At 71.0% G+C, this 57,100-nt stretch carries 50 protein-coding genes and 1 tRNA gene (1 of these 51 cut by a window edge); 26 read left to right on the top strand and 25 right to left on the bottom strand.

Features of this window, described 5'->3' with window-relative positions; genetic code table 11:
- Window positions 1-212: the 3' portion of an NAD(P)-dependent oxidoreductase gene (locus ACWC2T_RS33195; RefSeq protein WP_450674042.1), read on the top strand. It extends 700 nt beyond the left edge of the window; only the last 212 of its 912 coding nucleotides appear in the window; the start codon falls outside the window, past its left edge; it ends in the stop codon at window positions 210-212.
- A 66-nt stretch (window positions 213-278) separates the two neighbouring features.
- Window positions 279-554 (top strand): DUF1876 domain-containing protein, encoded by a 276-nt coding sequence (locus tag ACWC2T_RS33190; RefSeq protein WP_450674041.1) that lies wholly within the window; start codon window positions 279-281, stop codon window positions 552-554.
- A gap of 22 nt (window positions 555-576) precedes the next feature.
- Here ACWC2T_RS33190 and ACWC2T_RS33185 read toward each other — a convergent pair whose 3' ends face one another.
- The 3 genes from ACWC2T_RS33185 to ACWC2T_RS33175 form a co-directional block, all read right to left on the bottom strand.
- Window positions 577-1,737 (bottom strand): serine hydrolase domain-containing protein, encoded by a 1,161-nt coding sequence (locus tag ACWC2T_RS33185; protein WP_450674040.1) that lies wholly within the window; start codon window positions 1,735-1,737, stop codon window positions 577-579.
- 83 nt (window positions 1,738-1,820) lie between these two features.
- Window positions 1,821-2,267 (bottom strand): organic hydroperoxide resistance protein, encoded by a 447-nt coding sequence (locus ACWC2T_RS33180; protein ID WP_450674039.1) that lies wholly within the window; start codon window positions 2,265-2,267, stop codon window positions 1,821-1,823.
- A gap of 195 nt (window positions 2,268-2,462) precedes the next feature.
- On the bottom strand, window positions 2,463-2,927 hold the full coding sequence (locus ACWC2T_RS33175) for a MarR family winged helix-turn-helix transcriptional regulator (protein WP_450674038.1): 465 nt from the start codon (window positions 2,925-2,927) through the stop codon (window positions 2,463-2,465).
- 247 nt (window positions 2,928-3,174) lie between these two features.
- Here ACWC2T_RS33175 and ACWC2T_RS33170 point away from each other — a divergent pair, with 247 nt between their 5' ends.
- Window positions 3,175-3,513 carry an SsgA family sporulation/cell division regulator gene (locus ACWC2T_RS33170; protein WP_055704286.1) on the top strand — a complete coding sequence of 113 codons (339 nt, stop codon included), beginning with the start codon at window positions 3,175-3,177 and terminating at the stop codon, window positions 3,511-3,513.
- On the opposite strand, the gene ACWC2T_RS33165 is transcribed toward ACWC2T_RS33170, so the two are convergent.
- A complete protein-coding gene (locus tag ACWC2T_RS33165) occupies window positions 3,514-5,184 on the bottom strand; it encodes a penicillin-binding transpeptidase domain-containing protein (RefSeq protein WP_450674037.1) in 1,671 nt (556 codons plus the stop codon).
- Window positions 5,185-5,375: 191 nt separating this feature from the next.
- The gene (locus tag ACWC2T_RS33160; RefSeq protein WP_450674036.1) at window positions 5,376-7,124 is read right to left on the bottom strand and encodes a dolichyl-phosphate-mannose--protein mannosyltransferase; all 1,749 of its coding nucleotides are present in this window, start codon (window positions 7,122-7,124) and stop codon (window positions 5,376-5,378) included.
- Window positions 7,125-7,235: 111 nt separating this feature from the next.
- On the opposite strand from ACWC2T_RS33160, the gene rsmI reads away from it, so the two are divergent.
- From rsmI to ACWC2T_RS33130, 6 genes are all read left to right on the top strand, one after another.
- Window positions 7,236-8,084 carry a 16S rRNA (cytidine(1402)-2'-O)-methyltransferase gene (rsmI, locus tag ACWC2T_RS33155; RefSeq protein WP_450674035.1) on the top strand — a complete coding sequence of 283 codons (849 nt, stop codon included), beginning with the start codon at window positions 7,236-7,238 and terminating at the stop codon, window positions 8,082-8,084.
- A 283-nt stretch (window positions 8,085-8,367) separates the two neighbouring features.
- Entirely contained in the window at window positions 8,368-8,769 is a 402-nt protein-coding gene (locus tag ACWC2T_RS33150; protein WP_351206042.1) for a hypothetical protein, read from the top strand.
- A gap of 47 nt (window positions 8,770-8,816) precedes the next feature.
- The gene (locus ACWC2T_RS33145; RefSeq protein ID WP_450674034.1) at window positions 8,817-9,713 is read left to right on the top strand and encodes a TatD family hydrolase; all 897 of its coding nucleotides are present in this window, start codon (window positions 8,817-8,819) and stop codon (window positions 9,711-9,713) included.
- A gap of 155 nt (window positions 9,714-9,868) precedes the next feature.
- Entirely contained in the window at window positions 9,869-11,416 is a 1,548-nt protein-coding gene (locus ACWC2T_RS33140) for a ubiquitin-like domain-containing protein (protein ID WP_450674033.1), read from the top strand.
- 137 nt (window positions 11,417-11,553) lie between these two features.
- Window positions 11,554-12,423: a 16S rRNA (adenine(1518)-N(6)/adenine(1519)-N(6))-dimethyltransferase RsmA gene (gene rsmA / locus ACWC2T_RS33135; protein WP_450674032.1), complete on the top strand. Its 870-nt coding sequence runs from the start codon at window positions 11,554-11,556 to the stop codon at window positions 12,421-12,423.
- The gene (locus ACWC2T_RS33130) at window positions 12,420-13,313 is read left to right on the top strand and encodes a 4-(cytidine 5'-diphospho)-2-C-methyl-D-erythritol kinase (protein ID WP_450674031.1); all 894 of its coding nucleotides are present in this window, start codon (window positions 12,420-12,422) and stop codon (window positions 13,311-13,313) included. The genes rsmA and ACWC2T_RS33130 overlap by 4 nt, the downstream gene beginning before the upstream one ends.
- Before the next feature lie 6 nt (window positions 13,314-13,319).
- Here the strand turns inward: ACWC2T_RS33130 and ACWC2T_RS33125 are convergent, their stop codons facing one another.
- Complete coding sequence (locus ACWC2T_RS33125; RefSeq protein ID WP_450674030.1) at window positions 13,320-13,913, bottom strand: Uma2 family endonuclease; 594 nt, start codon at window positions 13,911-13,913, stop codon at window positions 13,320-13,322.
- A gap of 157 nt (window positions 13,914-14,070) precedes the next feature.
- Between ACWC2T_RS33125 and ACWC2T_RS33120 the strand changes: the two genes are divergently transcribed.
- The 4 genes from ACWC2T_RS33120 (at window position 14,071) to ACWC2T_RS33105 (ending at window position 20,768) form a co-directional block, all read left to right on the top strand.
- Complete coding sequence (locus ACWC2T_RS33120) at window positions 14,071-15,879, top strand: ABC-F family ATP-binding cassette domain-containing protein (RefSeq protein WP_450674029.1); 1,809 nt, start codon at window positions 14,071-14,073, stop codon at window positions 15,877-15,879.
- A gap of 356 nt (window positions 15,880-16,235) precedes the next feature.
- Entirely contained in the window at window positions 16,236-17,972 is a 1,737-nt protein-coding gene (locus tag ACWC2T_RS33115; protein ID WP_450674028.1) for an outer membrane protein assembly factor BamB family protein, read from the top strand.
- Between the two features lie 82 nt (window positions 17,973-18,054).
- A complete protein-coding gene (locus ACWC2T_RS33110; protein WP_450674027.1) occupies window positions 18,055-19,845 on the top strand; it encodes an outer membrane protein assembly factor BamB family protein in 1,791 nt (596 codons plus the stop codon).
- Between the two features lie 239 nt (window positions 19,846-20,084).
- The gene (locus ACWC2T_RS33105) at window positions 20,085-20,768 is read left to right on the top strand and encodes a helix-turn-helix transcriptional regulator (RefSeq protein ID WP_450674026.1); all 684 of its coding nucleotides are present in this window, start codon (window positions 20,085-20,087) and stop codon (window positions 20,766-20,768) included.
- Between the two features lie 183 nt (window positions 20,769-20,951).
- On the opposite strand, the gene ACWC2T_RS33100 is transcribed toward ACWC2T_RS33105, so the two are convergent.
- The gene (locus tag ACWC2T_RS33100) at window positions 20,952-21,296 is read right to left on the bottom strand and encodes a hypothetical protein (protein WP_450674025.1); all 345 of its coding nucleotides are present in this window, start codon (window positions 21,294-21,296) and stop codon (window positions 20,952-20,954) included.
- 21 nt (window positions 21,297-21,317) lie between these two features.
- Entirely contained in the window at window positions 21,318-23,009 is a 1,692-nt protein-coding gene (locus tag ACWC2T_RS33095) for a sodium:solute symporter family protein (protein WP_450674024.1), read from the bottom strand.
- 179 nt (window positions 23,010-23,188) lie between these two features.
- Between ACWC2T_RS33095 and galT the strand changes: the two genes are divergently transcribed.
- The 3 genes from galT to galK are packed head-to-tail and all read left to right on the top strand — an operon-like array spanning window position 23,189 to window position 26,363.
- Window positions 23,189-24,250, top strand: coding sequence for a galactose-1-phosphate uridylyltransferase (galT, locus tag ACWC2T_RS33090; RefSeq protein WP_450674023.1), 1,062 nt, complete (start codon window positions 23,189-23,191; stop codon window positions 24,248-24,250).
- Window positions 24,247-25,209 (top strand): UDP-glucose 4-epimerase GalE, encoded by a 963-nt coding sequence (galE, locus tag ACWC2T_RS33085; protein ID WP_450674022.1) that lies wholly within the window; start codon window positions 24,247-24,249, stop codon window positions 25,207-25,209. The genes galT and galE overlap by 4 nt, the downstream gene beginning before the upstream one ends.
- Window positions 25,209-26,363 carry a galactokinase gene (galK, locus tag ACWC2T_RS33080; RefSeq protein ID WP_450674021.1) on the top strand — a complete coding sequence of 385 codons (1,155 nt, stop codon included), beginning with the start codon at window positions 25,209-25,211 and terminating at the stop codon, window positions 26,361-26,363. Before galE ends, galK begins: the two co-directional genes overlap by 1 nt.
- A 98-nt stretch (window positions 26,364-26,461) precedes the next feature.
- On the opposite strand, the gene ACWC2T_RS33075 is transcribed toward galK, so the two are convergent.
- Entirely contained in the window at window positions 26,462-26,773 is a 312-nt protein-coding gene (locus tag ACWC2T_RS33075; RefSeq protein WP_450674020.1) for a hypothetical protein, read from the bottom strand.
- A gap of 387 nt (window positions 26,774-27,160) precedes the next feature.
- On the opposite strand from ACWC2T_RS33075, the gene ACWC2T_RS33070 reads away from it, so the two are divergent.
- A complete protein-coding gene (locus ACWC2T_RS33070; RefSeq protein ID WP_450674019.1) occupies window positions 27,161-27,928 on the top strand; it encodes a LuxR C-terminal-related transcriptional regulator in 768 nt (255 codons plus the stop codon).
- Here ACWC2T_RS33070 and tamR read toward each other — a convergent pair.
- Window positions 27,887-28,384, bottom strand: coding sequence for a MarR family transcriptional regulator TamR (gene tamR / locus ACWC2T_RS33065; RefSeq protein ID WP_055704861.1), 498 nt, complete (start codon window positions 28,382-28,384; stop codon window positions 27,887-27,889). The two genes, ACWC2T_RS33070 and tamR, sit on opposite strands and share 42 nt — an antisense overlap.
- 89 nt (window positions 28,385-28,473) lie before the next feature.
- On the opposite strand from tamR, the gene ACWC2T_RS33060 reads away from it, so the two are divergent.
- Window positions 28,474-29,286 carry a trans-aconitate 2-methyltransferase gene (locus tag ACWC2T_RS33060; RefSeq protein ID WP_450674018.1) on the top strand — a complete coding sequence of 271 codons (813 nt, stop codon included), beginning with the start codon at window positions 28,474-28,476 and terminating at the stop codon, window positions 29,284-29,286.
- Between the two features lie 2 nt (window positions 29,287-29,288).
- Window positions 29,289-29,648 carry a VOC family protein gene (locus ACWC2T_RS33055; RefSeq protein ID WP_450674017.1) on the top strand — a complete coding sequence of 120 codons (360 nt, stop codon included), beginning with the start codon at window positions 29,289-29,291 and terminating at the stop codon, window positions 29,646-29,648.
- On the opposite strand, the gene ACWC2T_RS33050 is transcribed toward ACWC2T_RS33055, so the two are convergent.
- Genes ACWC2T_RS33050 through ACWC2T_RS33040 form a run of 3 tightly spaced genes read right to left on the bottom strand, consistent with a single transcriptional unit; the run spans window position 29,597 to window position 31,796 of the window.
- A complete protein-coding gene (locus ACWC2T_RS33050) occupies window positions 29,597-30,085 on the bottom strand; it encodes a hypothetical protein (protein WP_450674016.1) in 489 nt (162 codons plus the stop codon). The genes ACWC2T_RS33055 and ACWC2T_RS33050 overlap by 52 nt on opposite strands.
- Before the next feature lie 29 nt (window positions 30,086-30,114).
- A complete protein-coding gene (locus tag ACWC2T_RS33045; protein ID WP_067049993.1) occupies window positions 30,115-30,792 on the bottom strand; it encodes a TetR/AcrR family transcriptional regulator in 678 nt (225 codons plus the stop codon).
- Window positions 30,789-31,796, bottom strand: a complete 1,008-nt coding sequence (locus ACWC2T_RS33040; protein ID WP_450674015.1) for an acyl-CoA desaturase — start codon at window positions 31,794-31,796, stop codon at window positions 30,789-30,791. The genes ACWC2T_RS33045 and ACWC2T_RS33040 overlap by 4 nt, the downstream gene beginning before the upstream one ends.
- Before the next feature lie 301 nt (window positions 31,797-32,097).
- Between ACWC2T_RS33040 and ppc the strand changes: the two genes are divergently transcribed.
- Entirely contained in the window at window positions 32,098-34,830 is a 2,733-nt protein-coding gene (ppc, locus tag ACWC2T_RS33035; RefSeq protein WP_450674014.1) for a phosphoenolpyruvate carboxylase, read from the top strand.
- Between the two features lie 91 nt (window positions 34,831-34,921).
- On the opposite strand, the gene ACWC2T_RS33030 is transcribed toward ppc, so the two are convergent.
- From ACWC2T_RS33030 to ACWC2T_RS33000, 7 genes are all read right to left on the bottom strand, one after another.
- Window positions 34,922-35,437 (bottom strand): hypothetical protein, encoded by a 516-nt coding sequence (locus ACWC2T_RS33030; RefSeq protein WP_450674013.1) that lies wholly within the window; start codon window positions 35,435-35,437, stop codon window positions 34,922-34,924.
- A 52-nt stretch (window positions 35,438-35,489) separates the two neighbouring features.
- Window positions 35,490-36,095 carry an aminoacyl-tRNA hydrolase gene (gene pth, locus ACWC2T_RS33025; RefSeq protein ID WP_450674012.1) on the bottom strand — a complete coding sequence of 202 codons (606 nt, stop codon included), beginning with the start codon at window positions 36,093-36,095 and terminating at the stop codon, window positions 35,490-35,492.
- A 75-nt stretch (window positions 36,096-36,170) separates the two neighbouring features.
- On the bottom strand, window positions 36,171-36,767 hold the full coding sequence (locus ACWC2T_RS33020) for a 50S ribosomal protein L25/general stress protein Ctc (protein WP_450674011.1): 597 nt from the start codon (window positions 36,765-36,767) through the stop codon (window positions 36,171-36,173).
- Window positions 36,768-36,967: 200 nt separating this feature from the next.
- A complete protein-coding gene (locus ACWC2T_RS33015) occupies window positions 36,968-37,948 on the bottom strand; it encodes a ribose-phosphate diphosphokinase (RefSeq protein ID WP_450674010.1) in 981 nt (326 codons plus the stop codon).
- Window positions 37,949-38,103: 155 nt separating this feature from the next.
- Window positions 38,104-39,552, bottom strand: coding sequence for a bifunctional UDP-N-acetylglucosamine diphosphorylase/glucosamine-1-phosphate N-acetyltransferase GlmU (gene glmU, locus ACWC2T_RS33010; protein WP_450674009.1), 1,449 nt, complete (start codon window positions 39,550-39,552; stop codon window positions 38,104-38,106).
- Window positions 39,553-39,665: 113 nt separating this feature from the next.
- Window positions 39,666-39,742, bottom strand: a tRNA-Gln gene (locus ACWC2T_RS33005).
- 14 nt (window positions 39,743-39,756) lie between these two features.
- Entirely contained in the window at window positions 39,757-40,614 is an 858-nt protein-coding gene (locus ACWC2T_RS33000; RefSeq protein WP_450674008.1) for a hypothetical protein, read from the bottom strand.
- A gap of 167 nt (window positions 40,615-40,781) precedes the next feature.
- Between ACWC2T_RS33000 and ACWC2T_RS32995 the strand changes: the two genes are divergently transcribed.
- On the top strand, window positions 40,782-42,083 hold the full coding sequence (locus ACWC2T_RS32995; protein WP_450674007.1) for a sensor histidine kinase: 1,302 nt from the start codon (window positions 40,782-40,784) through the stop codon (window positions 42,081-42,083).
- A gap of 35 nt (window positions 42,084-42,118) precedes the next feature.
- Here the strand turns inward: ACWC2T_RS32995 and ACWC2T_RS32990 are convergent, their stop codons facing one another.
- Window positions 42,119-42,649, bottom strand: coding sequence for an SUKH-3 domain-containing protein (locus tag ACWC2T_RS32990; protein WP_450674006.1), 531 nt, complete (start codon window positions 42,647-42,649; stop codon window positions 42,119-42,121).
- 52 nt (window positions 42,650-42,701) lie between these two features.
- Entirely contained in the window at window positions 42,702-43,217 is a 516-nt protein-coding gene (locus ACWC2T_RS32985) for a YwqJ-related putative deaminase (protein ID WP_450674005.1), read from the bottom strand.
- A 297-nt stretch (window positions 43,218-43,514) separates the two neighbouring features.
- Between ACWC2T_RS32985 and ACWC2T_RS32980 the strand changes: the two genes are divergently transcribed.
- From ACWC2T_RS32980 to ACWC2T_RS32970, 3 genes are all read left to right on the top strand, one after another.
- Entirely contained in the window at window positions 43,515-44,510 is a 996-nt protein-coding gene (locus ACWC2T_RS32980) for an SMI1/KNR4 family protein (protein WP_450674004.1), read from the top strand.
- 10 nt (window positions 44,511-44,520) lie between these two features.
- Window positions 44,521-47,589, top strand: coding sequence for an SUKH-4 family immunity protein (locus tag ACWC2T_RS32975; protein ID WP_450674003.1), 3,069 nt, complete (start codon window positions 44,521-44,523; stop codon window positions 47,587-47,589).
- 730 nt (window positions 47,590-48,319) lie between these two features.
- Window positions 48,320-49,192: a DivIVA domain-containing protein gene (locus tag ACWC2T_RS32970; protein WP_450674063.1), complete on the top strand. Its 873-nt coding sequence runs from the start codon at window positions 48,320-48,322 to the stop codon at window positions 49,190-49,192.
- Window positions 49,193-49,220: 28 nt separating this feature from the next.
- Here ACWC2T_RS32970 and ACWC2T_RS32965 read toward each other — a convergent pair whose 3' ends face one another.
- The 3 genes from ACWC2T_RS32965 to ACWC2T_RS32955 form a co-directional block, all read right to left on the bottom strand.
- On the bottom strand, window positions 49,221-50,864 hold the full coding sequence (locus ACWC2T_RS32965; protein ID WP_450674002.1) for a sodium/solute symporter: 1,644 nt from the start codon (window positions 50,862-50,864) through the stop codon (window positions 49,221-49,223).
- Complete coding sequence (locus tag ACWC2T_RS32960; protein WP_450674001.1) at window positions 50,861-51,319, bottom strand: DUF485 domain-containing protein; 459 nt, start codon at window positions 51,317-51,319, stop codon at window positions 50,861-50,863. Before ACWC2T_RS32960 ends, ACWC2T_RS32965 begins: the two co-directional genes overlap by 4 nt.
- Before the next feature lie 257 nt (window positions 51,320-51,576).
- A complete protein-coding gene (locus ACWC2T_RS32955; RefSeq protein WP_450674000.1) occupies window positions 51,577-53,082 on the bottom strand; it encodes an MFS transporter in 1,506 nt (501 codons plus the stop codon).
- Between the two features lie 409 nt (window positions 53,083-53,491).
- Here ACWC2T_RS32955 and ACWC2T_RS32950 point away from each other — a divergent pair, with 409 nt between their 5' ends.
- Together ACWC2T_RS32950 and ACWC2T_RS32945 are read left to right on the top strand one after the other, a co-directional pair.
- On the top strand, window positions 53,492-54,280 hold the full coding sequence (locus ACWC2T_RS32950; RefSeq protein ID WP_450673999.1) for an ABC transporter ATP-binding protein: 789 nt from the start codon (window positions 53,492-53,494) through the stop codon (window positions 54,278-54,280).
- Window positions 54,277-56,859: an ABC transporter permease gene (locus ACWC2T_RS32945; RefSeq protein ID WP_450673998.1), complete on the top strand. Its 2,583-nt coding sequence runs from the start codon at window positions 54,277-54,279 to the stop codon at window positions 56,857-56,859. Before ACWC2T_RS32950 ends, ACWC2T_RS32945 begins: the two co-directional genes overlap by 4 nt.
- The last annotated feature ends 241 nt before the right edge of the window (window positions 56,860-57,100 follow it).

Here is a 57,100-nt window from a genome sequence, read left to right as displayed (position 1 = left end):
CGTCGTTCGCGGTGGCCACCGCGGAGAAGGACGCCCGGCTCATCGTCCAGGCCGGTGAGCGGGGCGGCGTACGGCTGGACGTCGCCGCCGCGGCCGCGGAACGGTTCGCCCGCGCCGCGGCCCAGGGGCACGCGGACGAGGACATGGCCGCCGCGTACTTCGCCAGCTTCGGCGAGTCCGGGCAGGAAGGCGGGACCGTCCCGCCGAGGTGACGTTCCCCGCACACGGGAGCACCCTGGAAACAGCTGGAATTCCAGCGGCTCCCGGAGGTGATCCTCATGATGCACACCGCTGTCGGATGGCATGTGGAGCTGGAGTTCAAGGAGGATGATCAGCACACGAAGGCGGCGGCCCTGGTGCGCTTGCCCGACGGAACCGAGGTACGGGCGCACGGCCACGCGACCAGGCACCGCGTCGACGCCAACCAGCCCAGGGTCGGCGAGGAAATAGCCGGCGCCCGTGCCCTCAACGAACTGGCCATGGAACTGCTGAGCAAGGCACACGACGAGATCGACGCGGCGTCCGGACGGACCTCGCACTCGATCAACGTGTGACAGCGTGCAGGGACGGGAGCGCCTACGCGAGCGCCGTGCGCACCGCCCGCACCAGCGCCTGCGCCCTCGGGTCCGCCGTCACGCTCTTGCGGAAGCCGTTGGTGACATAGCCGAAGGCGATGCCGGTCTCCGGGTCGGCGAACGCGAGGGCGCCGCCCCGGCCCGGGTGGCCGAAGGAACCGGGGGAGAGCAGCGGGGACGCGGCGCCGTGCAGCATGTGGCCGAGGCCGAACCGGGTGCCGACCACCAGGACCCGGTCCGGCCCGGCGGACTGCTCGGCTCGGGCCAGTTCCATCGTCTCCGGGGTGAGCAGCCGGATGCCGCCGTCCACCGCGCCGATGAGCGAGGCGTAGAAGCGGGCCAGCCCCTCGGCGGTGGCGATGCCGTTGGAGGCGGGCAGGGCGGCCGCGCGGTAGGCGGGATCGTTCTCGTCGGGCAGCGGGGTGATCGCCGCGAACGCGCGCCGGGTCAGCGAGTCCGGGTCGGCGTAGGCCTCGGCCACCGCGCGCTTGGGGCGGGTCTTCAGACCGCCCACCGCCTCGGGTGCCTCGACCGGGCCGACGCGGCCCACGCGCGCGTGCTCCGACTCCGGCAGGCCGAGCCAGAGGTCCGCGCCGACGGGACGCGCGATCTCGTCCGCGATCCACTCGCCGACCGGGCGGCCGGTGATCCGCCGGATCAGTTCGCCGGTGAGCCAGCTGTAGGTCTGGGCGTGGTAGCCGTGGTCCGTGCCCGGCTCCCACGCCGGCGTCTGCGCGGCGACGGCCGCGGCGCCCAGATCGGGGTCGGCGGCCTCGGCGGGGGTCAGCGGGCGGTCCAGCACGGGCACGCCCGCGCGGTGCGCGAGCAGGTGCCGGACGAGGGTGTGCTCCTTGCCGGCCGCCTTGTACTCGGGCCAGTAGGCGCCGACCGGGGCGTCCAGGTCCAGCTCGCCGCGCTGGTGCAGGAGCAGCAGTGCGGCGGCGACGACACCCTTGGTCGCGGAGCGGACGATCTGCGCGGTGCCGGGCTCCCAGGGCGCCGTACCGTCCACGTCCCTGGTGCCGGCCCACAGGTCGACGATCCTGTGCCCGTCGCGGTACACGGCGACGGCCGCGCCGCGCTCCCCGAGCAGCGCGAAGTTCGCTGCGAACGCCTCCCTGACCGGCTCGAAGCCCTCGGCCACTGTGCCGTTCACGTCCACGCCCGCCGTCCTTTCGATCACTGTCCCATCGCCTGCGACAGTGGGTGCAACGCGGGCTGCGCGCCTGTGATTCCTCGGTGGGATCAGCCCAGCAGGATCGTTACATCGATGTTGCCGCGCGTGGCGTTGGAGTACGGGCAGACCTCGTGCGCCGCGTCCACCAGCCGGGCCGCCACCTCCGCGTCCAGCACCGGCAGGGAGACGCTGAGGGCGACCGCGAGGCCGTAGCCCCGGTGCCCGTTCGGGCCGATGCCGACCTTGGCGGCCACCGTGGAGCCGGTCAGGTCGTAGCCCGCGCGGTTGCCGACGAGGATCAGCGCGTTGTGGAAGCAGGAGCTGTAGCCGGCCGCGAACAGCTGTTCCGGGTTGGTGCCGTTGCCGTCGCCGCCCAGCTCCGGGGGCATCGCGACCCTCAGCTCGATCTGGCCGTCGTGGCTGGTGACATAGCCGTCGCGACCGCCGTGGGCGGTGGCCTCGGCGACGTACATGATCTTCGTCGGACGGGTGTCGACGGCGGTGTCCTCGGTCATGGCCGGCCTCCCCCGGAACAAGTGGCGCACAAGTACATCGTGCACAAGGTACTGGCTGGTAGGTCAGCAGGCGGCGGCAGGGGGTGGCAACCGTGGGTAACGCGGGATCAGCGGGCGGTCGGGGCCGGATCAGCGGAGCAGCGGGGCCGGATCAGCGGAGCAGCGGGGCCGGATCAGCGGAACGTCAGGGCCGGATCAGTGCCGGTCGGCCGCTACGTCGGCGCGCTCGGTGAGTTTCCGCAGCGCCTCGCGCAAGCACGCGACCTCCTGCCCGCCGAGGCCCGTCGAGGTGAGAAGCGCGCCGGGTATGCGTGTCGCGCGCTCCCTGAGTGCCTCTCCGCGCCCGGTGCACGCGACGAGCACCGAGCGCTCGTCGCCGGCCGCGCGCTCCCTGTGCACCAGCCCCGCCCCCTCCAGCCTCTTCAGCAATGGCGAGACGGTCCCGTAGTCCAGCCGCAGAGCGCGCGCCAGCTCCTTCACGCTGGTCTCGCCGCGCTCCCACAGCACCAGGAGCACGAGGTACTGGGGGTAGGTGAGCCCGAGGTCGTCCAGAAGCGGACGGTATGCGGCGGTCACGGCCCGCTGGGCGGCGTACAGCGCGAAGCACAGCTGGTCGTCCAGCAGCAGCGACCCCTCGGCGGCGCGATCCTCGTTCGTCACGCGCCCATTGTCACGGACGCACTTTGCCGAGCATCGCGCCCACCCGCCACAAGTGCGGTCGACGAGGGCGGGGTGGCCGCTTGTTCCGGCCGCGACGGGGAAGTTGAGCATTGCACGGCGCAGATGAACGCCGCCAGTCTTACTGCCCAACGGGGCACGAACGGGAAAATGTGGGACATTAGGGAGAAAACAGACGTACAGAAGAGCAGCTTCCGGGGTAGGTCACCCAGCGTGAAAGGGCGGTCCGATGTCTGTAGTCGAACAGTACGCGCGCGCCCACATCGTCACGGACGAGGAGGATCCGGGGGCCGTACCGGTGGTGTTGCGGTACGACCCCGACTCCGATCCACGGTCGGTACGGGTGGGCCTGCCGGGACCGCACGAGTGGACCTTCTCGCGCACGCTCCTCGAACGGGGCCTGCGGGCGCCGGCCGAGAGCGGCGCGGTGCGGGTCTGGCCGTGCGGGCGCGTCCAGGCCGTTGTCGAGTTCCATTCGGACAACGGTGTCGAGGTGGTCCAGTTCGAGTCGAAGACGCTGGTGAGATTCCTGCGCCGGACGTACACGGCGGAGCCGGTGCGGGCCTGATCAGCCGCCCATCTTCAGCAGGGTCGCCACGATCGGCCCGGCCGTGTCGCCGCCGTGGCCGCCCGCCTGGACCACACCCGCGGCGGCGAGATCGCCCTTGAAAGCGGTGAACCAGCCGTTCGGCTTCTTCTGTCCGTCGACCTCGGCCGAGCCCGTCTTGGCGCCGTAGTCGCCGCTCATGCCCGCCATCGCCTTGGCCGCCGTGCCGTAGTCCGCCGTGAACCGCATGACGTCCTTCAGCTGGGACTGCGTCTTCGCGGACATCGTGCGCGCCGCCTTCGCCAGCGTGCGGTGGTCCACGTCGGGGGACACCAGGTACGGCTGGTGGAAGGCGCCCGACTCCACCGTGGCCGCCACCGACGCCATGTTCAGCGGGTTCATGCGTACCGCGCCCTGCCCGATCAGCGAGGCGCCCATCTGCGCGCCGCTCTGCACCGGGACGGCGCCGTCGAAGGACGGGACGCCGACGGACCAGTTGTCCATGGCGAGGCCGTAGACCTGCTGGGCCTCCGTCGTCAGGTCGCTGTCGGACAGCTTCGGCGCGAAGTCGATGAAGGCGTTGTTGCAGGAGGCCCCGAAGCTCTGCCTGAACGTGCCCTTCTTGATCTCCGAGTCGCCGTCGTTGTGGAACGTCCAGCCGGCCAGCTTGTACGTCTTGGGGCAGGGGTGCGAGGCGTCCGGGGTGATGAGGTTCTTCTCGAACAGCATGGTCGACGTCACGATCTTCATGGTCGAGCCGGGCGCGAGGGAGCCCTGGAAGCCGACGTTGAAGCCGTGCTCGCTGTTGGCGACCGCGAGGATCTCGCCGGTCGAGGGCCGCACGACGACCACGGACGCCTTCGCCCGCTTGCCGACCTGTTGCTCGGCCGCCGCCTGGAAGGTCGGGCTCAGCGTCGTCTTCACCGTGCCCGGCGTGCCCTTGCTCAGCTCCACCAGCGTCTTGTCGGACAGCCCGGCCTTCTGCGCGTCCTTGCCGCGCACCACGCGCAGCTCCACGCCCGCCTTGCCGCCCGCCGTCTTGCCGTACTTCTCCCGCAGCCCGTCCAGCACCGTGCCCAGCGACGGGTACCTGGCGGTCGTCAGCTCGCCGCCGTCCCGGTCCAGCGCCTTGATCGGCGGGGTGCCGGACTCGCCGGTGACGAGTGTGTCGCCGTCCTTCAGATCCGGGTGGACGACCGAGGAGTGCCAGTCGACCAGCGGCTGGCCGTCGCTCGCCCGCCGCATCACGGTGAGCGAACTGCCGTACGCCAGCGGCTTGGCGAGCTTCTGGTACGACACCGTCGCCTTGACGGAGAACGGCACCTTGGCGCCCGTGGGCGTGCCGGCGGTGAGCGTGACGTCCTTCAGATGGGCGTCCTTGGTGTAGCCGGCCAGCAGCGAGCCGGCGGCGGAGGCGTTGTCGGTGGCGGCGGCCGCCTCACCGATCCTGCCCTGCTGCCACGCGGTGAGGAAGCGGGTGGAGGCCGTGCGGATCTCCGCGGCGGTGAGCGGGCCGGTTCTGACGGCCTTGTGGTCGGCCGCGGCGGGCGTGCGCTCGTCTGCGGCGGCACCCCCGCCGGTCAGCGCGTAGACGGCGAACCCGGCGCCGCCCACGGCCAGCGCGATCATCCCGCCGACCACGACGGGCGCGGTCGTCCTCCGTCGCTCGGCGACGTGCCTTCTCTTGCCCACAGCCTCAGTTCCTCCGTGCGATCCCCAGGATCCCCGTAGCCCTCACACTCCCCAACGACGGCACTCACCCTAAGGTCCCCGTCCCGGCGGGTGATCCCGGCGGCAAATCCGTAGCACGCTTGCGACATTCCGCGCGGGACGCACGCCCCCGGCACGCGCGCGTGGCGGCCGGCGCCCGCGTCGGCCGCGACTCACACCCAGGTGTCCAGCCACATCCGCGACCGCCAGGAGTCGATCGGGATCGCCGTGCCCGTGTACAGCGGCCAGAAGTAGATGAAGTTCCAGGCGATCAGCAGCACCAGGACGCCCGCCGCCGTCGCGCCGATCACGCGGCGGGTGTCGGAGGAGCCCGGCGGTCCGATGATCGCGCCGATCATCATCGCCACCGCCAGGCACAGGAACGGCAGGAAGACGACCGCGTAGAAGAGGAAGATCGTGCGCTCCTGGTACAGGAACCAGGGGAGGTAGCCCGCCGCGATGCCGCAGGCGATGGCACCGGCGCGCCAGTCGCGGCGCAGCGCCCACCGCCACAGCACGTACAGGATCGCGAAGCAGGCCGCCCACCACAGCAGAGGCGTGCCGATCGCCAGCACCTCACGGGCGCACTTCTGGCCCGCGTTCGCCGGGCAGCCGTCGGCGCCGGGGTTCGGGGACTCGTAGAAGTACGACACCGGGCGGCCCAGCACGATCCAGCTCCACGGGTTGGACTGGTAGGTGTGCGGGGAGGTCAGGCCGACGTGGAACTTGTACACCTCGTGCTCGTAGTGCCACAGGCTGCGCAGCCAGTCCGGCAGGAAGGTCCAGCTGCCGCCCCTGCCGTCGGTGGCCGCCCAGTTGCGGAAGTAGCCGCCGGAGCCGTTGGCCGGAGAAAGGATCCAGCCGAGCCAGGAGAGCAGGTAGACGGCGATCGCCACCGGGACCGTCGCCAGGAAGGCGATGCCCGTGTCGTACTTCAGGGCCGCCGCGTACGGGCGCCGGGCGCCGGCCGTCTTCCGGGCGCCGACGTCCCACAGCACCGCCAGCACACAGAACGCGGCCAGGATGTACAGGCCGTTCCACTTGGTGCCGATGGCCAGGCCCAGCATCAGCCCGGCCGCCCAGCGCCAGGGGCGCAGCCCGAAGCGGAAGGTGTCGGCGACCTCCTCGTCCGGGCGGACCCGGCCGTCGGCGTCCACCGGCAGGGCGGCGGCCAGCCTCTCCCGTGACCGGTCCCGGTCGATGACCAGACAGCCGAACGCGGCCACCACGAAGAACATCAGCACGCCGTCGAGCAGTGAGGTCCGGCTCATCACGAAGTGCAGGCCGTCCACCGCCATCAGCGCGCCCGCGAGGCAGCCGAGGAAGGTCGAGCGGAACAGGCGGCGCCCGATCCGGCACAGCAGCAGGACGGAGAGCGTGCCCAGCAGCGCGGTCATGAACCGCCAGCCGAACGGGTCGAACCCGAACATCAGCTCGCCGAGCCCGATGACGTACTTGCCGACCGGCGGATGCACGACGTACGCCGCGTCCGTCGGGATCGCGAGATGGCCGTGCGTCTGCAGCACCAGGTCGTTGGCGTTCTTGTCCCAGTTGACCTCGAACCCGCGGTGGACGAGCGCCCAGGCGTCCTTGGCGTAGTACGTCTCGTCGAATATCACCGCACGCGGACTGCCCAGGTTCCAGAACCGCATCAGGCCCGCCATCAGCGTCACCAGCAGCGGACCGGCCCAGCCCGACCAGCGGGTGATCCGCTCGGCCAGGACCGGCGGCACGCCGAGCACCTGCCACAGCCGGGGGCCCGGCTCGGCGTACGGCGGCACCAGCCGGTCGCGTACGTCGCCCGAGGGCGCGTCCTTGGCCGGTACGTACCCGAATCGGCGCAGCCGCTGCTGCCACGACGGCCGCTGGTCGTGCGGCGTCCGGCCCTGCCGGAGGTCCATGGAGGACGCGGTACTGGTCACCCGCGCCATGGTAGGGAACCGTTCTGTGCGAGTCCCGTGCATGTGGGGTACCGGTCGGCATGAGGTCGTTCCCCGGCCGGGCTGTCAGTGGTTCCTGCGAGGATGGAGGACGTGACTGGAACCCTTGTCCTCGCAGGTACCCCCATCGGCGACATCGCGGACGCACCGCCCCGGCTGGCCGAGGAACTCGCCGGTGCCGACGTGGTCGCCGCCGAGGACACCCGGCGGCTGCGCCGGCTCACCCAGGCCCTCGGCGTCGCGCCCAAGGGCCGCGTCGTGTCGTACTTCGAGGGCAACGAGTCCGCGCGTACCCCGGAACTGGTCGAGGAACTGCTCGGCGGCGCGCGCGTGCTGCTGGTGACCGACGCCGGGATGCCGTCCGTCTCCGACCCGGGCTACCGGCTGGTCGCGGCCGCCGTCGAGAAGGACATCCGGGTCACCGCCGTACCGGGGCCGTCCGCCGTGCTCACCGCGCTCGCGCTGTCCGGGCTGCCCGTCGACCGCTTCTGCTTCGAGGGCTTCCTGCCGCGCAAGGCGGGCGAACGCCTGTCCCGGCTGAAGGAGGTCGCGGCCGAGCGGCGCACGCTGGTCTACTTCGAGGCCCCGCACCGGCTCGACGACACCCTCGCCGCCATGAGCGAGGTCTTCGGCGCGGACCGGCGGGCCGCCGTGTGCCGGGAGCTGACCAAGACGTACGAGGAGGTACGGCGCGGCTCGCTGGCCGAGCTGGCGCGGTGGGCCGCGGAGGGGGTCCGCGGGGAGATCACCGTGGTGGTCGAGGGGGCGCCGGAGAGCGCTCCCGAGGAACTGGACGCCGCGGAGCTGGTACGCCGGGTACGCGCGCGCGAAGAGGCGGGGGAGCGGCGCAAGGAGGCGATCGCGGCGGTGGCCGTGGAGGCGGGGGTGCAGAAGAGGATTGTTTTCGACGCCGTGGTGGCGGCGAAGCGTTCGGGTGAGTGACGGGGACGGGGGTCCGTGACGGGGGTGCGGCACGGCACCTGAGCTGGGTTCATACCCCCTCTGAGCAGGGCTCTTCTCTTGTGAGCGGGAGGTCCATGGGACGGCAAAAGGCTGTCGCCGTTGGCAAAGCGAAACGCCGCCGACCGGGGCCTTTTCGGCAAGGAAGACCCAAATCGCCTCCAACACTCGACAGCCCTGGTGCGTTCGCGCTGGTGAAGGCGTCCACTGGTTGAAGAGGCGCCCCGTAGAGGGGCGCTTTGTCCAGCGGACAAGAGGAGCTGGCATGAGCGAGATCGCAGGGCAGACCGGCCTCCGTGGCACGCCCACAGCCGTCGTTCACGAGTCGTATTCGTTCGCCTGCATGCGCTGCGGGCACGGCTGGGAGCAGTCGTACGAGATAGAGCACCACACGGACGCCGACGGGCACGAGTTCGTGCTGTACGTGGCCGACGGCCGGGTCGTGCCGTCGCCGCTGAGCCGGCCCAGCTGCCAGAACTGCGACGGTCACGTCGTGCGGATCATGCGCGCGGGGCAGGTCTCGTCGGTGCGCGGCGTCGCCGAGCGGCACCACGCCGTGCCGCAGGCGGGCCCGGTGGAGGCGCCCCAGGTGCCCACGGAGCCCACGGAGCCGCACCACTGGCACCTGTCCGACCTCCTCCACCCGTTCCAGCGCAAGGCCGGCTGAGCGGATCGCCGGCCGGTGACGGCATGCCCCTTTCGTAGGATCGGGGCATGCCTTCGAACGCCGGCCAGACCTCCAAGGGCGACAAGAACGCCGCACCGCCGCTTCCGCCCCCGCTGCGGGTCGCGGTCGCCGACTCGCACACCCACCTCGACATGCAGTCCGGCACGGTCGAGGAGGGTCTCGCGAAGGCCGCGTCGGTGGGAGTGACGACCGTCGTCCAGGTCGGCTGCGACATCAAGGGCTCGCAGTGGGCCGCCGACATCGCCGCCGCCCACGACGGCGTCCACGCCACCGTCGCCCTCCACCCCAACGAGGCCCCGCGCATCGTCCACGGTGACCCCGACGGCTGGTCCCGGCAGGGCGCCCGCGAGCCGGGCGGCGACGCGGCGCTCGACGAGGCCCTCGCCGAGATCGACCGGCTCGCCGGGCTGCCCCAGGTGAAGGGCGTCGGCGAGACGGGGCTCGACCACTTCCGCACCGGCCCGGAGGGCAAGGCGGCCCAGGAGCGGTCCTTCCGCGCCCACATCGAGATCGCCAAGCGGCACGGCAAGGCGCTCGTCATCCACGACCGCGAGGCGCACGCCGACGTCCTGCGCGTGCTCAAGGAGGAGGGCGCCCCCGAGCGCACCGTCTTCCACTGCTACTCCGGCGACGCGGCGATGGCGGAGATCTGCGCCCGCGAGGGCTACTTCATGTCCTTCGCCGGCAACGTCACCTTCAAGAACGCCCAGAACCTGCGGGACGCCCTCGCCGTCGCCCCGCTGGAGCTGGTCCTCGTGGAGACCGACGCGCCCTTCCTGACCCCCGCGCCGTACCGCGGGCGCCCCAACGCGCCGTATCTGATCCCCGTCACGGTGCGTGCGATGGCCGCCGTGCGCGGCATCGACGAGGACACGCTGGCCACGGCCCTCGCCGTCAACACCGCCCGCGCCTTCGGCTACTGAGCCGCCCGCCGCCCTGCTGAGCCGCCTGTTCGAGCAGTGGGCGCACACTCGACGGGCAACAGTGCGTAGTCGCGTCGCTTTGGAGAGTGACGGACGCTCCGCTAGGTTCTGGGGGCCCGATCCGGACCCCTCTGGCACCTCTGGAGCGTGTCGGCGTGAGCAAGTCGCAGTACGAGACGTTCGAGACCTACGAGCCGTACGAGCCTTACGGGCCGTACGAGGGCTACGGCCCGTACGACCCCTACGACCCCTACGACCCCTATGGTCCCGACTACGGCCCCTACGGCCCCTACGGTCCCGGCAGCTCGGTGCACACCGCGGAGACCCTGTCGTACGGCCCGTACGCGGACACCTACCGGCCCGCCTACGAGGCGCAGGCCTACTTCGTCACCGAGCCGGTGCTGCCGCGGCAGGGCGGGGGCGGCGCGCCGCAGGGGGCGGGCGCGGGACACGACGGGAGCCCGCGGGAGCCCGGGAGTGCGCAGGCCGCCGGGGGCGCGACGGGTGACGGCGGCACCTCGACCGGAGCGGGAACGGACGGGGGCGAGACGGCCACCGGTGTGAGCGGGCGGGCCGCGCGCCGGCGCAGGGTGCGCTGCGCCGAGCGCCCGGAGTCCGCCGTACGCCGTCTGCTGCCGCAGGCGCTGGTCGTGGCCTTCCTCGCCGGCGGCACCACCGCGTTCGTCGCCAAGGACAAGGCGGTCGAGCTGACCGTCGACGGCAGACCGCGCACCCTGCACACCTTCGCCGACGACGTGCGCGAGCTGCTCGCCGACGAGGGCGTGCGCGTGGGGGCGCACGACAAGGTCTCGCCCGCCTCGGGCGCGCCGCTCGCCAGCGGGGACACGGTCGCCGTGCGCCACGGGCGTCCCGTCCGGCTCACCCTGGACGGCCAGCGGCACGAGGTGTGGACGACGGCGCACACGGTGGAAGGCGCGCTGGACGAGCTGGGGGTGCGCGCGGCGGGCGCGTACCTGTCCACCTCGCCCTCCCAGCCCATCGGACGCGCCGGACTCGCGCTCGACGTACGCACCGAGCGCGCCGTCACGATCATGGCCGACGGCCGGACCCGGACCATCCGCACCAACGCGGCCACCGTCCGCGAGGCCGTCGAGGAGGCCGGGATCGGCCTGCACGGCCAGGACACCACCTCCGTGCCGCTCGACAGCTTCCCCCGGGACGGGCAGACGGTGACCGTGCTCCGGGTCAGCGGCAGCCGGGAGGTCCGCGAGGAGCAGATCCCGTTCGAGACCGAGCGCACCGCGGACCCCACCCTCTTCGTGGGCGCCGAGGTCGTCGTACAGCCCGGGCAGCCCGGACTGCGGCGCGACACCTTCCTGCTGCGCATCGTCAACGGGGTCCGTCAGAAGCCGCACCGGGAGGCGTCCGAGGTGGTGCGCAAACCGCGCAAACAGATCGTGAAGGTGGGCACCAAGCCGCGGCCGCACTCCGCGTCCGGCGCCGACCACCTGAACTGGCACGGCCTCGCCGCCTGCGAGTCCGGCGGCCGCCCGCACGCGGTCGACCCCTCCGGGACGTTCGGCGGGCTCTACCAGTTCGACATCGGCACCTGGCACGCCCTCGGCGGCTCCGGCCGCCCCGAGGACGCCCCGGCGGAGGAACAGACCTCCCGCGCGAAGAAGCTGTACACGCGCCGGGGGGCCACACCGTGGCCGCACTGCGGGGCGCGACTGCACGGTTAGCCGAGCGGTAACGCGATTGCACGGCCGGCCGAGCGGTAACGCGCCGCCGTGCCGCCGGCCGGCCCCCGGTGCGGGTGCGTCCCACCCGCACCGGGCACCTGGCCACCCGGTCAAGAACAGCCCCGTACCCTTGTCCCGTGAGCAGCCCCACCCCCGACGCCCTCCTCGGTCCCGCCGACATCCGTGAACTCGCGGCAGCGCTCGGTGTCCGGCCGACCAAGCAGCGCGGCCAGAACTTCGTGATCGACGCCAACACGGTCCGCCGTATCGTCCGCACCGCCGAGGTCCGCCCCGAGGACGTGGTCGTCGAGGTCGGCCCGGGGCTGGGCTCTCTCACGCTCGCACTGCTGGAGGTCGCCGACCGGGTCACCGCCGTCGAGATCGACGACGTGCTCGCCGCGGCCCTGCCCACGACCATCGGGGCGCGCATGCCGGCGCGCGCCGACCGGTTCGCGCTCGTCCACTGCGACGCGATGCACGTCACCGAACTGCCCGGCCCCCCGCCGACGGCGCTGGTGGCGAACCTCCCCTACAACGTCGCCGTCCCCGTGCTGCTGCACATGCTCGACACCTTCCCGAGCATCGAGCGCACCCTCGTGATGGTGCAGTCCGAGGTCGCCGACCGGCTCGCCGCCACGCCCGGCAACAAGGTGTACGGCGTGCCGTCGGTGAAGGCCAACTGGTACGCCGAGGTGAAGCGGGCCGGCGCCATCGGCCGCAACGTCTTCTGGCCCGCGCCGAACGTCGACAGCGGGCTGGTGTCGCTGGTGCGGCGGGCGGAGCCGATCAAGACCACCGCCTCCAAGGCCGAGGTCTTCGCCGTCGTCGACGCGGCCTTCGCACAGCGCCGCAAGACCCTGCGGGCGGCGCTGGCCGGCTGGGCCGGGTCCGCCGCCGCGGCCGAGGCCGCCCTGGTCGCGGCCGGTGTCTCGCCCCAGGCGCGCGGCGAGTCACTGACGGTGGAGGAGTTCGCGCGGATCGCCGAGCACAAGGAGACGAGCAAGTGAGCGTGACCGTACGGGTCCCGGCCAAGGTCAACGTCCAGCTCGCGGTCGGTGCCGCGCGCGCGGACGGCTTCCACGACCTCGCCAACGTCTTCCTCGCGGTCGGCCTGTACGACGAGGTGACGGTGGCCCCCGCGGAGGAACTCCGGATCACCTGCGCGGGCCCGGACGCCGCCGAGGTTCCCCTGGACCGCACGAACCTCGCCGCACGCGCCGCGATCGCGCTGGCCGCGCGCCGGGGCATCGAACCGAACGTCCACATCCACATCGCCAAGGACATCCCGGTCGCCGGCGGCATGGCGGGCGGCAGCGCGGACGGCGCGGGCGCGCTGCTCGCCTGCAACACGCTGTGGGGCGCGGGTGCTTCGCGGGCCGAACTGCTCGCCATCTGCGCGGAGTTGGGCAGCGATGTCCCGTTCAGCCTGGTCGGCGGCGCCGCACTCGGCGTCGGCCGGGGCGAGCGGCTGACCGCCCTGGAGGTCGGCGGCACCTTCCACTGGGTGTTCGCGATGGCCGGGCGGGGGCTGTCGACCCCGGCCGTCTTCCGCGAGTTCGACCGGCTGGCGCAGGGGCGGGAGATCCCCGAGCCGGTGGCCTCGGCGGAGCTGCTGGAGGCGCTGGCGAAGGGCGACGTGGACGCGCTGGCCGCTGCCGTCTCCAACGACCTTCAGCCCGCGGCCCTGTCCCTGTTCCCGGAGCTGGCGGACACCCTGGAGGCGGGGCGCGGGGCAGGCGCGCTCGCCGCGTTGGTCTCGGGGTCCGGGCCTACGACGGCCTTCCTCGCGCGGGACGCCGAGTCGGCGCAGAAGGTGGCGGCGGCCCTGCGGGCGTCCGGCACGTGCGGATCGGTGCGGACGGCGGCGGGGCCGGTGGCGGGGGCGACGGTGCTCTGAGGGGGCTCAGAGGGTGTCGATGGCGGTCAGGTCGATGTCGATGGGGTAGGGCTTGTCGACCTTGATCCGGTCGCGGTGCATGCCAATGTGGATGTACGCCCGGGTGAGCGGGTCGAGCTCGTAGACGTGGATGACGGGCCTGCCGCTCGTGCCGTTCTCCTCGACGCGCCAGAAGTTCGGGATCTCGGCGGCGGCGTACTTCTGGGGCTTGGTCGTGCGGTCGCGGGACTCCGAGTCGGGGGAGACGACCTCGATGGCCAGGAGTACGTCCTTGGCCTCGTACTTCGTCTGGCCGGGGCCCGTGATTGCGTCGGCGCGGATGACGCTCACATCGGGTTCTGGGCCATTGCGGTTGTCGAGGACGACGGTCATTTCCCGACTGACCCTGAACTCGGCGGACAGCGTCGCGCGCAGGCCGTTGACAAGCAGGTCGATCACGTTGGCGTGGAAACGGCGCTGCGGACTCACGAAAACCAGGCTCCCGTCGATCAGCTCGGTGTGCGGCGGGAGATCCGGCAGTGTGAACAGGTCGTCCACGGTGTAGCCGTCCTGGGGCGGCACCGGCCACTGGACGCGGTGCTCTACGGACTCGGCGGTCATGGTTCCTCCCATGGACGGGATCCTGCTGCCTGCCCTCCACGGTAGCGGCCGGTTCCCGATCACGTCATCACAAAGAGTGACAAGCCCCTCGCGCCCCGCCCTCACCCCCGCAGGGCCTACGCTAGAAGGCTGACCGACCCCCGCACGCAGGAGTGAAATGGCCGTCAACCTGGTCAATGTCGAGAACGTCAGCAAGGTGTACGGCACCCGTGCCCTGCTGGACGGCGTCTCGCTCGGCGTGTCGGAAGGGGACCGGATCGGGGTCGTCGGGCGCAACGGCGACGGCAAGACCACCCTCATCCGGATGCTCGCCAAGCTGGAGGAGGCCGACACCGGCCGCGTCACGCACTCCGGCGGGCTGCGGCTCGGCGTGCTCACGCAGCACGACTCCCTCGACCCCGCCGCCACCGTCCGCCACGAGGTCATCGGCGACATGGCCGACCACGAGTGGGCCGGCAACGCCAAGGTCAGGGACGTGCTGACCGGGCTGTTCGGCGGGCTCGACCTGCCGGGCTTCCCCAAGGGGCTGGACACCGTCATCGGGCCGCTGTCCGGTGGCGAGCGGCGCCGTATCGCGCTCGCCAAGCTGCTCATCGAGGAACAGGACCTGATCGTCCTGGACGAGCCCACCAACCACCTCGACGTCGAGGGCATCGCCTGGCTCGCGCAGCACCTGCGCAGCCGGCGCTCGGCGCTGGTGTGCGTGACCCACGACCGCTGGTTCCTGGACCAGGTGTGCACGCGCATGTGGGACGTGCAGCGCGGTGACGTGTACGAGTACGAGGGCGGTTACTCCGACTACGTCTTCGCGCGGGCCGAGCGCGAGCGCATCGCGGCCACCGAGGAGGCCAAGCGGCAGAACCTGATCAGGAAGGAGCTGGCCTGGCTGCGGCGCGGCGCCCCCGCGCGTACGTCCAAGCCGCGTTTCCGGGTCGAGGCCGCCAACGAGCTGATCGCGGACGTGCCGCCGCCCCGGGACAGCAGCGAGCTGATGAAGTTCGCCTCCTCGCGGCTGGGCAAGACGGTCTTCGACCTGGAGAACGTCACCGTGCAGGCCGGGCCGAAGGTGCTGCTCAAGCACGTCACCTGGCAGCTCGGGCCGGGTGACCGGATCGGTCTCGTCGGCGTGAACGGCGCGGGCAAGACCTCGCTGCTGCGCGCGATGGCGGACGCGGCCCGCAGCGAGGGCGAGAAGCAGCCCGCCGGTGGCCGTGTCGCCGTCGGCAGGACGGTCAAGCTCGCCTACCTCTCCCAGGAGGTCGCCGAACTCGACCCCACCTGGCGGGTGCTGGAGGCCGTACAGCGGGTCCGCGAGCGCGTCGACCTCGGCAAGGGGCGCGAGATGACCGCCGGGCAGCTGTGCGAGACGTTCGGCTTCAGCAAGGAGAAGCAGTGGACGCCGGTCGGCGACCTGTCCGGTGGTGAGCGCCGCCGCCTGCAGCTGCTGCGGCTCCTCATGGACGAGCCCAACGTCCTCTTCCTGGACGAGCCCACCAACGACCTCGACATCGAGACCCTCACCCAGCTCGAGGACGTCCTCGACGGCTGGCCCGGCTCGATGATCGTCATCTCCCACGACCGGTTCTTCGTCGAGCGCACCACGGACCGCGTCTTCGCCCTCCTCGGCGACGGCACCCTGCGGATGCTGCCGCGGGGCATCGACGAGTACCTGGAACGGCGGCAGCGCATGGAGGAGGCGGTCGCCGCGCAGGCAGCCGCCGCGGCGCCCAAGCCGGTCACCACGGAGAAGAGCGCCGCCGACCAGCGCGCCGCCAAGAAGGAACTCCAGAAGATCGAGCGCCAGTTGGACAGGATCTCGGAGAAGGAGTCCGGGCTGCACGCCCAGATCGCCGAGAACGCCACCGACTTCGCCAAAGTGGCCGACCTGGACGCCCAGTTGCGCGATCTCGCGGGGGAGCGCGAGGAACTGGAGCTGCGCTGGCTGGAGTTGGCAGAAGACGCGTGAGCGGCGCCCACTCCCGCGGCCACTCCCGCTCCCGCGCCCGCGCTTGCCCCTGCTCCGGCTCCGGCGTGAACCAGCCACCTCGGACGCCCTCTTCACACCCCCACTTCGCAACCGCCCCGGCGCCCGCCCCCGGCGCGCGGGGCTGTTGCGTGCGCTGCGTGAAGGGGGCGTGAAGGCGCGTAACGGCGGCATCACGGGCCGGTCGTCCCTTGGGAACAGCGGCGGATGCGAGCCCGGGTGCTGTCGGTACCGGGTGATAGAAAGGGCCGTCTGAGAACTGTCTGAGTAACGACCCAGGGTCCGTCAAGAACCTCAGGGCGTGGCGAAAAATCAGTGAACGAGGGGGAAGAGCGCTGATGACCCAGCCGCCCAACCAGCCGCCGCAGGGCGGATTCGGAGCGCCGCAGGGCCCTCCACCGCAGGGTGGCGGATTCGGCCCCCCGCAGGCGCCACCGGTCATACCCCCCACGCCCCCGCCGCCCGCCACCCCGCCGCAGCCGGCCTACGGCTACCCCCAGCAGCCGGGTCCGTACGGCGCCCCCACCCCGCCCGGCACCCCGGGCCCCTACGGCTATCCTCCCCAGCCCGGCCCGTACGGCGCGCCGCCCCGGCCCGGGTTCGGTCAGCAGCCTCCGTACCAGGGCGCGCCCGGCACCGCGCCGGGCGGCAGGCCCAGGGCGAGGACCGCGCTGATCATCGGTGCGGCGGTGGCCGCGCTGCTGGCCATCGGCGGCACGGTGTACGCGGTCACGAGCGGCGGTGGAGGCAAGAAGAAGCCCGTCGCCCAGCAGAGCGACGACTCCCAGCACTCCGCGACCGGCACACCCTCGCCGAGCGGTTCGAGCACGTACGGCGGTGGTGGCGACCCGGAGAACCTCAACGCGGGCCGCAAGGCGGGTGAGTCGAAGGTGCTCTGGTACAGGTCGGCACCCAACGCCCCGGGCGCCGGCGCCGACGCGCCCGGTATGTGGGTCACCGGCAAGACGGTGGTGAAGGCGGCGTACAAGCAGGTCTTCGCGTACGACGCCGCCTCCGGCGGGTCCGCGTGGGCCACGATCTCCTTCCCGCAGAAGATCTGCGCGGTCACCACGCGGAAGTCGGACGACGACAAGGTCGTCGTGGCGTACACCAACAGCGCGGGCGACGGCGCCAAGTGCAACCAGCTGCAGCAGATCGACCTGGCCACCGGCGCGAAGGGCTGGAGCGCCACGGTCGACGACAACTCGCTGTTCGACAGCACGCTCAACATCGAGCTGACCGTGAGCGGCAGGACGCTGATGGTGGGGCGTCAGGAGTCGGGCACGGCGTACGACATCGACAGCGGCAAGAAGCTGTACGACAAGGAGAAGTACGGCCCGTCCTGCTTCCCGGCGGCGTACGCGGGCGGCACCGGCCGGCTGATCCAGGTGGCCTCCTGCGGCGTCGGCGGCAGCAACGAGCACGACGAGATCCAGGAACTGGATCCGGCCACCGGCAAGGTGCGCTGGACACAGGCGGTCAAGAAGGGCTGGCAGGTCACCCGGACGTTCTCCGTCGACCCGCTGGTGGTCTATGTGACCAACCAGGACAAGAACTCCTGGAACATCCTGACGTTCACCCAGGACGGCAAGCTCCGGTCCCAGGTCAGGACCGACGTGAAGTTCAGCCCCCACTGCGACTCGGCGGTCCTCGAACGCGGCCTGCAGGGCTGCCCGGGCGTCGTCGCGGACGGCGACACGCTGTACCTGCCGACGGACACCACCGCCACCGCCAACGAGATCGTCGCGATCAGCCTGGCCGACGGCAAGGCGAAGTGGCGGACCACGTCCCCGGCCGACGAGCCGATGTCTCCGGTGAAGCTGGAGGGCGGCAGGCTCGTCGCCTATGTGCAGCCGTCGTACGACACGGGCGGCCAGGTGGTGGCGATCCCGGTCACCGGCTCCGCCCACAGGCCCGCGAAGCTGCTGCAGAACCCCCAGAGCACGGCCCAGATCGAGGACACCTTCTACGACCCCGTCGTGGACTGGTCCGGCGGGCGGTTCTTCATCTCCTCGGGCCGGCTGTCCGGCAGCGACAAGGCCAGGGAGAAACTGATCATGGCCTTCGGTAACTGAGCCGTTCGTACCGGTCCTTTCCCCGTCCCACCGAATCCCCTTCTCCGTCCGGCCTCCACGGCCCCACCGAGGTACCCGTCTCATGACCCAGCCGCCCCCTCCACCGCCGAACCAGCCCCCGCAGCAGGGCGGTTTCGGCCCCCCGAGCCCGCAGCAGCAGCCCCAGCAGCCGCCGCAGCCCCCGCAGCCGCAGCCCGGTTACGGCTATCCGCAGGCGCCCCAGGCCCCGCAGCCCGGCTACGGCTACCCGCAGGCCGCCTCGGCCCCGCAGCCGCCCCAGCCCGGTTACGGGTACCCCGGCGCGCAGCAGAACCCGTACGGACAGCAGCCCGCCGCTCCCTACGGCGGCCAGCCGCAGAACCCCTACGCGCAGCCCGCGCAGCCCGGCTACGGCTATCCGGGCCAGCCGCCGACGGTTCCGATGCAGCCGCAGCCGGGGCAGCCCGGCGGCGGACGGAACAACACCGTGCTGTTCATCGTCGTCGCCGCGGTCGTCGCCATCGCGCTGATCGTCGCCGGTGGCATCTGGTACGGCAACTCCTCCGGGGACAACGGCAAGAAGCACGACACGGCGTCCTCCAGCGGCGGCAGCGGCGGTAAGAACGGCAGCGGCGGGAGCGCGGGCGGCGGCACGGAGAAGGTACCGGCCGACCCCTCGGCCAAGCTGCTGTACCAGGTGCCCATGCCCACCGCGAACGACATCGTCAGGACCGTCGGCTCCTGGCTGACCGGCAAGGCGTACGTCAAGACCGGCGTCGCCGAGGTCGTCGGCTACGACCGGGCCAAGGGCACCAAGCTGTGGACGCTCCCGCTGCCCGGCCCGGTCTGTGCGGCCAGCAAGCACGCCACCGCGGACGACAAGACCGCGATCACCTACCAGCCGTCGTGGGACACGAACAAGACCATCGCGGGCTGCTCCCAGATCGCGGCGGTCGACCTCGACTCGGGCAAGAAGCTCTGGACCAAGACGGTCAAGTCCGGTGACTACCCGGTCGACTACCAGAACGTGACGGTCGCCCAGCGCACCGTCGCGGTCGGCGACACCGAAGGCGGTGCCGCCTTCGACCTCGACTCCGGCAAGGCGCTGTGGCTGCCCAAGCCCGGCGACAGCTGCTACGACGCGGGCTACGGCGGTGGCACCAAGCTCGTCGCGGTGCGCACCTGTGGAGAGTCGGGCAACCAGCGGGTGCTCATCCAGACCCTCGACCCGAAGACCGGCAAGGTGATCTCCGAGTACCGGATGGACCCGGGCATCGACTACGCCTCGGTCGTCTCCACCGACCCGCTGGTGGTGGCCGCCGAAGCCGGCCAGGACAGCCAGGCCCAGGACTACTTCTCGATCGACAACAAGACCGGCAAGCTGCTCGCGCACATCTCCGCGCCGAGCAACACCTACGGCGGCAGGTGCGACAGCACCCGCACCGAGGACTGCAAGGAGGTCGTCGTCGGTGACGGCAAGCTGTACCTGCCGACCGACGAGCACGACGGCACCGGCCAGTACAGCAGGACCAACGAGATCGTCTCCTTCGACCTGAGCACCGGCAAGCCGACCGGTCAGCGCGCCGAGGCCGGGGACGGCTACACGCTCTCCCCGCTGCGCATGGACGGCTCGAACCTGCTCGCCTACAAGCGGCCGCCGTACGACAAGGGCGGACAGGTCGTCAGCATCGACGGCGGGTCGTTCAAGCAGACCAAGCTGCTGGAGAACCCGGCCACGAAGAGCGCGCACGACGCGGAGGACAGCATGCTGCCCGACTCCGCCGAGATCCTCTTCGGAGACGGACGCCTCTACATGTCGGACGTCTTCGCCGAGAAGAAGGGCTCGACGTCGTTCAGCAAGGACCTGGTGGCGGTGTTCGGCACGAACGGCTGACCGAACGGCCGACCGTCGCGCGAGAGCGCCCGCGGCTCTCGCCCGAATGAGTGACTTGCCGAGAAGTGCCCCGGATTTCATCGATCCGGGGCACTTCTCATCAGTAGGGGCAGCGCGACGTCGAACAAGCGTGTAGCTTCCGGGGGCATGAAGGACGAGGTGCCGGGGGGCCCTCTGTCCGTGCGGACCGGTGGGCGTCCATAGTGGGGCATCCATGGGGGGGACTGGGGGGTTGCTCTATGGGAGTGCGGCTCATGGTCGTCGACGACCATCGCCTGCTCGCGGAGGCGCTCGCGTCGGCGCTCAAGCTGCGCGGGCACCGGGTGCTCGCCGCGGCGGCGCCGGCCGCGGGCGCGGCGGACCTGGTGATCGCGCGGGCACCGGAGGTGTGTCTGCTGGGTACGGCGGCGCCGGCCGAACCGGGCGTGTTCGACCCGGTGGTGAAGATCAAGCGGGAGCGGCCGCAGGTCGCCGTGCTGGTGCTCGGCCCGGTGCCGTCGCCGCGGGGGATCGCGGCGGCGTTCGCGGCCGGGGCGTCGGGGTACGTGCGGCACGACGAGCGGATCGAGGGCGTCGAGCGGGCGATCATGAAGGCGCGGGCAGGGGAGGCGGCTGTTGCTCCGCAGTTGCTGCAGGGCGCGTTCGGGGAGCTGCTCAATCCTGCCGCGCAGCCCGACGACGAGGCCCAGCGGTTGCTGTCGATGCTGACGCCGAGGGAGGTGGAGGTGCTGGTGCGGGTGGCCGACGGGGAGGACACGCGGGTGATCGCGGCGGGGATGGGGATCGCGCCGAGCACGGCCCGTACCCATGTCCAGCGGGTGCTGATGAAGCTGGGCGTGGGGTCGCGGTTGGAGGCGGCTGCGCTGGCCGCGCGGACGGGGTTGCTGGACCGGGCGGGACCACTGAACGCCGGCCCCGAATAGGCACGCTGCACTGCTGCCGGCCGGGAGTTGGGTCGCTTGCCCGCGCTTGCGGGGTGCCGCCTGCGCCCACCCGTGCCGCCCCAGCGGCACGACTGCCCGCAGGCTACGGCGGCGGGCCGCCCCGCAAGGGGCGCGGGGAACTGCGTGACCAGCCCCCGCGCACCCGCGGACGGGGACGGCGCTCTACTCCCCCTGCCCCTTCTCCGGCAGACCCTCCGGAGGAAGCGGCGGGGGAGTCGGGCGGAGTTTCAGCCAGGCCAGGAAGAAGATGCCCAGCAGGAGCATGCCGATCCCGGTCCACAGGTTGATGTTGACGCCCTGGGCCTTGTCGATCGCGGCCTGGGAGTCGGTGATGCCGGTGATCGTGACGATGACGCCGTACAGCACGAACAGGCCGCCGATGATGCGGCGCAGGTCGAAGATACGGGCCGCGGTCGCGGACTTGCCCTCCAGCTCGGTGACTTCACGCGCCACCTCGTCCTCGGTGTAGTGGTGGTGGCGGTCAGGGTGCTCGGGGTGTTCAGACATGGTTTCCTCGATCCTCCCGCGTCAGAACGAGAACGGGACGTAGCAGGCGGCGGCGAGCACGACCGCGCCCCAGCCCAGCAGGGCCGGCCGGCGGTACCAGGCCTCGTCGCCGGGTGCGGGCGGTTCGGACATGCCGGGGGAGCGGGTGCCGTAGACCAGGCCCTGCAGCTCCTCCGCCGGCTTCGGCCTGGTGAACAGGGACACCGCGACCATCACGACCGCACCGGCCACGAAGCCCGCGATCGCGGACACGAAGTTGGCGCCCTGGTCGGAGGGGATGGCGATGATCCCCTTCTTGTAGAGGACGAAGTAGTTGACCATCGCGGTCACGGTGCCCGCGAGCAGGCCCCAGAAGCCGGACTTGGCGGACGCGCGCTTCCAGAACATGCCGACGATGAACACGACGAACATCGGCACGTTGAAGAAGGAGAACAGCGTCTGCAGGTAGCTCATGATGTTCGAGAACGAGGACGCCAGGAACGCCGTGCCGATGGAGGCGAGGACACCGATCACGGTGATCAGGCGGCCGAACCGGACGTAGTACGCGTCCTCGCGGCCGCGCACCACGTACTTCGCCCAGATGTCGTTGGTGAACACGGTGTTGAAGGACGACACGTTGGCCGCCATGCCGGCCATGAACGCGGCGAGCAGACCGGTGACGGCGATGCCGAGCACGCCGTTGGGCAGCAGTTCCTGCATCAGGTACGGGATGGCGTCGTTGTACTGCAGACCGGAGCCGGAGGTGCCGATCTTCGGCACGAGCGCGGCGGCGACCAGGCCCGGGATCATCACCAGGAAGACGATGAAGATCTTGGGGTAGGCGGCGATGAGCGGAGTGCGCTGACCGGCCGAGAGGTTCTTCGCGGACAGGGCGCGCTGCACCTCGGCGAAGTTGGTCGTCCAGTAGCCGAAGGACAGCACGAAGCCGAGGCCGAGGACGATGGTCAGCCAGTTCGCGCCGAGCGGGTTGACGTGACCGATGCCGGTGCCGCCCCAGGCGGTGGTGAAGTTCGCTCCGTGTGTCGCGGTGAGCTTGTGGGTCAGCCCGCTCCAGCCGCCTGCCTTCTTCAGGCCGAGGACGGTGATCGGGATGAGGGCCGCCAGGATCACGAAGAACTGCAGGACCTCGTTGTAGATCGCGGAGGACAGACCGCCCAGGGTGATGTACGCGAGCACGAAGGCACCGGCGACCACGATGGCGACCCACTGCGGCCAGCCGAGCAGGGCCTCGACGACGATCGCGAGGGCGTACAGGTTGACGCCCGCGATCAGGATGGCGGCGAACGCGAACAGGATCGAACTGAGCAGATGGGCGGCCCGGTCGAAGCGCAGCAGCAGGAACTCGGGGACCGAGCGGACCTTGCTGCCGTAGTAGAACGGCATCATCACCAGGCCGAGGAAGACCATGGCGGGGATGGCGCCGATCCAGTACCAGTGCACGGTGTAGGCGCCGTACTGGGCGCTGTTGGCGGCCATGCCCAGGATCTCGGTGGCCGCGAGGTTGGCCGAGATGAAGGCGAGACCGGTGATCCAGGCGGGCAGCGAGCGTCCGGAGAGGAAGAAGTCGAGGCTGGTCTTCACCGAGCGGCGGGCCGCGAAGCCGATGCCGAGCACGACGACGAAGTAGATCGCCAGGATCGTGTAGTCCAGCCAGTTGGTGGGGAGCCGTAGCTGCGCCGCCAGATACAGGTGACTGTCTGTGGGGGTTTGCATGGGTACTCGCTTCGTTGCGCGAACTGATCAGAGCGGAACCTACGCCTCCGCGTTCAGAAAATGAACACTTCTGTTGGGGTTCTTTGTTTGATTGTGATGAGCCTGAGAGTTGTCGAGTTGTGGTCTGTTATGTTTGATTGTGTTGAGTGATTGGGTGCGGGACGTAGAGGAGTCCGGCGTTGAAGAAGACCTCGACACGACTGGCCGACGGTCGTGAGCTCATCTACTACGACCTGCGTGACGACATCGTGCGGGACGCCGTGGACCGCCGCCCGCTGGAGCGGACGCACACGACCTCCGAGGTCCGCCGTGATGTGCTGCTCGGCGACGCGGTCGCCGTCGCCTCCCACCGGCAAGGCCGTACGTACCACCCGCCGGCCGACGAGTGCCCCCTGTGCCCCACGCAGGGCGACCGGCTGAGCGAGATCCCGGAGGCGTCGTACGACGTCGTCGTCTTCGAGAACCGGTTCCCCTCCCTCGCCGGCGACTCCGGCCGCTGCGAGGTCGTCTGCTTCACCTCCGACCACGACGCCTCCTTCGCCGACCTGACGACCGAGCAGGCGCGCCTGGTGCTGGAGGCGTGGACGGACCGCACCTCGGAGCTGTCGCATCTGCCCTCCGTCGAGCAGGTCTTCTGTTTCGAGAACCGCGGTGCCGAGATCGGCGTGACCCTGGGCCACCCGCACGGACAGATCTACGCATACCCCTTCACCACGCCGCGCACCGCGCTGATGCTCCGCTCGCTCGCCGCGCACAAGGAGGCGACCGGCGGCGAGAATCTCTTCGACTCCGTCCTGCAGCGGGAACGCGGCGAGGACCGGGTCGTCCTTGAGGGTGAACACTGGGTGGCGTTCGTGCCGCACGCGGCGCACTGGCCGTACGAGGTCCACCTGTACCCCAAGCGCCGCGTCCCCGACCTGCTCGCCCTCGACGAGGCGGCGCGCACAGAATTCCCCCAGGTCTATCTGGAACTCTTGAGGCGCTTCGACCGGATCTTCGGCGAAGGTGAGCCGCCCACGCCCTACATCGCGGCCTGGCACCAGGCCCCGTTCGGCGCGCTGGAGGAGTTCGACGGTGTCTCGCGGGACGACTTCGCGCTCCACCTCGAGCTTTTCACCATCCGCCGCACTTCCGGCAAGCTGAAGTTTCTCGCGGGTTCCGAGTCCGGCATGAGCGTGTTCATCAACGACGTGCCGCCGGAGCGCGCGGCCGAGCGACTGCGAGAGGTAGCGAGTTCATGAAGTACCTGGTGACGGGTGGCGCGGGTTACGTCGGCAGTGTCGTGGCCCAGCATCTGCTGGAGGCCGGCCACGAGGTCACCGTGCTCGACAACCTCTCCACCGGCTTCCGCGAGGGCGTGCCCGCCGGGGCGGCCTTCGTCGAGGGCGACATCCGCGACGCCGCCAAGTGGCTCGACCCCTCCTACGACGGCGTGCTGCACTTCGCCGCGTCCTCGCAGGTCGGCGAGTCGGTGGTGAAGCCGGAGAAGTACTGGGACAACAACGTCGCCGGCTCCATGGCACTGCTCACCGCGATGCGCGACGCGGGCGTGCGCACGCTCGTCTTCTCCTCCACGGCGGCCACGTACGGCGAGCCGGAGCAGGTCCCGATCGTGGAGAGCGCGCCGACGCGCCCGACCAACCCCTACGGCGCCTCCAAGCTGGCCGTCGACCACATGATCACCAGCGAGGCGAACGCCCACGGCCTGGCGGCGGTCTCCCTGCGCTACTTCAACGTGGCCGGCGCCTACGGTGTGTACGGCGAGCGCCACGACCCCGAGTCGCACCTCATCCCGCTGGTCCTCCAGGTCGCCCAGGGCCGCCGCGAGGCGATCTCCGTCTACGGCGACGACTACCCGACCCCGGACGGCACCTGCGTGCGCGACTACATCCACGTCGCCGACCTCGCCGAGGCCCACCTCCTCGCCCTGACGGCCGCCACCCCGGGCGAGCACCTGATCTGCAACCTCGGCAACGGCGAGGGCTTCTCCGTCCGCCAGGTCATCGAGACGGTCCGGCAGGTCACCGGCCACCCGATCCCCGAGATCACGGCCCCGCGCCGCGGCGGCGACCCGGCCGTCCTGGTCGCCTCGGCGGACACGGCCCGCGAGAAGCTGGGCTGGAACCCGACCCGCGCGGACCTCGCGGGCATCGTCGCGGACGCCTGGGAGTTCGCGCAGCACATCGCAAGGGAGCACTAGTGGGGGCACAGCAGGTCGCGGAGCGCTTCGCCGAGCTGTACGGCGCGAAGCCCGAGGGAGTGTGGGCGGCACCCGGCCGCGTCAACCTCATCGGCGAGCACACCGACTACAACGACGGCTTCGTGATGCCGTTCGCGCTGCCGCACCGGGCGATCGCGGCGGTCTCCCGCCGCACCGACGGCCTGCTGCGGCTGCACTCGGCGGACGTCGAGGGCGGCGTCGTGGAGCTGTCCCTGGACGCGTTGGCGCCCGGCAGTGACGAGGACTGGACGGCGTACCCGGCGGGCGTGGTCTGGGCCCTGCGCGACGCGGGCCACGGCGTGACCGGTGCGGACGTCCACCTGTCCTCCACGGTCCCGACCGGCGCCGGCCTGTCCTCCTCGGCGTCCCTGGAGGTCGTGATCGCGCTCGCGCTGAACGACCTCCACGACCTGGGCCTGCCGCGCTGGAAGCTGGCCCGGCTGTGCCAGCGCGCCGAGAACGTCTACGTCGGCGCGCCCACCGGGATCATGGACCAGACGGCGTCGGCCTGCTGCGAGCAGGGCCATGCGCTCTTCCTGGACACCCGCGACCTGTCCCAGCGGCAGATCCCCTTCGACCTCGCGGCCGAGGGCCTGCGCCTGCTGGTCGTGGACACCCAGGTCAAGCACGCCCACAGCGGCGGCGAGTACGGCAAGCGCCGGGCCGGCTGCGAGAAGGGCGCGGCACTGCTCGGCGTGGACGCGCTGCGGGACATCCCCTATGACGGGCTCGACGCGGCCCTGGCCCGCCTCGGCGACGAGGAGGAGGTCGTCCGCCTGGTCCGCCACGTGGTGACGGAGGACCGGCGGGTCGAGCGGGTCGTGGAACTGCTGCGCGCCGGCGAGACCCGCGCGATCGGCCCCGTCCTCACCGAGGGACACGCCTCCCTGCGCGACGACTTCCGCATCTCCTGCCCGGAGCTGGACCTGGTCGTCGACACGGCCCTGGCGAACGGCGCGCTCGGTGCCCGGATGACCGGCGGCGGCTTCGGCGGCTGCGCGATCGTCCTGGCCGAGACGGCGGACGTCGACACCCTCACCAAGGCCATCGAGGAGGCCTTCACGACAGCGGCCTTCACGTCCCCGAGAGTCTTCGAGGCGGTGCCTTCGGCGGGGGCACGGCGGGTGGTCTGACGTCCGGACGGAACGTCCGTAGCCCTGTCAATCGCCGACATCACGCATGAGGCGGGTCAGCCGCTGTCAGGCCATCGGCCACGGAGCCCGCGAAGCGGTCAAGCCCTCCGCGCCGAACCCGCGCCTGTCCGCCCCCGGGCGGCCCGGATCTCCGCGACGGCGGTGGCCACCGCGGCGTCGAAGCCGGGGTCCTGCCGGGCGACGATCCGGCCGCGGAACTCCTCGACCAGCCGGACGACACCGCTGAGATCGGCGGGATCGGCGTGGTTGATCTCGCGGGCCGGCTCGGCCTCGAAGTCGTCGGCGTCGCCGGGGAAGCCGTAGCCCATGGTGAGGGCGGCACGGAGTTCGCCGATCGTGCGCATGGGCGGGAGATGGTGCGGGCGGGAGTCAGCCGGGTCTGCGGTCATGGCGGCCAGGGCTCCTTTCACGGTGTCGGTGTCACGGTACCGGGAGCCGGTGGGCCAGGGGTGTGCCGTAGCCGCTGGGCAGAGCAGATCGCGTCGGGGTTTGTCGACTTCCGTCTCAATACGAAACTCGAGGCGCAGGACAAACGTGCTGGACGGCCAGTTCTGCAAATCTCCTTCCGCTGCGTGCTCCCATCCGTACTCTGTGGAACAGCACCGGTGGGGGCCGGTGCTGTTCAGGGGGCGAGACAGGCGGGTACGGCGCCCGCGGTGGGGGTAGCAGTTTCCGCGACGGCGGCGGCCGCGCGGCGCGTGTCCTTTCTCCGTGGGTGCCGTAGCCGCACGGCGTCTCGTTCTCCACAGGACCAGGCCCGGTCCGGGAGGGGTTTCGTGGTTCGTATCCGAGTCCTGGTCGTCGATGACCACCGCATCTTCGCCGAGTCGCTCGCCGCCGCCCTGGCCGCCGAGCCCGACGTCGACGTCTCCGCCGCCGGCAGCGGCCCCGCCGCGCTGCGCTGCCTGGAGCGGGCGGCCGGGGAGGGCCGCCGTTTTGACGTGCTGCTGGTCGACGCCGACCTGGGCGGCCAGGTGCCCGGCACCCGTCCGGCCGTGCCCGTGCAGGACGGCAACGAGGAGGGGCTGGTCGACGGGATCTCGCTCGTCACCGGCGTGCGCGCCGCCCAGCCCGCCGTGCGGATCGTCGTGCTCGCCGAGAAGGACGATCCCCGGCGGGCGGCGCTCGCGCTCCAGGCCGGCGCCTCGGGATGGGTCGCCAAGGACTGCTCGCTGTCCCGGCTGCTGACGGTGATCCGGGGTGTGCTGCGCGACGAGACCCACCTGCCGCCCGCCCTGCTCACCGGCGTGCTCAGGGAGCTGACGGCCGCCCGCCGGCACCGCAGTGAGAGCGAGCGGCTGGTGGAGTCCCTCACGCCGCGCGAGCGGGAGGTGCTGCGCTGCATGGTCGCGGGCCTCGGCCGCAAGGCCGTCGCCGAGCGGCTGTTCCTCTCCCCGCACACCGTGCGCACCCACATGCAGAACGTCCTCGGCAAGCTGGGCGTCCACTCCACCCTGGCCGCCGTCGCGCTCGCCCGCCGGGCGGGGGTCGGACCGGCCGACCTAGCCGGGGATGTTGTCGAACGGGGCGGTCAACTGGCGTAGCAGACCGGCCAGTTCCGCCCGCTGGGCGCGGGACAGCTCGGCGAGGATCGCCCGCTCCTGCTCCAGCAGGCCGGCCAGCGCCTCATCCGCGCGGTCCCGGCCGGTGTCGGTCAGCCGGACCAGCACACCGCGCCGGTCGCTCGGGTCGGGCAGCCGCTCCACCAGGCCCTTCTTGGCCAGCCGGTCGATCCGGTTGGTCATCGTGCCCGAGGTGACCAGGGTCTGGGTCAGCAGCTGACCGGGGGAGAGCTGGTACGGCGTGCCCGCGCGTCTCAGCGCGGTCAGCACATCGAACTCCCACGGCTCCAGCTGATGCTCGGCGAAGGCGAGCCGGCGCGCACGGTCCAGATGCCGGGCGAGTCGGCTCACCCGGCTGAGCACTTCCAGCGGCTCCACGTCGAGGTCCGGACGCTCCCGGCGCCACGCTGCGACCAGCCGATCGACCTCGTCCTCCATGGAGATCAGTGTAGTGGTTGTGTCGACATGAAGTCTCTTGATGTCGAGTCTCTTGACATCGAGATAAATGGCGGAGGACAGTGGTGGACATGACGACACCCATCTGGGACCCCGGGCAGTACCTGCGGCACGCCGGTCACCGCGCCCGCCCCTTCGCCGACCTCCTCGCCCGCGTCCCCGCCCCGCCCACACCGGCGCCCCGCATCGCCGACCTCGGCTGCGGCCCCGGCAACGTCACCGTGCTGCTCACCGAACGCTGGCCCGCCGCCCACGTCACCGGCTACGACAACTCGCCCGAGATGCTCGACGCGGCCCACACCCAGCACGAGGGCCCCACCGCCGGCGGCGGACGGCTGGACTTCGCCCACGCCGACGTGCGCACCTGGGCGCCCGAGGAGCCGTACGACCTCATCGTCTCCAACGCGACCCTCCAGTGGGTGCCGGGGCACGCCGACCGCTTCGCCGACTGGATCGCCGGCCTCAAACCCGGCGGCACCTTCGCTTTCCAGGTGCCCGACAACATCGACGCCCCGCTGCACGCCCTCATGCGCGAGCTCGCCGCCACCCCCCGCTGGAAGTCCCGCCTCGCCGACGTCCTGCGCCGCACCGACTCCGTGCACGCACCCGGCGCCTATCTGGACCGCCTCGCCCGCCTCGGTTGCGCGACCGACGTGTGGCAGACGACGTACTTCCACGTCCTTGAGGGTGGGGACCCCGTTCTGGACTGGGTGAAGGGCACCGGCCTCAGGCCCGCCCTGACCGCGCTCGCCGAGGACCCGGAGGCACGCTACGCCTTCGTGGCCGAGTACCGGGCGCTGCTGCGCCAGGCCTACCCCAGCGCGCCGTACGGCACCGTTCTGCCCTTCCGCCGCCTGTTCGCCGTCGCCGTGAAGGAGGCTTGAACATGCTCGTCGCCGTCGATCACGTCCAGCTCGCGGCCCCGCCCGGCTCGGAGGACGCGCTGCGCGCGTACTACGTCGACATCCTCGGGATGACGGAGATCCCGAAGCCCCCCGTGCTGGCGGCGCGCGGCGGCTGCTGGTTCCAGGCGGGTGCCGTGCAACTCCATCTCGGGATCGAGGAAGACTTCCGTCCGGCGAAGAAGGCCCACCCGGGGCTCAGGGTGACGCAGATCGAGGCGTACGCGGCCCGGCTGGCCGCGAAGGGCGCACCGGTCACCTGGGACGACAACCTCCCCGGCCACCTCCGCTTCTACTCGCAGGACCCGGCGGGCAACCGGCTGGAGTTCCTCCAGTCGCGGTAACTGATCACCGTCCACCTGGCGAGCACGACCGAGATCGCGAGGAACGCCAGCGGGGAGAGCACGCGGGGCAGCTTGTGGGAGATGCCCTGGTCCACCGGGACCCAGGACCCCCACGGCTCCCTGGATATCTCCACGGGCAGATCGATGCGGGGGTACGAGGAGAAGCCGGTCGCCCTGATCTTCCGGCCCCCGTCGACGTAGCCCACGCAGTACAGGTCGGCGGACGAGGTGTACCCGCCGCGCGAGGTCGTGGCGGGCGAGTTCGTGTCGCAGAACGCGACCCGCATCGTCTGCGAACGCCCGAGCAGACCCAGGTGACCCACGGCCGAAAGACCCAGGTAGACGCCGGCACCGAGGAGGCCGGCGGCGAGCACGCCGCACAGGACCGTTCCCCACGCCTTCTGCCGCCTTGTGCGGACCCTCAGTCGTCTGGCCACCGGGCGATCGTACGACCCCGCCCCCGGCGCTACGCCTTGCGGTGCCCAATCAGCCGCGGCTTCTGCTCCAGGCCGTCCAGGCCGTGCCACGCCAGGTTCACCAGATGGGCCGCGACCTCCGCCTTCTTCGGGCGGCGCACGTCCAGCCACCACTGGCCGGTCAGCGCGACCATGCCGACCAGCGCCTGGGCGTACAGCGGGGCCAGCTTCGGGTCGAAGCCGCGGGACTTGAACTCGCGGCCCAGGATGTCCTCCACCTGCGTGGCGATGTCGGAGATCAGCGAGGCGAAGGAACCCGTGGACTGAGGGATCGGGGAGTCGCGGACCAGGATGCGGAAGCCGTCCGTGTACTCCTCGATGTAGTCCAGCAGGGCGAACGCGGCCTGCTCGCACAGCTCCCGCGGATGACCGGCCGTCAGCGAACTGGTCACCATGTCGAGCAGGCGGCGCATCTCCCGGTCCACCACCACCGCGTACAGGCCCTCCTTGCCGCCGAAGTGCTCGTACACCACCGGCTTGGACACCCCGGCCTTCGCCGCGATCTCCTCCACCGAGGTGCCCTCGAAACCTTTCGCCGCGAAGAGGGTGCGACCGATCTCCAGCAGCTGCTGGCGGCGCTCGGCACCGGTCATACGGGTCCGCCGGGTCCGCCGCGGTTTGTCGTTGCTGGAGGTGCTGCTGGAGTCGGTCGCCACGGCGTCAATCATGCCGCCTTCGCGGTCTCCCTCCGGCGCCGGGAGCCGCCTTCCTCGGTGTTCCGGCGCGAATCGATACGCGAGCGTGACGGCCAGCGCACGTCGTACGCCCAGCCGAGCAGCTCGAACATGCGGATGAACCGCGCCGAGGAGTCGATCTGCCCGCGCATCACACCGTGCCGCGCCGAGGTCGGGTCGGCATGGTGCAGGTTGTGCCACGACTCACCGCACGACAGCACCGCCAGCCACCACACGTTGCCCGAACGGTCCCGCGACTTGAACGGCCGCTTGCCCACCGCGTGACAGATCGAGTTGATCGACCAGGTCACATGGTGCAGCAGCGCCACTCGTACGAGTGAACCCCAGAAGAACGCGGTGACCGCGCCCCACCAGGACATCGTCACCAGACCGCCGATCAGCGGCGGCAGGACCAGGGAGAGGGCCGTCCAGTACACGAACTGGCGGGAGATCGCCCGGATCGCCGGGTCCTTGACCAGATCCGGCGCGTACTTGTCCTGCGGAGTCTGCTCCTCGTCGAACATCCAGCCGATGTGAGCCCACCACAGGCCCTTCATCAGCGCCGGAACCGTCTCGCCGAACCGCCACGGAGAGTGCGGGTCACCCTCCGCGTCGGAGAACTTGTGGTGCTTGCGGTGATCGGCCACCCAGCGCACCAGGGGCCCCTCGACCGCCAGCGAACCCATGATCGCCAGCGCGATCCTCAACGGCCGCTTCGCCTTGAACGAACCATGGGTGAAGTACCGGTGGAAACCGATCGTGATGCCGTGGCACCCCAGGAAGTAGAAGAACACCAGCAGGCCCACATCGAGCCAGCTCACCCCCCAGCCCCAGGCCAGCGGCACCGCCGCCACCAGCGCCAGGAACGGCACGGTGATGAACAAAAGCAGCGTGATCTGCTCGATCGAACGCTTCTGCTCGCCACCCAGCGTGGCGGACGGGACCGGATTGTCGTCGGCCGTCAGGGCTTCTTCGATCACATCGGAACTTGAGGTCATGCGCGTCCCCTGTGGGGTCGAGGGTCGAGGCAGGTGCCGGGCCGCCGGGACCGGACGGGAGGCGACGGTACTTCCCTACGGTTCCGTAACCTACGGCGTCGTAAGTATGGCAGCGTGTCGAGCGGCGGCAAGAGCCCCAGAGCCTGCGCGTCCCCATCGACACCTATCCTTGAACTCGGTCGGACAGCGCGGTCCGCTGAAGTTTCCTTCCCGGACGCTCCGGCCCGTATGCGGCGCCCGCCGCGCGGCAGCCGGCCGGGTTCCCTCCCAGAGAGCTTCCACACTGCAAGGAGCCGCACCTGTGAGCAGTGCCGACGACCAGACCACCACGACCAGCAGCGAGCTGCGCGCCGACATCCGCCGGCTGGGTGATCTCCTGGGCGAGACCCTCGTACGGCAGGAAGGCCCCGAGCTCCTCGACCTGGTCGAGAAGGTCCGCCGCCTCACCCGCGAGGACGGCGAGGCCGCCGCCGAGCTGCTGCGCGGCACCGAACTGGAGACCGCCGCCAAGCTGGTGCGCGCCTTCTCCACCTACTTCCACCTCGCCAACGTCACCGAGCAGGTCCACCGAGGCCGCGAACTGCGCGCCCGGCGCGCCGCCGAGGGCGGCCTCCTCGCCCGGACGGCGGACCGCCTGAAGGACGCCGACCCCGAACACCTCAAGCAGACCGTCCAGCACCTCAACGTTCGCCCGGTGTTCACCGCACACCCCACCGAGGCCGCGCGCCGCTCGGTGCTGAACAAGCTCCGGCGCATCGCCGCACTCCTGGAAACCCCCGTCCAGGGCTCCGACCGCCGCCGCCACGACGTCCGCCTCGCCGAGAACATTGACCTCGTCTGGCAGACCGACGAACTGCGCGTCGTACGCCCCGAGCCCGCCGACGAGGCCCGCAACGCCATCTACTACCTCGACGAGCTCCACGCCGAGGCCGTCGGCGACGTCCTGGAGGACCTCACCGCCGAACTCGAACGGGTCGGCGTCAGGCTCCCCGACGACACCCGCCCGCTCACCTTCGGCACCTGGATCGGCGGCGACCGCGACGGCAACCCCAACGTCACCCCCCAGGTCACCTGGGACGTCCTCATCCTCCAGCACGAGCACGGCATCAACGACGCCCTGGAGATGATCGACGAACTGCGCGGACTGCTCTCCAACTCCATCCGCTACACCGGAGCGACGGAGGAGCTGCTGGAGTCCCTCAAGCGCGATCTGGAGCTGCTCCCCGAGATCAGCCCCCGCTACAAGCGCCTCAATGCCGAAGAGCCCTACCGGCTCAAGGCCACCTGCATCCGGCAGAAGCTCGAGAACACCAAGCAGCGCCTCGCCAAGGGCACCCCGCACGAGACGGGCCGCGACTACCTCGGCACCAGCGAACTCCTCGCCGACCTCAGGATCATCCAGGCCTCCCTGCGCGAACACCGCGGCGCCCTCCTCGCCGACGGCCGCCTCGCCCGCACCATCCGCACCATGGCCGCCTTCGGCCTCCAGCTCGCCACCATGGACGTCCGCGAACACGCCGACGCCCACCACCACGCCCTCGGCCAGCTCTTCGACCGCCTCGGCGAGGAGTCCTGGCGCTACGCCGACATGCCCCGCGAGTACCGCACCAAGCTCCTCGCCAAGGAACTCAGGTCCCGCCGGCCACTCGCCCCCACCCCGGCACCCGTCGACGCGGCCGGACAGAAGACCCTCGGCGTCTTCGAGACCGTCAAGAAGGCCCTGGAGGTCTTCGGCCCCGAGGTCGTCGAGTCCTACATCATCTCCATGTGCCAGGGCGCCGACGACGTCTTCGCCGCCGCCGTCCTCGCCCGCGAGGCTGGCCTGATGGACCTCCACGCCGGCTGGGCGAAGATCGGCATCGTCCCCCTGCTGGAGACCACCGACGAGCTGCGCGCCGCCGACACCATCCTCGAGGACATGCTCTCCGACCCCTCCTACCGGCGCCTGGTCGCGCTGCGCGGAGACGTCCAGGAGGTCATGCTCGGCTACTCCGACTCCTCCAAGTTCGGCGGCATCACCACCAGCCAGTGGGAGATCCACCGCGCCCAGCGCCGCCTGCGCGACGTCGCCCACCGCTACGGCGTCCGCCTCCGCCTCTTCCACGGCCGCGGCGGCACCGTCGGCCGCGGCGGCGGTCCCTCCCACGACGCCATCCTCGCCCAGCCCTGGGGCACCCTCGAAGGCGAGATCAAGGTCACCGAACAGGGCGAGGTCATCTCCGACAAGTACCTCATCCCCTCCCTCGCCCGGGAGAACCTGGAACTGACCGTCGCCGCCACCCTGCAGGCCTCCGCCCTGCACACCGCCCCCCGCCAGTCCGACGAGGCCCTCGCCCGCTGGGACGCCGCCATGGACGTCGTCTCCGACGCCGCCCACGCCGCCTACCGCAGGCTCGTCGAGGACCCCGACCTCCCGGCGTACTTCTTCGCCTCCACCCCCGTCGACCAGCTCGCCGAACTCCACCTCGGCTCCCGGCCCTCCCGGCGCCCCGACTCCGGCGCCGGCCTCGACGGCCTGCGCGCCATCCCCTGGGTGTTCGGCTGGACACAGTCCCGGCAGATCGTCCCCGGCTGGTTCGGCGTCGGCTCCGGCCTGAAGGCCCTGCGCGAGGCCGGCCTGGACACCGTCCTCGACGAAATGCACCAGCAGTGGCACTTCTTCCAGAACTTCATCTCCAACGTCGAGATGACCCTCGCCAAGACCGACCTGCGCATCGCCCAGCACTACGTCGACACCCTCGTCCCCGACGGCCTCAAGCACGTCTTCGACACCATCAGGGCCGAACACGAGCTGACCGTCCGCGAGGTCCTGCGCATCACCGGCGAACAGGAACTGCTCGACGCCCAGCCCGTCCTCAAGCAGACCTTCACCATCCGCGACGCCTACCTGGACCCCATCTCCTACCTCCAGGTCACCCTGCTCAAGCGCCAGCGCGACGCGGCGGCCGCGGGCACCGAGCCCGACCCGCTGCTCTCCCGCGCCCTGCTCCTCACCGTCAACGGCGTGGCAGCAGGCCTGCGCAACACCGGCTGACCGCCACGCCACACAAGACGGTGCCCCCGAGGTCGTACGACCCCGGGGGCACCGCCCTTTCCGGCTCAGGTCAGCCGGAGAACACCTTGCCTCACGAACCGGCGGACACCGCCAGAAAAGCGCCCGTCAACAACGCCAGCCCGCACCCCGCCAGCACCCACGCCACCCGCGTCAGCCGCATCCCGCCCGCCACCACCACCGACGCCAGCAGCAACGCCCCGCCCAACGGCACCCACGCATACAGAATCCCCGCCGGACCCGACCGCACCGCGTCCGCCGTACCCGGCTTCAGCACCACGTCGTACGTCCGCCCCTCACGCACCGCCACCGGCTGCGAAATCTCCACACGCGCCCGCGCCCGTCCCCCCGCCGACGTCGGCCAGAACGGACCACTGCACACATCCTTCGCACAGGCGGTCACCCGCACCGTGCCCTGCTCCCGCCCCTTGGACAGCATCACGTGCTGCGCGGTCCCCCAGGAACCCCACACCCCGGCGAACAGGATCAACGCGGCGACCGCACCCATCGCCGCGACCCCCCCGAACCGCAACGCGGTCACGGAGGCCTGGCGAGCAGTGCTGGCTGTGGCAGGCATGGCCGGGATCATTGGCCATACCCGCAACCGCGGTCAACCTCGCTGTCCGCCGTACAAGCACATGTCAGGAGTTGTACGCGCCCTGCGCCCGCTCCAGCCCCTCGATCACCAGACACTCCACCGCGTCCGCCGCACGGTCCACGAAGTAGTCCAGCTCCTTGCGCTCCGCCGACGAGAAGTCCTTCAGCACGAAGTCCGCCACCTGCATACGCCCCGGAGGCCGCCCGATCCCGAACCGCACCCGGTGATAGTCCGAACCCATCGCTTTCGTCATCGACTTCAGACCGTTGTGCCCGTTGTCCCCACCGCCCAGCTTCAGCCGCAGCACGCCGTAGTCGATGTCCAGCTCGTCATGCACGGCCACCACGTTCGCCACCGGCACCTTGTAGAAGTCCTTCAACGCGTTCACCGGACCACCGGACAGATTCATGTACGACATCGGCTTCGCCACGATCACCCGCCGGCTGCCCGGCCCCGCCGGACCGATCCGGCCCTCCAGCACCTGCGCCTGCGCCTTGCCCGCCCGCTTGAACTTCCCCCCGATCCGCTCCGCGAGCAGGTCCACCACCATGAAACCGACGTTGTGCCGGTTCATGGCGTACTCCGGCCCGGGATTCCCGAGCCCGACGATCAGCCAGGGATCACTGCTGGCGGGGGTGGTCACGTCCATGTCTCCTTGATACGCGCCAGCCGCCGCTCCCCGCGAGGGAAACGGCGGCTGAACCGGATGATGACGAAGCGAGGATCAGGCCTCGGCGGCCTCTTCGCCCTCGGCGGCCTCTTCACCCTCGGTCTCCTCGGCCTGCGCGGCCAGGACCTGCAGGACGACAGCGTCCTCCTCGACGGCCAGCGTGGTGCCCTTCGGGAGGGTGATGTCCTTGGCGAGGACGGAGGCACCGGCCTCCAGACCCTCGACCGAGACGGTGACGGACTCCGGGATGTGCGTGGCCTCGGCCTCGACCGGCAGCGCGTTCAGCACGTGCTCCAGCAGGTTGCCACCCGGGGCCAGCTCGCCCTCGGTGTGCACCGGGATCTCGACCGTGACCTTCTCGCCCCGCTTGACCAGCAGCAGGTCCACGTGCTCCAGGAAGCCCTTCAGCGGGTCACGCTGCACGGCCTTCGGGATCGCCAGCTCGCTGGTCTTGCCGTCGATGTCCAGGGAGATCAGGACGTTCGGCGTACGCAGCGCCAGCAGCAGGTCGTGACCCGGCAGGGTCAGGTGCAGCGGCTCGGTGCCGTGGCCGTAGAGAACAACCGGAACCTTGTTGTCACGGCGGATGCGACGGGCCGCACCCTTGCCGAACTCGGAACGGGTCTCGGCGGCGAGCTTCACCTCGGACATAGTGATCACTCCTCGTAGAACTCGGAACGGACGTGGTCACCCGGCCACGAACGGCCTGCTACGAAGAGCGCGTCGATAACGGACCGCCGTACCACACGAGTACGGCCTCCCTCGCCGAGCAACTGCAGCAGTCTACTCGGAAGGGGAGGCCGCACCCAAAAGGATCTTCAGCCGCCGCTAGCGCAGGCGACGCAGAAACCTCACTGCTCGTCGAACAGGCTCGTCACCGAACCATCCTCGAACACCTCACGCACCGCACTCGCAATCGTCGGAGCGATCGACAACACCTTGATCTTGTCCAGATCCCGGCCCAGCTCCGCCGGCGTCGGCAGCGTGTTCGTGAACACGAACTCACTCACCCGCGAGTTCTTCAACCGGTCAGCAGCCGGACCCGACAGCACACCATGCGTGGCCGTGACGATGACATCCTCCGCACCATGCGCGAACAGCGCATCGGCCGCGGCACAGATCGTCCCACCCGTGTCGATCATGTCATCGACCAGGACACACACCCGGCCCTTGACCTCACCCACGACCTCGTGGACCGTCACCTGGTTCGCCACGTCCTTGTCACGCCGCTTGTGCACGATCGCCAGCGGTGCACCCAGCCGGTCACACCACCGGTCCGCCACCCGCACCCGCCCCGCGTCCGGCGACACAACCGTCAACTTGTCCCGGTCCACCTTCTCGCCCACATAGTCGGCAAGCAGCGGCAACGCGAACAGATGATCCACCGGCCCGTCGAAGAAACCCTGGATCTGATCCGTGTGCAGATCCACCGTCAGGATCCGGTCCGCACCCGCCGTCTTCATCAGATCAGCGATCAGACGCGCCGAAATAGGTTCACGACCCCGGTGCTTCTTGTCCTGCCGCGCGTAACCGTAGAACGGCACAATCACCGTGATGGAGCGAGCCGACGCACGCTTCAGCGCGTCGATCATGATCAACTGCTCCATGATCCACTGATTGATCGGAGCCGTGTGGCTCTGGATCACAAAGCAGTCCGCACCACGCGCCGACTCCTGGTAACGGACATAGATCTCACCGTTCGCGAAGTCGAAGGCCTTCGTCGGGACAACCCCGACACCCAGCTCGTGGGCGACCTCCTCGGCAAGCTCGGGGTGGGCGCGGCCGGAGAAGAACATCAACTTCTTCTCGCCGGTCGTCTTGATCCCGGTCACAGCACAGTCTCCTCAGAGGTCGTCTCAGACCAGCCGGCTGCGTCTACGACCTCCCGTCTGGGCATGAGAGGCCGAACCAGCTGGTAGGGGTGCGGGTGCACGTGTGCGGATGTGCACTTATCACGGTACGCCGTGTTTGACGTACCCGTTTCCCGTCAGTCCTCGCTCTCACCCCTCCGGGACGCCGCCTCAGCCGCCCTCGCAGCCGCACTCCCCGGACGCTTCCGAGCCACCCAACCCTCGATATTCCGCTGCTGACCACGGGCCACGGCCAGCGAACCGGGCGGCACATCCTTCGTGATCACAGACCCGGCAGCGGTGTAAGCACCATCCCCGACCGTGACAGGAGCCACAAACATGTTGTCCGAACCCGTCTTGCAGTGCGACCCCACCGTGGTGTGGTGCTTCTCCTCACCGTCGTAGTTCACGAACACACTCGCCGCCCCGATGTTCGTGTACTCACCGATCGTCGCATCCCCCACATACGACAGATGCGGCACCTTCGTGCCCTCACCGATCGACGCGTTCTTCGTCTCGACGTAGGTCCCGATCTTGCCCTTGAGACCCAGACGGGTACCGGGACGCAGATACGCGTACGGCCCCACCGACGCCTGCGGCCCGACCACAGCCCCGTCCGACACCGTGTTGTCCACCCGCGCCCCCGCGCCCACCTGCGTGTCCTTCAACCGGCTGTTCGGCCCCACCTCGGCACCCTCACCGAGATGCGTCGACCCGGACAGCAGCGTGTTCGGGTGAACGACCGCGTCCCGCTCGAAGGTGACCGTCACATCGACCCAGGTGGAGGCCGGATCGATGACCGTCACCCCGTCCAGCATGGCCGCGGTCAGCAACCGGTCGTTCAGAATCCGGCGCGCCTGAGACAACTGCACCCGGTTGTTGATCCCGGCGATCTCCCGGTGATCACCGGCCACGCAAGCACCGACCCGGTGACCGGCCTCACGCAGGATCCCGAGCACATCCGTGAGGTACTCCTCACCCTGGCTGTTGTCCGTCCGCACCTTCTTCAGCGCGTCCGCCAGCAACTGCCCGTCGAACGCGAACACCCCGCTGTTGATCTCCCGGATCGCCCGCTGGACCTCGGACGCGTCCTTGTGCTCCACGATCGCCGTCACCGCGCCGGTCGCGTCGTCACGGATGATCCGCCCATAGCCGGTGGCATCCGGCACCTCAGCAGTGAGAACGGTCACCGCATTGCCGTCGGCGGCGTGGGTGCCGGCGAGCTGCTTGAGGGTGTCGGCGGTGAGCAGAGGCGTGTCCCCACAGACGACCACGACCGTCCCGTCGACAGCCCCGCCCAGCTCCTCCAGGCCCATCCGCACGGCATGCCCGGTGCCGTTCTGCTCGGCCTGCACGGCGGTCCTGGTGGCCGGGTCGATCTCGTTCAGGTGCGCGGTGACCTGCTCCCTGGCGTGCCCGACCACGACGACCAGATTCTCCGGGTCCAACTCGCGGGCGGCGGCCAGCACATGGCCCACGAGGGAACGGCCACAGATCTCGTGCAGGACCTTCGGTGTGGCCGACTTCATACGGGTGCCCTCACCCGCTGCGAGAACGACGACGGCTGCCGGGCGGATGGCGCTCACGGGGTTGCCCTTCGGCTGTGGGTGGGTGGGGATGACAGCCGCAGGATACCGGGGTGTTACTTGGGGGAGGTGAGAGCGGGCCCTGACTGTGCAGTCAGGGCCCGCTTGGGCGGCTCCCGGGGCAGGAGTCGAACCTGCGTCTTACCTGGATTCAAAGTCCAGTCGCCCCTACCGACAGAGCAACCCGGGATTGCCGCGCTTAGCCTACGTGCTTCGTTGATCGGCTGCTACCACCATCCCGGACCACCAGCCTTCGATGCGGCGGTACAAATCGGCGCCCTTCAGGACCGTGATCACGAGACAGCCCCGGTAGTTGTCGCCGGTGTTCTTGCGTACCGTCTTCGGGTTGTGCTTCTTCAGCGTGGTCTTGTTGAAGGCGCTGCTGTCGGCTCCTACTAAGGTCGCCCAGTACTGCTCGGCGGCATTGACGTCAGCGCTCTCATGGATCATGACGTGGAAGCGCAGACGCTCCCGTGCGACCCCGAGCAGGTCGAGCCAAGTCACGTAGAACCGGATCACGCCCGGATCGCTGTTGACGATGGTGACAACCTCTCGGCGAGAGTACGGCTTGCTCTTCTGGCCTTCGGCCCAGTACAAGGCAACCCCGGCTACGAACAACTCACGGTCCGACAGGTTGCTGGTCACGGCGGCAGCCTGCTTTGTGCGATGGCGCTCTTCGTCCTGAGCGCTGCGCAGGCGTGCCAACCCGGCATTCATGAGCGCTCGCTGCTCCTCCGGTGTGTACCGCGGCTCCGGCCTCGGCAGATCCCGCACCCACAACGACACCGAACTCCGCGAGCACCCCAGCTCCGTCTCGATCTGGTCGTAGGTCCAGCCCTGGAGTCGTAGCTCTCGAGCCTTTGCCCGGAGGTCGTCCTTGGCTCGCGGGCGCTTCGTCCACCCCGGCGGCGGTTCCCCCTTCACCAGCTGGTTGAGGATGTCGTTGTTGAAGATCTTCAGCTCGTCCCGGATCTGCCGGAGGCTGTAGCCGGCCCGCCGCAAGGTGACCGCCCGTTCCCGCAAGCCCTCGAAGTCGGCGTATTTGCTGTGTGAATGTGCCATAGGCATACCGTCCGGCCGGAATGAGGTGTTCCGGGGGTCGAACAGGAGGGGTTCACCAGTTCGAGTGATTTCGGTGGGTTTCGAGGTCGGCCGGTTACGGAGTGTGGTGTGTGGAGGTAGGCGAAAGTCACCGGAAAAGGCGCACCGGTCGCCCGTAGGCTGGACGTATGACCATGACGGGGGAAGAGCACGCCAAGGGCCTGACCGGCCCGTGGTGGTGGACCAGGTGGCGTAGTGCGGCGCTCGACGGGAGTCTGGCGCTGGTGTCCGCCGTGGAGTGCGGTGCGGAGGGGGTTCCGTTCGCGCGGGATGCCGGGATTCCGGTGGCGGTGGGGGTCGTTTTCGGGGTGATCGCCGGGTCCGTGTTGCTCGTACGGCGGAAGTGGCCGATTGCCGTCGTCCTCGTGGCGATCGCGATCACGCCGGCGCAGATGGGGTTCCTGCTGGGGGTCGTCGGCCTGTACACGCTGGCCGCGTGTGAGGTGCCGAGGCGGGTCATCGGGGCGCTGGCGGGGATGTCGCTGATGGGTACGGCGGTCGTGACGTTCGTGCGGGTGCGGCAGGACATGGCGCGGGGCGATCTGACGCTGGGTGACTGGTTCGTGCCGTTCGCGGCGGTGACAACGGCGTTGGGGTTGACGGCTCCGCCGGTGTTGCTGGGTTTGTACGTGGGGGCGCGGCGGCGGTTGATGGAGAGTCTCAGGGAGCGGGCGGACAGTCTGGAGCGGGAGCTTCAGTTGCTGGCGGAGCGGGCGGAGGAGCGGGCCGAGTGGGCCAGGAACGAGGAGCGGACGCGGATCGCTCGTGAGATGCATGACGTGGTCGCGCATCGGGTGAGTCTGATGGTGGTGCATGCTGCGGCGCTTCAGGCGGTGGCGCGGAAGGATCCGGAGAAGGCGGTGCGGAATGCGGCGCTGGTGGGGGACATGGGGCGGCAGGCGTTGACCGAGTTGCGGGAGATGCTGGGGGTGCTGCGGGCGGGGGAGGATCCGGTGCGGCGTGCTGCGGGGGTGCCGTTGGTGGCGGTGCGGGAGGCGGCTGAGGCTGCGGCTTCGCGGGCTGTGGTGGAGGACGGGCCGTGTCTGTCGGAGCTGGAGGAGTTGGTGGGGCAGTCGGCGGCTGCGGGGATGGTCGTGGATCTGTTGGTGGAGGGGGAGGTGCGGTCGTATGCGGCGGAGGTCGAGCAGACGGCGTACCGGGTGGTGCAGGAGGCGTTGACGAACGTCCACAAGCATGCGGCGGGTGCGAAGACGCATGTGCGGCTCGCGCATCGGGTGTCGGAGATCGCGATGCAGGTGGAGAACGAGCCGCCGCCGGAGCCGGGGTCGGCGTCGGCGGCGGGGTTGCCGTCGGGTGGGAACGGTCTGGTGGGGATGCGGGAGCGGGTTGCGGCGCTGGGTGGTGTGTTTGTGTCGGGGCCGACGGATGCGGGGGGTTTCCGGGTGTCGGCGGTGATTCCGGCGGCGTAGGTCCGCGCTGGTGGTGTCAGTCCGCTCTTGTGGTGTCAGCCGGCGGTGAGGCGTACGGGTTCGATGCCGGTGATGAGGGTGGCGAAGGCGTGGTCGATGTCGGGGCCGACGTACCAGTCGCCGGTGTGGTCGAGGGTGTAGACGCGGCCTTCGGTGTCGATGGCGAGGACGGCGGCGGTGTCGGTCTCCTGGCCGAGGGGGCAGAGTTCGGTGGCGAGGGCGCGGCCGAGGTCGCCGAGGGTGCGGGCGTGGTGGAGGCCGTGGAGGGGGTCGAGGTGGAGGGTGGCGGGGGCGATCTGGCGGCCGGGGCCGTTGGGGTTGATGGTGAGGCCGCCGAATTCGGCCCAGGCTTCGACGGCGGCGGGGAAGACGGTGTGCCGGTGTCCGGCGGGTGAGGTGTGTTCGCGCAGGGTGTCGGCCCAGATTTCCGCCTGTTTTATGTCCCAGCGTCCGGGTTGCCAGCCGGCGGCGCGCAGGGCGGCGTCGACGAGTACGGGGAAGCGGGATGGGGGTCCCCCCGGTCGAGCGGAGCCGAGACTGGGGGAGGAGGTGCGGTCGGGGTGCATCTGCCCTTCGTTCGTCGTGCCTGTGGGGTGGTACTTCGGTTGACGGTGGTTTTCAGCCGTCGGTTGCCGTGGGGTCGACGATGCGGACGCCGAAGTGGGCGCTGAGGGCGGTGCAGGCGCGGCAGGGGGTGGCGAAGCTGCCGTGGAGGGGGTCGCCGTCCTCGCGTATGCGGCGGGCGGTGAGTTTGGCGTTCTTGAGGGCTTTGCGGGCTTCGCCGTTGGTCATGGGTTTGCGGGCGGCGCGTTTGCTGCGGGTGGCGTCGGCGGTGGTGAGGTGCCGGGAGATGAGGATGGTTTCGGCGCAGCGGCCGGTGAAGCGGTCGCGTTCGCCGCTGGTGAGGGTGTCGAGGAAGTCCTGGACGAGGGGGTGCAGGGGTGGGGGTTGGTCGCTGCGGGCGGCGGTGCCGGTGAGGGTGGTGCCGCGGACGGAGAGGGCGGCGGCGACGGTGGGCAGGATGCCGTCGCGGCGGTGGCGGAGGGTGGGGGCGGGGGGTGTGTCGGTGCCGCTCCAGCCGATGCGTGGGTCGCCGGCCCGCACGTCGGTACCTCCGGTTCGCAAGGTGTTCATGATCGTTTTTCCCCTCCCCGGGTGTCCCCGGCATCCCCCGAAGGACACAGGGTGCCAAATGCCGTGGCCGGTGCGGAAGCTGGGGCGGTGCGACACGCCCGGGTCGGGGGGTGGTCGTCACGGTGGGGTGACGGCTGGTCACGGATGTGAGGGGTGGTGTGCGGGATGCGGAGGGGATGGTTCTCCGGGGACGTGGTGGGCCGGTGACCGGGATTCGTGTACCGCATAGGCTGTCGGCATCCGCGATCGACACCGCCGTTTTTGAGGCCAGAGAGAACGCCGCAGGGGGCTACCGCCATGACGACAGGTCGGCTCGGGCAGCAAGCCGCGCCGCCGAACGCGGCCTATGCCGGGCAGGTCGTGCATTTTCCGGATCCGGTCCGGGCGGCGCGTCACCCGAGAGGGGTACGGGTCGATGAGCGTGGTTACCCGGATTTCTCTCCGTACGCGCGCGTGGCGGTGGAGATCGCCGAGCCGCCGGAGGGTTTCGGGGTCGACGAGTTGCGGCTGACGGATTTCGTGTCGGCGAACGCGGCGTGGGCGGCGGAGCGGCACGAGTTGTGGGACACGGTGCCGGATGTGGCGACGCCGCACGGCTGGACGTGGCATCACGTGGCGGGGACGCGGCGGCTGGAGCTGGTTCCGGTCGAGGTGAAGGCGTTGCTGCGGCATCACGGTGGGGTGGCGACGGCGGCGGTGGACCACGCGAAGCGGGGGACGCGGCCGTTGCAGGAGACGCGGCCGGCGCATTTCGGGCTGCCGAAGTCGGGTGTGGCGGTGTCGGAGGCGCAGGTGCAGGGGGTCGAGGAGGAGCTCGGCTACCGGCTTCCGGGCGCGTATCGCTCGTTCTTGAAGGCGGCGGGCGGGTGTGCGCCGGTGGGTACGGCGCTGGACGCCGAGTTGGGGTTGTTGGTGGACCAGCCGTTCTTCACGGTGCGTGACGAGGCGGCCGTGAATGACCTGGTGTACGTCAACAAGTGCCTGCGCGACCATCTGACGAAGGATTACCTCGGGGTGGCGTTCGTGCAGGGCGGGTTGCTCGCGGTGAAGGTGAAGGGCGAGCGGCCTGGTTCGGTCTGGTTCTGCGCGTACGACGATGTGCGTGATGTGGATCCGTCGTGGTCGGCGGCGGAGCGGGTGGAGCGTCTGCTGCTGCCGTGCGGTGAGGATTTCGACGTCTTTCTGTCGCGGCTGGCGGGCAGTCCGCCGGAGTTGGAGACGGTGGCGAATCTGATGGTCGACGGCGGTTTCGCCCGTGTCGTTCCGGTGTCTTCCGGCCCGGTGGGGGAGTGAGCTTCAGGCGATGGTGACCTACGCGCAGGCGCAGGAGCGCGCCGAGGAGTGGATCAACGGTGACGTGCCCGCGTACCAGCATCGTGAGGTGCGGGTGCGGGAGTTCGAGCTGGGTTTCGTGGTGTGGGGCGAGGACCGGGCGGAGGGTCCGCGTTCGGACGCGGGTGCGCAGCGGCTGGTGATCGCCCGGGACAGCGGGGATGCGACGCTGTGGCCGGGGTTGCCGGTGGGTGAGGTGATCCGCCGGTACGAGGAGGAGTACGGCCGTGCGGATGAGCCGCAGGATGCCGTTCCGGCGCCGGCTGCTGCGCGGGTGGATCTGAATCAGACGTCGTTCCTGCTGACTCCTCCGGAGTGGTTGCAGGAGGCGGCGGACAAGCTGGGCATCGGGGACCGGCGGCCAGGGGGCGAGGCCGGTTCGGAGGCTGGTGCGGGTACGTCCGGCGCCGGTGTCGGAGCGGGAACGTCCGGGGCCGCTGCTGGTGTCGGGGTGTCCGGGGCCGGTGCTGGTGGTGAGGCTTCGTCCGGTGGTGCTTCGTCCGGTGGGGCGGGGCTCGCGCAGACGCAGGCGGGGGTGCCCGCTTCGGGGGGCGCGCCGTCCGCGGATGTGCCGGTGGGGGCCACGCCCTGGGCCGGTACGGACACGAACGGGGACTCCGGTGAGGACGACCGTTCGGTGCCGTTGCCGGCGACGGTGTTCGCGCCGCCGTTGAGCGATTCCGCCGACGAGGCTCCGAAGCCGCCCGTGAGCGCGCCGGATGCGAAGACGGCGTTGATGTCGGGGGGCAGCCAGCTGCCGCCGACGGCGGTCGCGCCGGCACTCGATTCTGCGAACGCGCCGGGCGTGCAGGGCTTCCCGCCGGGCGCGCCCGGCACGCCTGGCGTACCCGCAGCGCCCGCCGCTCCCGGTGCGCCGGGTGTTCCGCAGGCCAGCACGCCTCCGCCGCCGCCCGGTACGCCGCCGTACGGCTACCCGCAGCCGCCGGCGGTTCCCGGTACGCCTCCGCCGGGCGCACCCGCGTACCCGCCGGCGCCCGGCACGCCGTTGCCGCCCCCCGTCGCTCCCGGTGTGCCGGGTGTTCCGCAGGGCAGCACGCCCCCGCCGCCCCCGGGCGCGCCGAACTACGGCTATCCGCAGGGTCCCGGTGCTCCGCAGGGTGCTCCCGGTTACGGCTACCCGCAGGCGCCCGGCGATGCGGCGGGTGCGCCGCAGCCTCCGGTCGACGCGGGTGCCTCGGCGCGGCGGCTCGCGCCGAACGCCGGGGACATCGCGGATGCCGCGACGAGCAGGGCCGCGCCGCCGCCGAAGAAGGGGCGCGGTGGTGTGAGTGCGCCGCCTCCGCCGCCGGGTACCCCTGGTACGCCGGGCGCGCGCCCAGGGAATGCGGCGCCGCCTCCCGCGCCGGGTGCGTCGGCCGGTGGGTATGTGCCGACGCGGCTGGTATCGGCGCTCGGTCCGGAAGGGCCTGATGGTCCCGGTGGTGCCGGTGCGCCTGCCGGTCCCGGCGGTGCGGACGGGGCGCAGGCGCCGGGTGTGCCGAACGTTCCGGGCGCCCCTCATCCGCCTGCCGCGCCTGCGGGCAACGTGCACCACGCGGCCACGGTGCTGGCCGATCCCAGCCAGTTGGGTGCGGGCGCGCCGCAGCCGCCGGGCGCCCCGGGTGTTCCCGGCATGCCGGGCGCGCAGGGCGGTCCGGGCGCCCCGGGCATGCCGAACCCGCCGGGCACTCCCGCGGCTCCGGGCGCCCCGGGCATGCCTCCTGTGCCTGGCGCGCCGCAGCCTCCGAGCGCCCCCGCGGCGCCCGGAGTCCCCGGCGCCCCACAGCCGCCGAGCGCCCCTGCCGGTCCCGGCACGCCGGGAGCGCCCGGCACGCCCGGTGCTCCGGGCGGAGGGCGTGGGGCCGTGCACCACGCGGAGACCGTGCTGGCCGCGCCCCCGGTGACCGGTCCGGGCGCACCCCCGCCGCCGCCCGCCCCTGGCGCACTCGGTGCGCCGGGCGCCCCGGGCATGCCGCCGGGCCCTCCGGGGGCTCCGGGCGCCCCGCAGCCGATGCCGCCGGGCGCGCCCGGGCAGCCGCCGGCGTACGGGTATCCGCAGCAGGGGCAGCCGACGGTCGGTCCCGGCTACCAGGCTGTGCTGCGCTATCGCGCGCAGGACGGTTCCGAGCAGCAGCTGATCCGGCGTTCGGCGCCGGGTACGCCGCACCCGGAGTGGCAGATCTTCCACGAGCTGCGGGCGATGAACGTGCCGCCGGACCAGGTGCTGGAGCTGCACACCGAGCTGGAGTCGTGCGAGCTGCCGGGTGCCTACTGTGCGCGGATGATCCGGGAGCAGTGGCCGCAGGCGCGGATCACGAGCATCGCGCCGTACGGCACGGACCACGCGAGCCGGCAGCAGGGCATGCAGCAACTGCTGGCGCACCAGGGCGAGTTGCACCAGGTGGCGGACGGGCCGGCGCGGCCTGCGCCGGTGCGGGCGCCGTTGCCGCCGGTCCAGGCCGCGCCGCCGGTTCCGCCGGAGGGCATCGCGCAGGAGCTGGCGGCGGCGTTCGGGCCGGGGATCTTCCGGTTCGAGCAGCAGGCGGTGTCGCGGCAGGGTGTGCCGCCGATCGTGGCGCACACGCTGGTCGTGGCCGGTCTGCCGGTGGACATGGGCCCGTTCTTCTGGGCGCAGGCCCAGCCGGGCCGCCCCGTTCCGACGCTGGCGGAGCTGGCGGCCGAGCGCGGGGTGCAGCCGGCGGCGGACGCGGGGTCGTACCTGGTCATGGGCACCGACTTCGGCAAGGCGCTGTGTGTGCAGTACGGGACGGCGAACATCGTGGCCGTGCCGGTGGAGACGGGGCCGGGCGGGGCTGCGGTGCCGCCGCAGTTCGTGAACACCGGGTTGCCGGAGTTCGCGCGCTGCCTGGCGCTGCTGGGCCGGATGTGGCGCCTGCGGTACGGGCTGAACCAGGAGCAGGCGGGCCGCTGGACCGTCGACTTCCAGGCGCAGCTCGCGGCCCTGGACCCGGCGGCGCTCGGTTCGCCGGAGAGCTGGTGGTCGGTGCTGCTGGAGCAGATGTGGGACGGGCTGCTCTGAGCCCGCCCGGCACACGGGGCACGTCGGCCGTGTGAGCGCGTCATGCCCTTCACGCGATGCCCTTCACGCGCGCGTGAAGGGCATGACGCGCCGTTGGACCGGTGGACTTCCGGAGCTCGCGGCGTACGCGGGTGTTCGCCGACCCGCGCCTCCTGACCGCGTTCGCGCCCTCCACTCCCGCCCCCGCCCCCCCCGCTCCCCCTCCCCCTTCGCCCCTGAGACGACGCCGCCTCCCGCCGCCGTCCCCTCGCGTTTTCCTCCCTCTCGGCCGAACGGGTGGGCGCCGCCGCCGTCTGAAGCGCCTTGGGAGGCCGGCTCGACGATGGGCCGTTTCCTCGCCCTGTAGGGGACTCCCGCCGACCCCGACGCGTTCGGCCGGCACTACCGGGTGGTGTACGCCGCGGCATGGTCGGCCGGGAGACGGCGCCGGTGTGCCGGGGTGTGCCGTCCTGCCTGGTCGCGACGCCGGAGTGGGATGCGCCGGGAAGAGCTGCGCGCGGCGTTGGCCTCGCCGTGGGGCGCCCGTTCGCAGCGTGATCATCACCCCGGGGGAGGGCGTGCTGCAGCCGCCCGTCCGCCTCGTCGATCGGGACGATGCGGGATGCGGAGCGTGACGTGAGCGCGGAGTGTCGCGTTATGCATACTTAAGTCCGATCCATCAAGATGTGCGCCACATCGTCCTGTCGTGTATGTCCGGTGGAGAGGGGTTCCCAGGGTGAGCAGCGCATCGATGTCGCCGCACGGCTTCGTGACCGTCCGGGGGCGCGGCTACCGACCCGATCAGGTCGACGCCTACCTGGAGCAGTTGTCGGACGACCGCGACGCCGCGTGGGAGCGGGCCGCGAGGCTGACGGTGCTCGCCAAGGAGATGGGGGCGGAGGCCGCGCGGATGCGCGAGGTCGTCGCCGAACTCCCGCCGCAGACGTACGAGTCGCTCGGCGAGGGTGCACGGCGGTTGTTCCAGTTCGTGCTGGAGGAGGAGGCGGATCTCCGCGAGCGCACGCGGCGTGAGGCACACGAGCACCTCGCCCAGGCCGAAGCCCGCGCCGAGAGCGTACGCAGGCAGGCGCAGGAAGCGGCGGACGCGCTCCGCGCGGAAGCCGACGAACACGCCCACCGGCGGCTCCTCGCCGCGCGCGCCGAAGCCGACGGCATCCGCGTCGGCGCCCGGCGCGAGGTGAAGGAAGGGCGCTCGGAGGCGCTCGCCGCGTTGCGCGAGGTACGGCAGCGCACCACCGGCATGCTCGCCGGGCAGGCCCGGGAGCACGCCGAGCGGTGGGCCGAGGTCGAGCGCGAGGAGGCCGAGCGGATCGCCGAACTGGATGCCCGGCACACCGAGCGGGTGAGCCGGGCCGAGGCCGCGCTGTCCGCCGCCGAGCGCGCCCTCGGGGAGGCCGAGGAGTACGCGCGCCGCAGCCAGGACGAGGCACTCGCGCGTGCCGCCGAGATCATCGCCGACGCGCGTGTGCGCGAGGAACGCATCGCCCGGGCGACCGAAGAGGTGCTGCGCGAGCACGGCGAGACCTGGGACGACGTGCAGGCGCACATGGACCACATGCGCAGCAGGCTGACCTCGCTGACCGGCCAGGTCGCCCGGGAATGACCGTGCGGCCGCCTCACCCGCGGCCCGCTCAACTCCCCTTCCGTGCCGCCCCCGCCAGGATCCATCCCTCCACCGCCTCGTACTGGTGCCGCTGTTGCTCCGCCTTGGCGCGGCCCGAGGCGATGGTGCCGAGCCAGCCGAAGAGGAAGCCGGCCGGGATGGAGACGATGCCGGTCGTGGTGAAGGGGAACCAGTTGAAGTCGGCGTGCGGGAAGGCCGAGACGGGTGAGCCGGAGACCAGGTTGGTGCCCGGCATGAGCAGCAGCACGGTCAGCGTGCCCCCGATGAGCGTCGCCAGCAGCCCGCTGCGGGTGTAGCGGCGCCAGAACAGCCCGTACACCAGGGCGGGCGCTATGGCCGAGGCGCCCAGGCAGAAGGAGAGCGTCACCAGGGGCTGCAGGCTGTGGTGCTGCACCATCGTGGCGAGCAGGATCGTCGGCACCCCTATGGCGAGCGCCGAGACGCGGGCGAGGGCCATCTCGCGCCGGGCCGGCATCTCCTGCACGCGGGCCGCGAACACGTCGTGGGCGAGGGAGTTGGCGCAGGCGAGGATCATCCCGGCGACCGAGGCGAGCAGGGTCAGGAAGATCGCCGTGGTCACCATGGTGAACAGGAACGTCTCGGCCGTGGACACGTCGGCGCCGAACGCCGCCCGCGAGCCCAGCAGGTAGGCGGTGTTGCCCTGCGGGTCGGCCCCGGCGATCACGGCACGCCCGAGCAGTGCCGTGGCGCCGAACCCGACCACCGTGATGACCAGCACGAACAGGGCGACGATCGACACCGCCCAGGACATCGAGCGGCGCACCTGGCGGGCGCTGGAGGCGGTGTACATGCGCATGGTGATGTGCGGCAGGCAGGCGCCGCCGAGCACCACGGTCAGCTCCGAGGCGATCATGTCCAGACGGGACCGGCCCGACGTGCCGAACTGCAGCCCGGAGTGCAGGAAGGCCGGCCCGGCGCCGCTCTGCCGCGAGGCCGCGGTGAACAGCGCGCCCGGATCCCAGTCGAAGTGGCGCAGGATCAGTACGGCGACCACGGCGCCCGACCCGACCAGCATCACGATCTTCAGGATCTGGATGAGGGCGGTGCCCTTCATGCCCCCGATCGCCGCATAGGCGATCATCAGGGCACCCAGCCCGACGACGCACGCGGTCTTCAGCGACTGGTCGGTGAAGCCCAGGATGAACGCCATCAGCTGGCCGGTTCCGGCGAGTTGGACCAGCATCAGCGGCAGCAGCGCGGCGATGGTCACCGCGCAGGCCGTCATGCGCACGGCGCGTCCCGGCAGTCGACGGGCGAGCGCGTCGCCCATGGTGAACCGGCCCGCGTTGCGCAGCGGTTCGGCCAGCAGGAACATCAGCAGCATCAGCGACAGCGCGGTGCTCAGGGCGAGGACGACCCCGTCGTAGCCGCACAGGGCGATCACGCCGCCGGTGCCGAGGACGGTGGCCGCGGAGATGTAGTCCCCGGCGATGGCGAGGCCGTTGCGCAGCGGGGACAGGGAGCCGTAGCCGGTGTAGAACTCGTCGAGGTCGTCGCGGTCGGGGCCGGTCATCACGCACAGCAGCAGGGTCACCGTGGTGACGGTGGAGAAGGCGACCAGGGACATGGGCTGGGCCGGGCCGCTGAAACCGGCGAAGCCTCCCACGGCCGGGGTGCCGGCGGCGGTCATCGCAGCGCTCCCCGGCGGGCGTCCAGTTCGGCCTGCTTGCGGATGCGGTCCGCGAGCGGATCGACGTGCCGGCGCGCGGTGTGCTCGTACAGCGCGATCGCGAGCCAGGTGACCGGGAGCTGGATCAGGGCGAGCAGCAGGCCGGCGGGGATGCCGTCGGCGACCGTGCGTGTCATCACGCCGGGTGCGGACGCGGACAGCACCAGGAACAGCGTGAAGTAGCCGAGCGCGGTGAGCGTGGCCGTACGCCGCTGCCAGCGGTAGGCGCTGCGCAGCACCCGCAGGTCGCTGTGGTGGCCGAGGGGTTCGCGGGGCGGCCGTCGGTCCGGGCGCGGCTGCGGGGGAGCGGGCTGCCAGGGGTAGGTGAGGTGGGGCGGGCCGTAGGAGGCGGGAGGTGTGTCGTAGGGGGAGGACGGCTGGGGTGGGTACGACGGGTGCGGCGGGTCGTAGGACATCCCGGGGCTCCTTGCGCGGCTCGGGTCCGTGGCGGCGGACCGCAGGGAGGTGGCGGGTGGGGTGTGGAGCCACGCACGCTACTCGCGGGCCGGCGGGCCGCGTGGCGTTTTCATCGAACTGGCCGGTCGGTATGCGCTTACTACGCGGGCCGTATGCGCTTGCTGCACAGGAACGCGTTCCCGCTACTGCACGGAAACGCTTTCCCGCCCGGGGTGTTGCCCGCGTTGACGCGGCCCTCCGTGTGCCGCGGGTGCGGTCACTCCTCGCGCACCGGGAACCGCCGCGGCGCCACCAGCAGCAGCACCAGGAAGGCCAGGGCCGCCGCGGCCGCCGCGCCGAGGTACACCGCGTGCACCGCGTCGGCGATCGCGCGCCGGGTCGCCTCCGGGGCCGTACCGGCGTCCAGCGCGCGCGTGACGGAGTCCAGATCGCCGGCCCCGCCCAGCCGCGCGGCCAGTACGCCGTTGGCGACGGCGCCGAACAGGGAGGCGCCCAGGGTCTGTCCGGTCTGCCGGCAGAACAGCACGGACGCGGTCGTGGTGCCCCGCTCCGACCAGCCCACCGTCGACTGCACCCCGACGATCAGCGGCAGCTGGAACAGGCCGAGCGCCGCGCCCAGCAGGAGCATGAGCAGCGCCGGCTGCCACCACGAGCCGGGGTAGGGCAGCAGGGGGAACGCGCACAGGATCAGCGCGGCCACGCCGATGCCGAGCAGTGCGGTGTCGCGGAAGCCGATGCGGCGGTAGACGTGCTGGCTGAGCGCCGCCGACACCGGCCAGCTGAGCGTCCACACCGACAGCACGAACCCGGCGGCCACGGGCGCGAGTTTGAGCACCGACTGCGCGTACGTCGGCAGGAACACGCTCGGCGCCACCATCAGCAGCCCCAGCGCGCCGAGCGCCAGGTTGACGGCCGCGATCGTGCGGCGCCGCCACACCCACCCCGGGATGATCGGCTGCGCCGCCCGCCGCTCCACCACGACTACGACACCGGCCAGCGCCAGGCCGGTGCCGAACAGCGTGAGCGACGGCGCCGACAGCCACGGCCAGGCGACCCCGCCCTGCACCAGCGCGGTCAGCAGCACCCCGCCGCACGCGAACACCGCGAGCGCACCGGCCCAGTCCACGCGCGCGTGGCCGCCGTTTTCCGGCTTCTCCCGCTCGGCCTCGTGCAGATGACGGACGACCAGCCACAGCGCGGCCGCGCCGATCGGCAGGTTGACCAGGAAGATCCAGCGCCAGTCGGCGTACGCGGCGAGCACCCCGCCGAGGCCCGGCCCCGCCACCGCCGACACCGCCCACACCGTGGACAGCCTGGACTGGATCTTCGGGCGCTCCGCCAGCGGATACAGATCGGCGGCGAGTGTCTGCACGGTGCCCTGCAGCGCCCCGCCGCCCAGCCCCTGCACGATCCGGAACGCGATCAGCGCCGCCATGTTCCAGGCGCCCGCGCACAGCAGCGAGCCCAGCAGGAACACGGCCGCGCCCGTCACCAGCACCGGCTTGCGGCCGAAGGTGTCGGACAGCTTGCCGTAGACAGGGAGCGTGACGGTCACGGCGAGCAGATAGCCGGAGAAGAGCCAGGAGAAGACGGAGAACCCGCCGAGGTCGCCGACGATCTGCGGTACGGCCGTGGAGACGATGGTGGCGTCCAGCGCGGCCAGCGCCATCGCCAGCATCAGCGCGGCGACGACCGCGCCCCTCCGGCGCGTTCCGGCGGCCTGCGCGGCCCCCTTGCGTATCGCGGGTGTCGTACTCCCCACCGGACATCCCCTCCCCGTGCCCCTTGCACCTATCTCCGGTACGACAGCTTCCCATTGACCCTCACGCGACGGGAGGGTGGAGACTTTGCGGACCGACGGGTGGAGACGACCCCGAGAAGGCCTCCGCCCGGGGGTGGAGCACCCCTAGGGGTCTCTCCGTACTACGGCTCGGGGCGGGTTCGTCCCGGCGGAGGACGAGAGGGACCGGGCCCGGTCCTTAACCTGGCTTTACGCCGCTGGGGGGCGGCTGACCGCACCGGCGGGGTGGGGTTTTCCCCCGGGAAAGACGGGGCTTCGCACCAGCGCGTGACGGCCCCGCCGGCCGCGAGACTCATCGACGTACTCAGGACGACGCGCCGCAACCGCGGCGCACCTGCATCGACCTGTCGACCGACATAGGAGACATACCGTGACATCGGCTGTGACCATTCCCAGGCACGGGGGTACTGGAGGGCAGACGGCCGTTGCCGCGCGGGCGCGGCAGGTCGTGAAGGCGTACGGGTCCGGCGAGACCCGTGTCGTCGCCCTCGATCACGTCGACGTGGACATCATGCGCGGCCAGTTCACCGCGATCATGGGCCCCTCGGGGTCCGGCAAGTCCACGCTGATGCACTGCCTCGCCGGCCTCGACACCGTCACCAGCGGCCAGATCCACCTGGACGAGACCGAGATCACCGGCCTGAAGGACAAGAAGCTCACCCAGCTGCGCCGGGACCGGATCGGCTTCATCTTCCAGGCGTTCAACCTGCTGCCGACGCTGAACGCCATCGAGAACATCACGCTGCCCATGGACATCGCCGGCCGCAAGCCGGACCGGGCTTGGCTGGACCGCGTGGTGGAGACCGTCGGGCTCGCCGGACGCCTCAAGCACCGGCCCGCCCAGCTCTCCGGCGGCCAGCAGCAGCGCGTCGCCGTGGCCCGCGCCCTCGCCGCCCGCCCGGAGATCATCTTCGGGGACGAGCCCACCGGAAACCTCGACTCGCGCGCCGGCGCCGAAGTCCTCGGCTTCCTGCGCCGCTCGGTGGACGAACTCGGCCAGACCATCGTGATGGTCACCCACGACCCCGTCGCCGCCTCCTACGCCGACCGCGTGCTCTACCTCGCCGACGGCCGGATCGTCGACGAGATGTACCAGCCGACGGCCGATCAGGTCCTGGACCGCATGAAGGACTTCGACGCCCGGGGGCGTACGTCATGACCGTCCTGAAGACCTCGCTGCGCAACTTCTTCGCGCACAAGGGCCGTATGGCGCTCTCCGCGATCGCGGTCCTGCTGTCGGTGGCCTTCGTCAGCGGAACCCTTGTCTTCACCGACACCATGAACACCACCTTCGACAAGCTCTTCCAGGCCACGGCCTCGGACGTGACGGTCGCCGCGAAGGGCTCCTCCGACAGCGGTGAGACCACCGACCGCACCGGCAAGCCGCCGGTCATGCCGGCCTCCGTCGTCGGCCAGGTGCAAGGCGCCCGGGGCGTCGCGAAGGCCGAGGGCACGGTGTTCTCCACCTCGGTGACCGTCATCGACGCCAAGAAGGACAAGCTCTCGCCCAGCAGCGGCGCGCCGACCATCGTCGGCAGCTGGAACGGCAACGACGCCCGCACCATGAAGATCACCACAGGTACGGCGCCCCAGGGCCCGGACCAGGTCATGGTCGACCAGGACACCGCCGACAAGCACCACCTCAAGCTCGGCGACGACATCGGCATGATCTCCGTCGTCGGCACGCACCACGCGCGCGTGTCCGGCATCGCCGCCTTCAAGGTGACCAACCCCGGCGCGGCGATCTTCTACCTGGACACGAAGACCGCCCAGCAGACCCTGATCGGCCAGACCGGCGTCTACACCGACGTCAACGTCACCGCCGCCAAGGGCGTGACGGACGACCAGCTGAAGAAGAACGTCACAGCCGCCCTCGGCCGCGGCTACAAGGTGCAGACCGCCAAGGAGGTCGCCAACGCCAACCAGAAGAGCGTCGAGAGCTTCCTGAACGTCATGAAGTACGCGATGCTCGGCTTCGCCGGGATCGCCTTCCTCGTCGGCATCTTCCTGATCATCAACACCTTCTCCATGCTGGTCGCCCAGCGCACCCGCGAGATCGGCCTGATGCGCGCCATCGGCTCCTCCCGCAAGCAGGTCAACCGGTCCGTGCTGATCGAGGCGCTGCTGCTCGGCGTGATCGGCTCCGTGCTCGGCGTCGGCGCGGGCGTCGGCATCGCGGTCGGGCTGATGAAGCTCATGGGCAGCATGGGCATGCATCTGTCCACCGACGACCTGACCATCGCCTGGACGACCCCCGCCGTCGGCCTGCTCCTCGGTGTCGTGGTCACCGTCCTGGCCGCCTACCTGCCCGCCCGGCGCGCCGGCAAGGTCTCACCCATGGCCGCCCTGCGCGACGCCGGCGCCCCGGCCGACGCCAAGGCCGGCACCGTCCGGGCCGTGATCGGACTGCTGCTCACCGCCGCCGGCGGCTTCAGCCTGTACGTCGCCGCCACCGCCGACAAGGCCAAGGCCGGCTCGGGCTGGCTGGGCCTGGGCGTGGTGGCCACGCTGATCGGCTTCGTCGTCATCGGCCCGCTGCTGGCCGCCGGACTGGTCCGGATCCTCGGCGCGGTCATGCTGCGGATGTTCGGCCCCGTGGGCCGGATGGCCGAGCGCAACGCGCTGCGCAACCCGCGCCGCACCGGCGCCACCGGCGCCGCCCTCATGATCGGCCTGGCCCTGGTGGCCTGCCTGTCGGTGGTCGGCTCCTCCATGGTCGCCTCGGCCACCGACCAGCTCGACAAGACCGTCGGGACGGACTTCATCATCCAGGCCGACAACGGCCAGCGCGTCGTGCCGCAGGCGGTCCGGCTCATCAAGGACACCCCCGGGCTCGCGCGGGTCACCGAGTACCGCCCGACACTGGCCGACTACACCACGCCCGACGGCCGGACGCTCAAGGACACGGACATCACCGCAGCCGACCCGACCTACGCGACCGACCTGCGCAAGAAGACCGTCGCCGGGAACCTCAAGGACGCCTACCTGCCCGACTCGATGTCCGTCCACGAGAAGTTCGCCAAGGCCCACGGCATCCACCTCGGCTCGAAGATCACCGTCGCGTTCAAGGAGGGCGCCACCGCCCACCTGACGGTACGGGCGATCACCAGCAGCGACGACGTGATCGACCAGGGCGCCCAGTACACGTCGATCGCCACGCTCGCCAAGTACGTCCCCGCCGCGAAGATGCCGCTCGACGAGCTGGTCTTCGCCACCGCCAAGGACGGACAGCAGGCCGCCGCCTACAAGGCCCTGAAGTCGGCCCTGCACGACGACTACCCGCAGCTGACCGTGCGCGACCAGACCGACTACAAGAAGGCCCTGAAGGACCAGATCGGCCAGCTGCTGAACATGATCTACGGCCTGCTGGCGCTCGCGATCATCGTCGCGGTCCTGGGTGTCGTGAACACCCTGGCCCTGTCGGTGGTCGAGCGGACCCGGGAGATCGGCCTGATGCGGGCCATCGGACTCTCCCGCCGCCAGCTGCGCCGCATGATCCGCCTGGAGTCCGTGGTGATCGCCGTCTTCGGCGCCCTGCTCGGCCTCGGCCTGGGCATGGGCTGGGGCGCGACCGCCCAGAAGCTCCTCGCGCTGCAGGGCCTGAAGATCCTGCAGATCCCCTGGCCGACGATCATCACCGTCTTCATCGCCTCGGCCTTCGTGGGCCTGTTCGCCGCACTGATCCCGGCGTTCCGGGCGGGGCGGATGAACGTACTGAACGCCATCGCGACGGACTAGCCGCGCAGGCCGGGCCGACGGGGGGCCACGACCACCGCATACGGGGGTTGCGGGGGAAGACCCGGTGCCGGGGAGCTCGAGGGCTTCCCGGCACCGGGTTTTTGTCGGGCCACTTTTCAGCCGACCGAGTCGGGTGGCGGGTGGGCATAGGCCGGGGGTCCAGGGGGCGGCCGCCGCTAATGGTACTGGCACGGAGGAACAGGACCTCCGTATGTCCGCAGCCAGGAGCAGTCGTTGTGCT

The organism is Streptomyces sp. NPDC001393 (genome assembly GCF_053597455.1).
Note: the sequence above shows the minus strand (reverse complement) of the source record. Positions and strands in the feature narration are given on the sequence as shown.

What these genes read in the sequence shown, in the direction of transcription:
- ACWC2T_RS33190 (WP_450674041.1), top strand. Translation starts at nt 279, where the DNA reads ATGATGCACACCGCTGTCGGATGGCATGTGGAGCTGGAGTTCAAGGAG.
- ACWC2T_RS33180 (WP_450674039.1), bottom strand. Translation starts at nt 2,267, where the DNA reads ATGACCGAGGACACCGCCGTCGACACCCGTCCGACGAAGATCATGTAC.
- ACWC2T_RS33170 (WP_055704286.1), top strand. Translation starts at nt 3,175, where the DNA reads ATGTCTGTAGTCGAACAGTACGCGCGCGCCCACATCGTCACGGACGAG.
- ACWC2T_RS33150 (WP_351206042.1), top strand. Translation starts at nt 8,368, where the DNA reads ATGAGCGAGATCGCAGGGCAGACCGGCCTCCGTGGCACGCCCACAGCC.
- ACWC2T_RS33145 (WP_450674034.1), top strand. Translation starts at nt 8,817, where the DNA reads ATGCCTTCGAACGCCGGCCAGACCTCCAAGGGCGACAAGAACGCCGCA.
- ACWC2T_RS33125 (WP_450674030.1), bottom strand. Translation starts at nt 13,913, where the DNA reads ATGACCGCCGAGTCCGTAGAGCACCGCGTCCAGTGGCCGGTGCCGCCC.
- ACWC2T_RS33120 (WP_450674029.1), top strand. Translation starts at nt 14,071, where the DNA reads ATGGCCGTCAACCTGGTCAATGTCGAGAACGTCAGCAAGGTGTACGGC.
- ACWC2T_RS33115 (WP_450674028.1), top strand. Translation starts at nt 16,236, where the DNA reads ATGACCCAGCCGCCCAACCAGCCGCCGCAGGGCGGATTCGGAGCGCCG.
- ACWC2T_RS33110 (WP_450674027.1), top strand. Translation starts at nt 18,055, where the DNA reads ATGACCCAGCCGCCCCCTCCACCGCCGAACCAGCCCCCGCAGCAGGGC.
- ACWC2T_RS33105 (WP_450674026.1), top strand. Translation starts at nt 20,085, where the DNA reads ATGGGAGTGCGGCTCATGGTCGTCGACGACCATCGCCTGCTCGCGGAG.
- ACWC2T_RS33100 (WP_450674025.1), bottom strand. Translation starts at nt 21,296, where the DNA reads ATGTCTGAACACCCCGAGCACCCTGACCGCCACCACCACTACACCGAG.
- ACWC2T_RS33095 (WP_450674024.1), bottom strand. Translation starts at nt 23,009, where the DNA reads ATGCAAACCCCCACAGACAGTCACCTGTATCTGGCGGCGCAGCTACGG.
- galE (WP_450674022.1), top strand. Translation starts at nt 24,247, where the DNA reads ATGAAGTACCTGGTGACGGGTGGCGCGGGTTACGTCGGCAGTGTCGTG.
- ACWC2T_RS33075 (WP_450674020.1), bottom strand. Translation starts at nt 26,773, where the DNA reads ATGACCGCAGACCCGGCTGACTCCCGCCCGCACCATCTCCCGCCCATG.
- tamR (WP_055704861.1), bottom strand. Translation starts at nt 28,384, where the DNA reads ATGGAGGACGAGGTCGATCGGCTGGTCGCAGCGTGGCGCCGGGAGCGT.
- ACWC2T_RS33060 (WP_450674018.1), top strand. Translation starts at nt 28,474, where the DNA reads ATGACGACACCCATCTGGGACCCCGGGCAGTACCTGCGGCACGCCGGT.
- ACWC2T_RS33055 (WP_450674017.1), top strand. Translation starts at nt 29,289, where the DNA reads ATGCTCGTCGCCGTCGATCACGTCCAGCTCGCGGCCCCGCCCGGCTCG.
- ACWC2T_RS33045 (WP_067049993.1), bottom strand. Translation starts at nt 30,792, where the DNA reads ATGATTGACGCCGTGGCGACCGACTCCAGCAGCACCTCCAGCAACGAC.
- ACWC2T_RS33040 (WP_450674015.1), bottom strand. Translation starts at nt 31,796, where the DNA reads ATGACCTCAAGTTCCGATGTGATCGAAGAAGCCCTGACGGCCGACGAC.
- ACWC2T_RS33030 (WP_450674013.1), bottom strand. Translation starts at nt 35,437, where the DNA reads ATGATCCCGGCCATGCCTGCCACAGCCAGCACTGCTCGCCAGGCCTCC.
- pth (WP_450674012.1), bottom strand. Translation starts at nt 36,095, where the DNA reads ATGGACGTGACCACCCCCGCCAGCAGTGATCCCTGGCTGATCGTCGGG.
- ACWC2T_RS33020 (WP_450674011.1), bottom strand. Translation starts at nt 36,767, where the DNA reads ATGTCCGAGGTGAAGCTCGCCGCCGAGACCCGTTCCGAGTTCGGCAAG.
- ACWC2T_RS33000 (WP_450674008.1), bottom strand. Translation starts at nt 40,614, where the DNA reads ATGGCACATTCACACAGCAAATACGCCGACTTCGAGGGCTTGCGGGAA.
- ACWC2T_RS32995 (WP_450674007.1), top strand. Translation starts at nt 40,782, where the DNA reads ATGACCATGACGGGGGAAGAGCACGCCAAGGGCCTGACCGGCCCGTGG.
- ACWC2T_RS32990 (WP_450674006.1), bottom strand. Translation starts at nt 42,649, where the DNA reads ATGCACCCCGACCGCACCTCCTCCCCCAGTCTCGGCTCCGCTCGACCG.
- ACWC2T_RS32985 (WP_450674005.1), bottom strand. Translation starts at nt 43,217, where the DNA reads ATGAACACCTTGCGAACCGGAGGTACCGACGTGCGGGCCGGCGACCCA.
- ACWC2T_RS32980 (WP_450674004.1), top strand. Translation starts at nt 43,515, where the DNA reads ATGACGACAGGTCGGCTCGGGCAGCAAGCCGCGCCGCCGAACGCGGCC.
- ACWC2T_RS32975 (WP_450674003.1), top strand. Translation starts at nt 44,521, where the DNA reads ATGGTGACCTACGCGCAGGCGCAGGAGCGCGCCGAGGAGTGGATCAAC.
- ACWC2T_RS32970 (WP_450674063.1), top strand. Translation starts at nt 48,320, where the DNA reads ATGTCGCCGCACGGCTTCGTGACCGTCCGGGGGCGCGGCTACCGACCC.
- ACWC2T_RS32965 (WP_450674002.1), bottom strand. Translation starts at nt 50,864, where the DNA reads ATGACCGCCGCCGGCACCCCGGCCGTGGGAGGCTTCGCCGGTTTCAGC.
- ACWC2T_RS32960 (WP_450674001.1), bottom strand. Translation starts at nt 51,319, where the DNA reads ATGTCCTACGACCCGCCGCACCCGTCGTACCCACCCCAGCCGTCCTCC.
- ACWC2T_RS32945 (WP_450673998.1), top strand. Translation starts at nt 54,277, where the DNA reads ATGACCGTCCTGAAGACCTCGCTGCGCAACTTCTTCGCGCACAAGGGC.